At 68.3% G+C, this 57,671-nt stretch carries 46 protein-coding genes and 2 pseudogenes (1 of these 48 running past the window's edge); 30 read left to right on the top strand and 18 right to left on the bottom strand.

The window, feature by feature from the left end; genetic code table 11:
- A protein-coding gene (maiA, locus tag ACOQFR_RS05135) for a maleylacetoacetate isomerase (protein WP_421379262.1) crosses the window boundary here: on the top strand, positions 1-360 show its 3' portion. 318 nt of this gene lie to the left of the window's left edge; only the last 360 of its 678 coding nucleotides appear in the window; the start codon falls outside the window, past its left edge; the stop codon is at positions 358-360.
- Here the strand turns inward: maiA and ACOQFR_RS05130 are convergent.
- Positions 354-1,493 (bottom strand): PilT/PilU family type 4a pilus ATPase, encoded by a 1,140-nt coding sequence (locus tag ACOQFR_RS05130; RefSeq protein WP_421379260.1) that lies wholly within the window; start codon positions 1,491-1,493, stop codon positions 354-356. The two genes, maiA and ACOQFR_RS05130, sit on opposite strands and share 7 nt — an antisense overlap.
- Before the next feature lie 95 nt (positions 1,494-1,588).
- On the opposite strand from ACOQFR_RS05130, the gene ACOQFR_RS05125 reads away from it, so the two are divergent.
- From ACOQFR_RS05125 to ACOQFR_RS05055, 15 genes are all read left to right on the top strand, one after another.
- Positions 1,589-1,963, top strand: a complete 375-nt coding sequence (locus ACOQFR_RS05125) for a hypothetical protein (protein WP_421379258.1) — start codon at positions 1,589-1,591, stop codon at positions 1,961-1,963.
- Positions 1,963-2,937: an OmpA family protein gene (locus tag ACOQFR_RS05120; RefSeq protein WP_421379256.1), complete on the top strand. Its 975-nt coding sequence runs from the start codon at positions 1,963-1,965 to the stop codon at positions 2,935-2,937. Before ACOQFR_RS05125 ends, ACOQFR_RS05120 begins: the two co-directional genes overlap by 1 nt.
- A 377-nt stretch (positions 2,938-3,314) precedes the next feature.
- Positions 3,315-3,533, top strand: coding sequence for a YdcH family protein (locus ACOQFR_RS05115; RefSeq protein WP_421379254.1), 219 nt, complete (start codon positions 3,315-3,317; stop codon positions 3,531-3,533).
- 148 nt (positions 3,534-3,681) lie between these two features.
- Positions 3,682-5,052 (top strand): pyridoxal-phosphate dependent enzyme, encoded by a 1,371-nt coding sequence (locus ACOQFR_RS05110; protein ID WP_421379252.1) that lies wholly within the window; start codon positions 3,682-3,684, stop codon positions 5,050-5,052.
- A 20-nt stretch (positions 5,053-5,072) separates the two neighbouring features.
- Positions 5,073-6,245, top strand: a complete 1,173-nt coding sequence (locus ACOQFR_RS05105) for a cystathionine gamma-synthase (protein WP_421379250.1) — start codon at positions 5,073-5,075, stop codon at positions 6,243-6,245.
- A complete protein-coding gene (locus tag ACOQFR_RS05100; RefSeq protein ID WP_421379246.1) occupies positions 6,242-7,075 on the top strand; it encodes an ABC transporter permease in 834 nt (277 codons plus the stop codon). The genes ACOQFR_RS05105 and ACOQFR_RS05100 overlap by 4 nt, the downstream gene beginning before the upstream one ends.
- A complete protein-coding gene (locus ACOQFR_RS05095; protein ID WP_421379244.1) occupies positions 7,065-8,456 on the top strand; it encodes an ABC transporter ATP-binding protein in 1,392 nt (463 codons plus the stop codon). Before ACOQFR_RS05100 ends, ACOQFR_RS05095 begins: the two co-directional genes overlap by 11 nt.
- A 71-nt stretch (positions 8,457-8,527) precedes the next feature.
- On the top strand, positions 8,528-9,118 hold the full coding sequence (locus tag ACOQFR_RS05090; protein WP_421379242.1) for a class I SAM-dependent methyltransferase: 591 nt from the start codon (positions 8,528-8,530) through the stop codon (positions 9,116-9,118).
- Complete coding sequence (locus ACOQFR_RS05085; protein ID WP_421379240.1) at positions 9,115-13,890, top strand: glycoside hydrolase family 99-like domain-containing protein; 4,776 nt, start codon at positions 9,115-9,117, stop codon at positions 13,888-13,890. Before ACOQFR_RS05090 ends, ACOQFR_RS05085 begins: the two co-directional genes overlap by 4 nt.
- 3 nt (positions 13,891-13,893) lie before the next feature.
- A complete protein-coding gene (locus ACOQFR_RS05080) occupies positions 13,894-14,799 on the top strand; it encodes an NAD-dependent epimerase/dehydratase family protein (RefSeq protein WP_421379238.1) in 906 nt (301 codons plus the stop codon).
- Positions 14,800-14,842: 43 nt separating this feature from the next.
- The gene (locus tag ACOQFR_RS05075; protein ID WP_421379236.1) at positions 14,843-15,685 is read left to right on the top strand and encodes a class I SAM-dependent methyltransferase; all 843 of its coding nucleotides are present in this window, start codon (positions 14,843-14,845) and stop codon (positions 15,683-15,685) included.
- A gap of 8 nt (positions 15,686-15,693) precedes the next feature.
- Positions 15,694-16,875, top strand: coding sequence for an acyltransferase family protein (locus ACOQFR_RS05070; protein ID WP_421379233.1), 1,182 nt, complete (start codon positions 15,694-15,696; stop codon positions 16,873-16,875).
- Complete coding sequence (locus ACOQFR_RS05065) at positions 16,872-17,459, top strand: hypothetical protein (RefSeq protein ID WP_421379231.1); 588 nt, start codon at positions 16,872-16,874, stop codon at positions 17,457-17,459. Before ACOQFR_RS05070 ends, ACOQFR_RS05065 begins: the two co-directional genes overlap by 4 nt.
- A 7-nt stretch (positions 17,460-17,466) precedes the next feature.
- Complete coding sequence (locus ACOQFR_RS05060; protein WP_421379229.1) at positions 17,467-18,030, top strand: hypothetical protein; 564 nt, start codon at positions 17,467-17,469, stop codon at positions 18,028-18,030.
- Positions 18,030-20,294, top strand: coding sequence for a hypothetical protein (locus tag ACOQFR_RS05055; RefSeq protein WP_421379227.1), 2,265 nt, complete (start codon positions 18,030-18,032; stop codon positions 20,292-20,294). The genes ACOQFR_RS05060 and ACOQFR_RS05055 overlap by 1 nt, the downstream gene beginning before the upstream one ends.
- 13 nt (positions 20,295-20,307) lie before the next feature.
- Here ACOQFR_RS05055 and ACOQFR_RS05050 read toward each other — a convergent pair whose 3' ends face one another.
- From ACOQFR_RS05050 to ACOQFR_RS05020, 7 genes are all read right to left on the bottom strand, one after another.
- Positions 20,308-20,712, bottom strand: a complete 405-nt coding sequence (locus ACOQFR_RS05050; protein WP_421379225.1) for a GtrA family protein — start codon at positions 20,710-20,712, stop codon at positions 20,308-20,310.
- The gene (locus ACOQFR_RS05045) at positions 20,709-22,016 is read right to left on the bottom strand and encodes an NAD(P)/FAD-dependent oxidoreductase (protein ID WP_421379223.1); all 1,308 of its coding nucleotides are present in this window, start codon (positions 22,014-22,016) and stop codon (positions 20,709-20,711) included. The genes ACOQFR_RS05050 and ACOQFR_RS05045 overlap by 4 nt, the downstream gene beginning before the upstream one ends.
- Positions 22,017-22,024: 8 nt before the next feature.
- A complete protein-coding gene (locus tag ACOQFR_RS05040; protein WP_421379221.1) occupies positions 22,025-22,978 on the bottom strand; it encodes an NAD-dependent epimerase/dehydratase family protein in 954 nt (317 codons plus the stop codon).
- On the bottom strand, positions 22,975-23,703 hold the full coding sequence (locus tag ACOQFR_RS05035; protein WP_421379219.1) for an SDR family oxidoreductase: 729 nt from the start codon (positions 23,701-23,703) through the stop codon (positions 22,975-22,977). The genes ACOQFR_RS05040 and ACOQFR_RS05035 overlap by 4 nt, the downstream gene beginning before the upstream one ends.
- Positions 23,704-23,705: 2 nt before the next feature.
- Entirely contained in the window at positions 23,706-24,938 is a 1,233-nt protein-coding gene (locus tag ACOQFR_RS05030) for an FAD-binding oxidoreductase (protein ID WP_421379787.1), read from the bottom strand.
- Positions 24,939-25,006: 68 nt separating this feature from the next.
- Positions 25,007-26,437 (bottom strand): UbiA family prenyltransferase, encoded by a 1,431-nt coding sequence (locus tag ACOQFR_RS05025; protein WP_421379217.1) that lies wholly within the window; start codon positions 26,435-26,437, stop codon positions 25,007-25,009.
- A gap of 141 nt (positions 26,438-26,578) precedes the next feature.
- Complete coding sequence (locus ACOQFR_RS05020; protein ID WP_421379215.1) at positions 26,579-27,985, bottom strand: mannose-1-phosphate guanylyltransferase/mannose-6-phosphate isomerase; 1,407 nt, start codon at positions 27,983-27,985, stop codon at positions 26,579-26,581.
- A gap of 199 nt (positions 27,986-28,184) precedes the next feature.
- Between ACOQFR_RS05020 and ACOQFR_RS05015 the strand changes: the two genes are divergently transcribed.
- From ACOQFR_RS05015 to ACOQFR_RS04990, 6 genes are all read left to right on the top strand, one after another.
- A complete protein-coding gene (locus tag ACOQFR_RS05015; RefSeq protein ID WP_421379213.1) occupies positions 28,185-28,925 on the top strand; it encodes a CoA transferase subunit A in 741 nt (246 codons plus the stop codon).
- Complete coding sequence (locus tag ACOQFR_RS05010; protein WP_421379211.1) at positions 28,925-29,551, top strand: CoA transferase subunit B; 627 nt, start codon at positions 28,925-28,927, stop codon at positions 29,549-29,551. The genes ACOQFR_RS05015 and ACOQFR_RS05010 overlap by 1 nt, the downstream gene beginning before the upstream one ends.
- A gap of 14 nt (positions 29,552-29,565) precedes the next feature.
- Complete coding sequence (locus tag ACOQFR_RS05005) at positions 29,566-29,943, top strand: GtrA family protein (protein WP_421379210.1); 378 nt, start codon at positions 29,566-29,568, stop codon at positions 29,941-29,943.
- Complete coding sequence (locus ACOQFR_RS05000; protein ID WP_421379209.1) at positions 29,940-30,818, top strand: D-hexose-6-phosphate mutarotase; 879 nt, start codon at positions 29,940-29,942, stop codon at positions 30,816-30,818. The genes ACOQFR_RS05005 and ACOQFR_RS05000 overlap by 4 nt, the downstream gene beginning before the upstream one ends.
- Before the next feature lie 105 nt (positions 30,819-30,923).
- Positions 30,924-32,078: a YjgN family protein gene (locus ACOQFR_RS04995; protein WP_421379206.1), complete on the top strand. Its 1,155-nt coding sequence runs from the start codon at positions 30,924-30,926 to the stop codon at positions 32,076-32,078.
- Positions 32,075-33,097: a M48 family metallopeptidase gene (locus ACOQFR_RS04990; protein WP_421379204.1), complete on the top strand. Its 1,023-nt coding sequence runs from the start codon at positions 32,075-32,077 to the stop codon at positions 33,095-33,097. Before ACOQFR_RS04995 ends, ACOQFR_RS04990 begins: the two co-directional genes overlap by 4 nt.
- Before the next feature lie 49 nt (positions 33,098-33,146).
- On the opposite strand, the gene ACOQFR_RS04985 is transcribed toward ACOQFR_RS04990, so the two are convergent.
- On the bottom strand, positions 33,147-33,632 hold the full coding sequence (locus ACOQFR_RS04985) for a hypothetical protein (RefSeq protein ID WP_421379202.1): 486 nt from the start codon (positions 33,630-33,632) through the stop codon (positions 33,147-33,149).
- 219 nt (positions 33,633-33,851) lie between these two features.
- On the opposite strand from ACOQFR_RS04985, the gene ACOQFR_RS04980 reads away from it, so the two are divergent.
- From ACOQFR_RS04980 to ACOQFR_RS04970, 3 genes and pseudogenes are all read left to right on the top strand, one after another.
- A complete protein-coding gene (locus ACOQFR_RS04980; RefSeq protein WP_421379200.1) occupies positions 33,852-38,873 on the top strand; it encodes an RHS repeat-associated core domain-containing protein in 5,022 nt (1,673 codons plus the stop codon).
- Entirely contained in the window at positions 38,870-39,310 is a 441-nt protein-coding gene (locus ACOQFR_RS04975; RefSeq protein ID WP_421379198.1) for a hypothetical protein, read from the top strand. The genes ACOQFR_RS04980 and ACOQFR_RS04975 overlap by 4 nt, the downstream gene beginning before the upstream one ends.
- A gap of 280 nt (positions 39,311-39,590) precedes the next feature.
- Positions 39,591-40,262 (top strand): annotated as a pseudogene (locus ACOQFR_RS04970) (RHS repeat-associated core domain-containing protein); the annotation flags it as partial.
- 621 nt (positions 40,263-40,883) lie between these two features.
- On the opposite strand, the gene ACOQFR_RS04965 reads toward ACOQFR_RS04970, so the two are convergent.
- The 4 genes from ACOQFR_RS04965 to cysG all read right to left on the bottom strand — a co-directional run bounded on the left by ACOQFR_RS04965 (position 40,884) and on the right by cysG (position 45,315).
- Positions 40,884-41,822: an electron transfer flavoprotein subunit alpha/FixB family protein gene (locus ACOQFR_RS04965; protein ID WP_421379195.1), complete on the bottom strand. Its 939-nt coding sequence runs from the start codon at positions 41,820-41,822 to the stop codon at positions 40,884-40,886.
- Between the two features lie 12 nt (positions 41,823-41,834).
- Complete coding sequence (locus ACOQFR_RS04960) at positions 41,835-42,581, bottom strand: electron transfer flavoprotein subunit beta/FixA family protein (protein ID WP_421379193.1); 747 nt, start codon at positions 42,579-42,581, stop codon at positions 41,835-41,837.
- A gap of 205 nt (positions 42,582-42,786) precedes the next feature.
- Positions 42,787-43,764, bottom strand: a complete 978-nt coding sequence (gene cysK / locus ACOQFR_RS04955) for a cysteine synthase A (RefSeq protein ID WP_421379191.1) — start codon at positions 43,762-43,764, stop codon at positions 42,787-42,789.
- 87 nt (positions 43,765-43,851) lie between these two features.
- Positions 43,852-45,315, bottom strand: coding sequence for a siroheme synthase CysG (cysG, locus tag ACOQFR_RS04950; protein WP_421379189.1), 1,464 nt, complete (start codon positions 45,313-45,315; stop codon positions 43,852-43,854).
- 240 nt (positions 45,316-45,555) lie between these two features.
- Between cysG and ACOQFR_RS04945 the strand changes: the two genes are divergently transcribed.
- Together ACOQFR_RS04945 and ACOQFR_RS04940 are read left to right on the top strand one after the other, a co-directional pair.
- On the top strand, positions 45,556-46,542 hold the full coding sequence (locus ACOQFR_RS04945) for a LysR family transcriptional regulator (RefSeq protein ID WP_421379187.1): 987 nt from the start codon (positions 45,556-45,558) through the stop codon (positions 46,540-46,542).
- A gap of 9 nt (positions 46,543-46,551) precedes the next feature.
- Positions 46,552-47,415: a hypothetical protein gene (locus ACOQFR_RS04940; protein ID WP_421379185.1), complete on the top strand. Its 864-nt coding sequence runs from the start codon at positions 46,552-46,554 to the stop codon at positions 47,413-47,415.
- A 22-nt stretch (positions 47,416-47,437) separates the two neighbouring features.
- On the opposite strand, the gene ACOQFR_RS04935 is transcribed toward ACOQFR_RS04940, so the two are convergent.
- Positions 47,438-49,096, bottom strand: a complete 1,659-nt coding sequence (locus tag ACOQFR_RS04935) for an NAD(P)/FAD-dependent oxidoreductase (protein WP_421379183.1) — start codon at positions 49,094-49,096, stop codon at positions 47,438-47,440.
- Positions 49,097-49,232: 136 nt separating this feature from the next.
- Here ACOQFR_RS04935 and ACOQFR_RS04930 point away from each other — a divergent pair, with 136 nt between their 5' ends.
- The gene (locus ACOQFR_RS04930; protein WP_421379181.1) at positions 49,233-49,880 is read left to right on the top strand and encodes a hypothetical protein; all 648 of its coding nucleotides are present in this window, start codon (positions 49,233-49,235) and stop codon (positions 49,878-49,880) included.
- A gap of 12 nt (positions 49,881-49,892) precedes the next feature.
- On the opposite strand, the gene ACOQFR_RS04925 is transcribed toward ACOQFR_RS04930, so the two are convergent.
- From ACOQFR_RS04925 to ACOQFR_RS04915, 3 genes are read right to left on the bottom strand one after another with little or no spacing between them, the layout of a single operon-like run.
- Complete coding sequence (locus ACOQFR_RS04925; RefSeq protein WP_421379179.1) at positions 49,893-50,636, bottom strand: phosphoadenylyl-sulfate reductase; 744 nt, start codon at positions 50,634-50,636, stop codon at positions 49,893-49,895.
- Positions 50,633-52,318: an assimilatory sulfite reductase (NADPH) hemoprotein subunit gene (cysI, locus tag ACOQFR_RS04920; RefSeq protein ID WP_421379176.1), complete on the bottom strand. Its 1,686-nt coding sequence runs from the start codon at positions 52,316-52,318 to the stop codon at positions 50,633-50,635. Before cysI ends, ACOQFR_RS04925 begins: the two co-directional genes overlap by 4 nt.
- The gene (locus tag ACOQFR_RS04915) at positions 52,318-54,102 is read right to left on the bottom strand and encodes an assimilatory sulfite reductase (NADPH) flavoprotein subunit (protein WP_421379174.1); all 1,785 of its coding nucleotides are present in this window, start codon (positions 54,100-54,102) and stop codon (positions 52,318-52,320) included. Before ACOQFR_RS04915 ends, cysI begins: the two co-directional genes overlap by 1 nt.
- Positions 54,103-54,233: 131 nt before the next feature.
- Between ACOQFR_RS04915 and cysD the strand changes: the two genes are divergently transcribed.
- Both cysD and cysN read left to right on the top strand, forming a co-directional pair.
- Entirely contained in the window at positions 54,234-55,145 is a 912-nt protein-coding gene (gene cysD / locus ACOQFR_RS04910) for a sulfate adenylyltransferase subunit CysD (RefSeq protein ID WP_421379172.1), read from the top strand.
- The gene (cysN, locus tag ACOQFR_RS04905) at positions 55,145-57,022 is read left to right on the top strand and encodes a sulfate adenylyltransferase subunit CysN (RefSeq protein WP_421379170.1); all 1,878 of its coding nucleotides are present in this window, start codon (positions 55,145-55,147) and stop codon (positions 57,020-57,022) included. Before cysD ends, cysN begins: the two co-directional genes overlap by 1 nt.
- Before the next feature lie 77 nt (positions 57,023-57,099).
- Here the strand turns inward: cysN and ACOQFR_RS04900 are convergent.
- A pseudogene (locus ACOQFR_RS04900) lies at positions 57,100-57,671 on the bottom strand (hypothetical protein); the annotation flags it as partial.

The raw sequence follows: 57,671 nt of genomic DNA, 5'->3' as shown, positions 1-57,671 counted from the left end.
GCCTGCGACATCCATCCGCTGAACAACCTGCGGGTGATGCAATTCTTCGAAAAGACCTGGAACGTGCCGCAGGCCGAGCGCGACACCTGGACCCGGCACTGGATCAAGCTGGGCCTGGACGCGGTGGAGGACACCCTGGTGGACAACCCGTCCACCGGCACCTTCTGCGACGGCGAGCAGCCGACGATGGCCGACTGCTGCCTGGTGCCGCAGGTCTACAACGCCGAGCGCTTCGGCGTGGACCTGTCGTCGCACCACACCATCCGCCGCATCACCCAGGCCTGCCTGGCGCTGGACGCGTTCCAGCAGGCCCGGCCGGAAAACCAGCCCGACGCGCCCGAGGGCGCCGCCGGTCAGTAGGTCTGCGAGGTGGTCTCGCCGCCGGGGCCGCCGCCGCCGTACATGTCGGCGTAGGGATCGTGTTCGCCGCTTGCACCTTCCGACAGGCGGATCTTCAGGGCCAAGCCATCGCGCGAGTCGGCCTTGCGCAGCGCCTCCTCCAGTTCGACCTTGCCTTCCTTGTACATGCGGAACAGCGACTGGTCGAAGGTCTGCATGCCTTCCTGCAGCGACTTGTCCATTGCTTCCTTGATCTCGTGCACCTCGCCGCGGCGGATGAGGTCGCGGATCATCGGCGTGTTGATCAGGATCTCGGCGGCGGGCAGGCGCTTGCCGTCCTTGCCGACCACCAGGCGCTGGGAAATGATGGCCTTCAGGTTCAGGGCCAGGTTCATCAGCACGTTCTTGTGCGCCGTTTCCGGGAAGAAGTTCAGGATGCGGTCCAGGGTCTGGTCGGCGTTGTTGGAGTGCAGGGTGGCCATGCACAGGTGACCGGTCTCGGCGAAGGCGATCGCCGATTCCATGGTCACCGCGTCCAGGATCTCGCCGATCAGGATGACGTCCGGTGCCTCGCGCATCGCGTTCTTGAGCGCGTTGTGGAAGGCGTGGGTGTCCAGGCCGACCTCGCGCTGGTTCACGATCGACTTCTTGTGCTTGTGCAGGAATTCGATCGGGTCCTCGATGGTGAGGATGTGGCCGGTGTTGTTGGTGTTGCGGTGGTCGATCATGGCCGCCAGGGTGGTGGACTTGCCCGAGCCGGTCGAGCCGACCACCAGGACCAGGCCGCGCTGCTCCATCACGATGTCCTTGAGCACGGCCGGCAGGCGCAGCTGGTCGATGCTGGGGATCTCGGACTTGATGGCGCGGATGACCATGCCCACTTCGCCGCGCTGCTTGAACACGTTGACGCGGAAGCGCCCGGTGTCCTTCACGGCGATGGCCATGTTGTATTCCAGGTCGCGCTCGAAGGCCGGGACCTGGCCCTCGTCCATCAGCGAATAGGCGATCTTCTTGACCATGCCGGCCGGCAGGCCGGTGTTGCCGAGGGGGTAGAGCTTGCCTTCGACCTTGATGTAGACGGGAGCGCCGGTGGTCAGGAACATGTCCGACGCGTTCTTCTCCGTCATCAGCTTCAGGAAATAGCCGATGTCCATGTGCGTATCCTTGGATTCCCCTGCATCGCCACCGTTGGGTGGGCCTGGGCGGCTACAATGACGTGCGCCCGACTGCCCACCTGCGAGTTCGCCTTATGACATTTTCCTCGCTAAAAATCCATCTCGCCCTGGCCCTGCTGCTGGCCGCGGCGCCCGCCCTGGCCGCGTCCGCGCCGGCCGCCGAACTGGCCGCCGCCGAACAGGCCGTGGCCGCCGCCGACCGCGCGCAGCCGCGCGGCGAAGCCGGCCAGCTGCTGATCCGCGCCCGCGGCCAGCTCGATGCCGCCCGCGCCGCCGCCGGCAAGCGCAAGCACCGCGACGCCCTGCTGCTGGCCGAGTCGGCCGCCGCCAATGCCGACCTGGCGCGCGCCCGTGCACGGCTCGACGCCGCCCGCGCCGACATCGACTCCAAGTCCGCCCGCAACGACGACCTGCGGCGCCGGCTGCTGGTGAACCGGAGGCCCGGCTGATGCGCACCCTGGCTTCCGCTTCCTCCCGCCTGCGGGCCCTGGGCCTGGTCCTGCTGATGCTGGCGATCACGCCCGTGCAGGCCGCGCCTACCGAGCACGAACAGGCCGTGGCCGGTCTGTTGGCCGAACTGGCCGCGCTCGACAACGATCCGTCCCTCGCCGACCTGGGCGCACTGGAACGCCTCAAGGCGCGCCAGGCGATCACCGCCGCGCAGAACGCCAAGCGCCGCGACCGCGAACACACGGTGTACCTGGCCGGCCTGCGCCTGCAGGCCGCGCGTGCCGCCGCCGAAACCGAACTGCTGGACGGCCAGTCCGACCAGCTCGACCGCGAGCGCGACCAGATCATGATCGAGTCCAGCCGGATCGAGGCCGAACAGGCCCGCCGCGAATCCGAGCGCCTGCGCCTGCAGAGCCTGGCGCGCGAGGAAGCCGCGCAGCGCCAGCTCGAGGCCGCGGCCGCCGCACAGACGCTGGCCCTGGAGCAGGCCGGTGCCGAAACCGCGCAGGCCCGCAAGCTGGCCGAGGCGCGTGCGCGCGAAGCCGAACTTGCGCGCAAGGAGGCCGAGCTGATGGCCTCGGTGGCCGCCGAGGACATCACCGACGCGGCGCCGCCGCCGTCCAGTCGCGTCGGCGGCCGCACGGTGTACACGCTGGCCGGCAATGCCTTCGGCAGCGGCAGCGCCAGCCTCACGGCGCAGGCGCAGGCCAGCCTGCGCGCGCTGGCGGGCCAGCTGCGTGGCGGCAGCGGCGCCATCACGATCGAAGGCCACACCGACAGCCAGGGCGCGGACGCCGCGAACCTGGCGCTTTCCCGCCAGCGCGCCGAAGCCGTGCGACGCGCGCTGGAGGATGGCGGCCTGCCCGCGTCACGGCTCAGCGCCGCCGGCAAGGGCGAGACCGCCCCGGTGGCGGACAACGCCAGCGCCGAGGGCCGCGCACGCAACCGGCGGGTTGAAATCAGTGTCAATTGACTTTCAAATCAATTGGATACAGCGCTTATCAAATTTTTTACTTTCATAAGTGATTGAATCCAAAGGCCTCCGGCCAAGCCATCCGAGCCCCCGTTCAGCGGGGGCTTTTCTTTTTTAATCAATGGCTTGACGAAAGGCTTGCGACCCCAAAAACGGGGGAGTAGGTTCGAATCACCCGGTGGCCCGCTGCCGCCGGGACCACCGAGCCAGGCCGATGACAGCAGACCCCGCCTCCGCCGACCCCAGCGAAACCCGATCGGGTTCGCGCGCGTCGTCCGGGGACGCCGCCCGCGAAAGCGACCTGACCTTTGTCTCAATCCGCTGCGCCCTGGCCCTGACCGGCCGGGGCGTTCGCGTTTATGGAGGAGGTCAACCCGATGTTTGAAGGGCAACCGCAGAACGAACTCGACGCGCTGATGAAGAGCGACCCGGAATTCCGGCAGCTCTACCACCGTCATCGCGAACTCGACAAGCAGGTGCTGGACGCCGAGCTGGGGGTGCTGCCCCTGGACGACACCACCCTGGGGCGGATGAAAAGGGAAAAGCTCAACGCGAAGGACCGCCTGACCAAGATGTTCGATCGACGCAAGCACTGAGTTCCCCGCGGCGGCGGCGGCCCACCTCGTCGGGTCGCCGCCGCCCGCACTTTGCGAGACCGGCCCCGCAACGGGGTCCCGCCATTCGGCCCGGTCCCAGCGGAGAGGCTGGTAGAATCAGGCCCCCGCCGCCAGCCCACCCCCCCTCATGACGGTCCAGCAGAACGTACTCCAGCTCATCGGCGAGACGCCGATCGTGCGCGCCCAGAACCTCGACACGGGGGTCTGCGAGCTGTACCTGAAGCTGGAATGCATGAACCCCGGCGGGTCCATCAAGGACCGCATCGGCCTGAAGATGATCGAGGCGGCCGAAGCCCGCGGCGACATCCGGCCCGGAGCGACCCTGGTGGAGGGCACTGCAGGCAACACCGGCATCGGCCTGGCCCTGGTGGCCCAGCAGAAGGGCTACAAGCTGCTGCTGGTGGTGCCGGACAAGATGAGCCGGGAAAAGATCTTCAACCTGCGGGCCATGGGCGCCGAGGTGGTGCTGACCCGCTCGGACGTGGCCAAGGGCCACCCCGACTATTACCAGGACATGGCCGCGCGCATCGCCGCGGAAACGCCCGGCGCCTACTTCGTCAACCAGTTCGGCAACCCCGACAACCCGGCCGCGCACGAACAGGGCACCGGTCCGGAAATCTGGCGCCAGATGGACGGCGACATGGACGCGATCGTGTTCGGCTGCGGCAGCTCGGGCACCATGACCGGCCTGTCGCGCTACTTCGCCAAGGCCGCGCCGCACGTCGAGCTGGTGCTGGCCGACCCGGTCGGCTCCATCCTCACCCAGTACATCAACGAGGGCGTGCTGAGCACCAAGTCCGGCAGCTGGCTGGTGGAAGGCATCGGCGAGGACTTCCTGCCCGACATCTCCGACTTCAGCCGGGTCAGGAAGGCCTACGCCATCTCCGACAAGGAAAGTTTCCTGGCCGGCCGGGAGCTGCTGATCAAGGAAGGCGTGCTGGGCGGGTCGTCCTCGGGCACCCTGCTGGCCGCCGCGCTGAAGTTCTGCCGCGAACAGACCACGCCCAAGAAGGTGGTGGTGTTCGTCTGCGACACCGGCAACAAGTACCTGTCCAAGATGTACAACGACTACTGGATGCTGGACAACGGCTTCCTTGAGCGGCCGGTGTACGGCGACCTGCGCGACCTGATCCTGCGGCCCTATGCCCAGCGCGACACCGTGGTGGTGGGCCCCAACGACACCCTGCACGTCGCCTACCAGCGCATGAAGATGTACGACGTCTCGCAGCTGCCGGTGATGGACGGCGACGCCATCATCGGCATCGTCGACGAGAGCGACGTGCTGATGCACGTGTTCGGCCAGGACGAGCGCTTCAAGGACCCCGTGTCCACCGCCATGGTGAGCAAGCTGGACAAGCTCGACGTCACCGCCCCGATGGCCACCCTGCTGCCCGTGTTCGACCGCGGCCATGTCGCCATCGTGATGGACGGCCAGAAGTTCCTGGGCCTGATCACCCGCATCGACCTGCTCAATTACCTGCGCCGCCGCGCGCAGTGACCTCCACCAAGGATGACCCCATGAGCGATGCCAAGCAGCACGGCCTCGGCACCCGCGCCATTCACGCCGGCCAGTCGCCCGATCCCAGCACCGGCGCGGTGATGACGCCGATCTACGCCACGTCCACCTACGTGCAGTCCAGCCCGGGCGTGCACCAGGGCTACGAGTACTCGCGCAGCCACAACCCCACGCGCTTCGCCTACGAGCGCTGCGTGGCCGAACTCGAGGGCGGCCGCAACGGCTACGCCTTCGCCTCGGGCCTGGCCGCCACGTCCACCGTGCTCGACCTGCTCGACAGCGGCAGCCACGTGGTGTGCATGGACGACGTCTACGGCGGCACCTACCGGCTGTTCGAGCGCGTGCGCCGGCGCAGCGCCGGCCTGGACTTCAGCTTCGTGGACCTCAACGACATGGCGGCGCTGGAATCCGCGGTCACGCCGAAGACGAAGCTGATCTGGTGCGAGACCCCGACCAACCCGATGCTCAAGATCGTGGACATCGCGCGCCTGGCGGAGTTCGCCCGCAAGCGCGGGCTCTGGCTTGCCGTGGACAACACCTTCAGCTCCCCGATCCTGCAGCGCCCGCTCGAGCTGGGCGCACACCTGGTGATGCATTCGGCCACCAAATACCTCAACGGCCACAGCGACATCGTCGGCGGCATGGTGGTGGTGGGCGACGACGCGGCGCTGGCCGAGCAGATGACCTTCCTGCAGAACGCGGTTGGCGGCATCCAGGGTCCGTTCGACAGCTTCCTGGCGCTGCGCGGCCTGAAGACCCTGCACCTGCGCATGAAGGCGCACTGCGAAAACGCGGGCGAGCTCGCCGCATGGCTGGAGAAACACCCGGCCATCGACAAGGTGATCTACCCCGGCCTGGCCTCGCATCCCCAGCACGCGCTGGCGAAGCGGCAGATGCACGGCTTCGGCGGCATGATCTCGATCTACGTCAAGGGCGGGGCCGATGCGGCACGCGCCATGATGGAAAAGTGCCGGCTGTTTGCCCTGGCCGAATCGCTGGGCGGCGTCGAGAGCCTGGTGAACCACCCGGCGATCATGACGCACGCCTCGGTGCCGGTGGAGCGCCGCGCGGCGTTGGGCATCGCCGACAACCTGGTGCGGCTCAGCGTCGGCGTCGAGGACCTGTCGGACCTGCGCGACGAGCTGGCGTCCGCGCTGGGTGGCGGGGCCAGATGAACCCGCATTCGCAGCGTCCCGTCGGCCTGTTCTCGGCGATGGCGTCGTTATGGGCCAACCGGCGACTGATCAGGGACCTCACCTGGCGTGAGATCAGCGGTCGCTATCGGGGCTCCTGGCTTGGCATCGGCTGGTCGATCCTGCAGCCGCTGCTGATGCTGGCGGTTTATACCTTCGTATTCTCGGTGGTGTTCGGCGCCAAGTGGACCGATCCCTCTCGACCGGACAACAAGTTCGACTTCGCGCTGTTCGTGTTCGTGGGCGTGATCCTCCACGGCATCCTGGCCGAGTCCATCACCCGGTCACCCGGCCTGATCGTGGCCAATGCCAACTACGTCAAGAAGGTGATCTTCCCGCTGGAGCTGCTGCCGATCACCGTCATCGGCGCGGCGGCGTTCCATGCGCTCATCGCCGGTGCGATCCTGATCGCCGGGGTGGTGTTCTTGTCCGGCGGCCTGTCGCTGACCGCGCTGTGGTTGCCGGTGCTGGTGTTGCCGCTGCTGGTGCTCTCGCTGGGGCTGTGCTGGCTGCTGGCAGCGCTGGGCGTGTTCCTGCGCGATGTCGCCCAGCTGACCGGCGTGCTGGCCAGCGCGCTGATGTTCCTGGCGCCCGTGTTCTACCCGATCCGCGCCTTGCCCGATTCCTTCCAGCCGGTGCTTTATTTCAACCCCCTCACGTTCGTGATCGAAGCCTTCCGTGGCGCGCTGTTCGCGGGAAAGCCGCCGGACCTGCTGGCCCTGGGCATCTTCTTTGCAGTGGCGCTGCTGGTTGCGCAGTTGGGGTACTGGTTCTTCCAGAAGTCCCGGAGCGGATTCGCCGATGTCCTTTGACCATACCCGCCAGCCGGCCGACGAAGGCGGGATCGCGATCGCGGTCTCGGACGTCGCCAAGTGCTACCAGATCTACAGCCGCCCCCAGGACCGCCTTCGCCAGGCGATCGTGCCGCGGCTGCGGCGCGGGTTCGGCCTTCCTGACAAGCGGTACTTCACTGAATTCTGGGCGCTGCGCGACATCAGCTTCCGCATCCGGCGCGGCGAGACCGTCGCCCTGATCGGCAAGAACGGATCGGGCAAGTCCACCCTGCTGCAGATCCTGTGCGGCACCCTCACCCCCACCGCCGGCGAAGTCGCGGTGCAGGGCAGGGTGGCCGCGCTGCTGGAACTGGGCAGCGGATTCAATCCCGAGTTCACGGGCCGGGAAAACGTCTATCTAAACGGCGCCGTGCTGGGCCTGGAGAAGGTGCAGATCGACCAGCGCTTTGACGCCATCGCCGCCTTCGCCGACATCGGCGATTTCATCGAGCAACCGGTCAAGACCTACTCCAGCGGCATGTTCGTGCGCCTGGCCTTCGCCGTGATCGCACATGTGGATGCCGACGTTCTGGTGGTGGACGAAGCGCTGGCGGTGGGCGACGTCTTCTTCGCGCAGAAGTGCATGCGCTTCCTGCGCGAGTTCCAGGAGCGCGGCACGCTGGTGTTCGTCAGCCACGACGAAAGCGCGGTGAAGAGCCTGTGCCAGCGCGCGATCTGGCTGGAGAACGGCCAGTTGGTCATGGACGGGCCCGCCAAGGAGGTCTCCGAGGCGTACCACGCCAAAACCTACGGCATGCAGGTCGCGCCGCGCCGCGCCACGGCGCGCGTGGAGTCCGTGCCCTTGGTCGGACCGGAAGCGCCGGCGCAGCCCGAGCTGCGCCCCGGCCTGGACCAAAGCGACATCCGCGTGTTCCGCTTCGCCGCACCCACGGGTACCTTCGGCGACGGGCGCGCCAAGATCGTTTCAACGCGGATGGAAGCGGCGTCCGGCGAAGCGCTGTCCCGCGTCGAGGGCGGCGAAATCGTCAGGCTGGTGGTGGAGGCGGAGGCGCACGACGCCGTGCACGGCCCGATCGTCGGATTCTTCTTCAAGGATCGCCTGGGCCAGCAGCTGTTTGGTACCAACACGTATCTCAGCGGTCGCGGCGCCACCCCGGGCGTGCTTGCCGGCCAGCGCCTGCGTGCCGAATTCGTATTCCAGATGCCCTACCTTCCGGTGGGCAAGTACACCATCGACGTTGCGCTGGCCGACGGCACCCACCTCGACCACGTCCAGAACGACTGGGTGTTCGACGCACTGGTGCTTGAATCGGTGTCCAGTTCGCTGTCGGCCGGACTGGTCGGCCTGCCCTATCATTCCGTCCTGCTCTCGGTCCCGGAGGCCGACAGCGAGGCCTGACCACGTTGATCCATTGAACGGGCGCAGCCGGCACGCCGACCTGCTGCCACCGCATCAGAGAGAAGCTTTCCATGCACAACAGTTCCTACCAACACATGCAGCGCCTGGTCTCGACCTACCTGCAGCCCGGCACGGCGCTGGACGTGATGGATATCGGCTCGTTCGACGTCAACGGCTCCTACCGCACCTTGTTCGACTCGCCCAACTGGCGCTATACCGGCGTCGACCTCGAGGCCGGGCCGGGCGTGGATGTCGTGCTCGATTCGCCCTACCGCCTGCCCTTCGCCACCGCCTCCAGGGACCTGGTGATCTCCGGCCAGGCGTTCGAGCACATCGAGCACTTCTGGATGACCTGGATGGAGATGCAGCGTGTGCTGCGGCCCGGGGGCATGGTTTTCCTGATCGCCCCCTCGCGCGGACCCGAACACCGCTACCCGCAGGACTGCTGGCGCTTCTATCCGGACGGCTACCGCGCGCTGGCCAAGATGGGTGGCATGGAGCTGGTGGAGGTCCACACGGACTGGGAACCGCATCCGGATCCGGGTAGCGCGGCCTGGGGCGACACCGTCGGCGTCTTCCGCTCGCAGGGCATGGGCTTGCGGCAGCGCCTTGGACTGCGCCTGGCCCGGATGGGCATGAAGATGCAGATGGGGGACGCATGAGCGGTTTCCGGGCCAACACCAGCCTTTCGATGCTGCCCGAGGACGTGCTCCCCAGTGCCTGGGTAGGACACCTGCCGTTCGCCTTCTGGATCATCGAAGAGATGAAGCCGGGGGTGCTGGTCGAGCTGGGTACCCACAACGGCACGTCCTTCCTCGCCTTCTGCCAGGCGATCCGGGACCGGAGCACGCAGACCAAGGCCTTCGCCGTGGACACCTGGCAGGGCGATGAACACTCGGGCTTCTATGGCGAGGAAGTGCACGAGCGCCTCACCGGCCTGCTCAAGGACCGCTACTCGGGCTTCGCGCAGCTGATGCGCATGCGCTTCGACGAAGCGCTGGCGTATTTCTCCGATGGGGGCGTGGACCTGCTGCACATCGACGGCCTGCACACCTACGAGGCGGTCAAGGATGACTTCGAATCCTGGTTGCCCAAGATGTCGCGACGGGGTGTGGTGCTCTTCCACGACACCATGGTGCGCGAGCGCGGATTCGGCGTATGGCGGCTCTGGGAGGAGCTGCGCACGCGCTACCCGTCCTACGAGTTCAAGCACACCCACGGCCTCGGCGTGCTGCTGGTCGGCGAAGACCCGCCGCCGAGCCTGCTCGACCTGTGCCGCCTGAGCGACGGTGCGGACGAGACCGTCGTGACCCGGTTGTTCGACGCGCTGGGCCAGCGCGTCATCCACCGTGAGCGCGTGGCTTTCCTCGAGGAGAAGTATGCCGAGGCCGACAAGTTCATGGTGCATTACCGCACCGTGTACGAACGTGCCCAGGAGGCACTTCAGAAGGCCCAGGAGGAACAGGAACTGCGCGTCGGGGAGCGGCTGGCGGAGATCCAGCAGGCCACGGCCCGGCTCTCGGGTCTTGAGCAGGACCTCGAGCACGCGCGCGTGCGCCATGCCGACATGCAGGCCTCGACCAGTGCGGCCGACGCCGAACGCTCCGCTCTGCGGGAGTTCCTCGACCAGGCCAGGTCGACCCAGGCTCTGCTGATCAACCAGATCGAAGCCAGCCACGCCCAGCGCCAGGCGGCCTTGGAGTCGTCGTACGCGGAAAGGATCTCGCAGCTGGAAGCCGAGCATGCGCGCAGGTATCAGGAGCTGGAAACGGCGAATGCGGCGCTGGAATCCAGCCTGCGCGATGCGAGCGCCGCCGTGGCCGAACTCGAAGCGCGCGAGCGCGGCATGCAGGCCGAGCTCGAGCGCATTGGAAGGCTGGCCGACGATCGCCTGGAGGGTTGGAAACAGAGCGACCACGACCACGCGCTGCAGGTGGCCGGACTGGCCGGTCAGGTCGACGTGTCCGAGGCCAAGCTCGGGCAGCTGACCACGGCGATGCGCAACCTTTCGACCGAGCTCGCGATGGCCCGCGCCGAGCTGCGACGACGCGACGCCCACCTGCTCGATGCCCACGCGCGCGTGGACCTTCGCCAGCAGGAGGTCGAGCGGCTGGTGACCAGCAAGAGCTGGCGCATCACCGCCCCGATGCGCTGGGCGCGCGCCCGGCTGGCCGCACTTCGGCACGGCAGACCCGCGCCAAGCTACGCCGACATGCTGGGCGTGCCGACCAATGCCGATCCGACGCCGCGCTTGCCGGCGCCGCTGGCGGCAGAGGCGCCCGCGTTGCCGGCCGCGCCCGCCGCGCCCGGCACGGACAAGCTTGCCGCGGATTACCTGGAAGAGCTGTTCGCCAGCGACAGCGACCGGCGTGCCCCCGAATACGTGGGGCCGTCGTCGGCGCCTGCGCCGCGGGCGGATTCGCTGCGCGCCAAGGTGATCGCGTTCTACCTGCCGCAGTTCCATCCCTTTCCCGAGAACGAGGCGTGGTGGGGCGCGGGGTTCACGGAATGGACCAACGTCACCAAGGCCGTGCCCCAGTTCATGGGTCACCACCAGCCGCGCCTGCCGGCGGACCTCGGCTTCTACGACCTGCGCGTTCCGGACGTGCTGCGCCGCCAGGTCGAGATGGCGCGGCAATACGGCGTGCATGGCTTCGCGTTCCACTATTACTGGTTCGGCGGCAAGCGCCTGATGGAGCGGCCGCTGGATATCTTCCTGGCCCAGGAGGACCTCGATTTCCCGTTCTGCCTGTGCTGGGCGAACGAGAACTGGACCCGCCGCTGGGACGGCCATGACAGCGAGATCCTGATCTCGCAGGAGCACGGTCCGGACAACGACATCGCCTTCATCCAGGACCTCGAACCCTACCTGCGAGACAGGCGCTACATCCGCGTCGACGGCAAGCCGCTGGTCATCGTCTATCGCCCGTCCATCCTGCCCGACGCCGCTGCCACCGTGCAGCGCTGGCGCAAACATTGCCGCGAGGCCGGCATCGGCGAGATCTACCTGACGATGGCGCAGTTCGACGTCGAGGACCCGCGCGAGTACGGCTTCGACGCCGCGGTCGAGTTCCCTCCGCACAAGCTCGCGAAGGGTTTCGACGCGATCAACAGCACGCTCAAGATCGTGAACCCCGGTTACCAGGGCCACGTGGCGCACTACCAATCCATCGTGGACAGTGCCAAGGCCTGGCCCGACAAGGGCTTCCCGCTGATCCGCACGGTTTTCCCTGGCTGGGACAACGAGGCCCGGCGTCCGGGCAAGGGCTACACCTTCGCGTTCTCGACGCCGCAGCGCTATCGCGACTGGCTGGATTTCGCCGTCGACTACGCCAACGAGCACCCGGTGGCCGGCGAGAGCATCGTGATGGTGAACGCCTGGAACGAATGGGCCGAGGGTGCCCACCTCGAGCCGGACCGCCGCTATGGCCATGCCTACCTGCAGGTGACGCGCGAGGTGCTGGAAGTGAAGCGGGGCGCCGCGCGCGTGCTGGTGCTTTCGCATGATGCCCACCCGCATGGCGCGCAATACCTCGCGCTCAATCTGGTGAAGGAACTCAAGTCGCTGGGGCAGGCGGTATCCGTGGGTCTGCTGGGGCCAGGCCGGCTGCTGGAGGACTTCGAAGCGCTGTGCGATGTCCAGGAAGCCTATGACGAGACCGGTGTTGCGGCGCTCGTGAGCCATGCCAAGTCCGAAGGCACCACTCTGGTGATCGCCAACACCGCGGTCTCCGGCCGGGTGGCCGCTGCCTTCCACGCGGCGGGCCTGGAGGTGGTTTCCCTCGTGCACGAACTTCCGGGCGTGATCCGCCAGTACGGACTCGAGCAGGCGGTGGCCTCGCTGGTGGAGGTTTCCCGCAAGGTCGTGGTGGCCTGCGATGCCGTTGCGGCGGGCCTGGACGGGTTTGCCGATGGCAGGCTGCTGCGCGACAAGCTCGTCGTGCGGCCGCAGGGATTGTTCACGCGCAGCCGTTACCGGGGCCTGCGCGACCTTGGACCGGCGCGCGCGGCCCTGCGCGCGCGGCTGGGCATCGATCCGGCGGCGAAGGTGGTGGTGAGCGTGGGTTACGCCGACCTGCGCAAGGGCGTGGACCTGCTCGCCGAGGCGGCGGTGCTGCTGACCGATGTGCCGGACCTGCACTTCGTGTGGGTGGGCCACCGCGACGTCAGCGTGCAGGAGCGGGTGGACGATGTGCTTCGGCTGGGCGGCATGCAGTCGCGCTTCCATTTCGTCGGCCTGGATTTCGACACCGATGACTACTACGCGGGTGCGGACGTCTATGCGCTGGCCTCGCGCGAGGATCCGTTCCCGTCGGTGGTGCTCGAAAGCCTGTCGGTCGGCACGCCCGTGCTGGCCTTCGCGGGTACCGGCGGCGGCGCCGACCTGGTGGCCGCGCAGGGCGGTGCGGTGGTCTCCGAGCTGACCGCATCGGCTTACGCACAGGCGCTGCGGGACCTGCTTGCCGACAACGACCGGCGCGAGCGCCTGGGCGAGCAGGGCCGTGAGCTGGTGGACACCCGGTTCTCGTTCCGCTCCTACGTCATGGACCTGCTGGCCCTGGGCGGATTGGACCTGCCCAAGGTGTCGGTGGTGGTGCCCAACTACAACTACGCGCGCTATCTGCGCCAGCGCCTGGACAGCATCGCCTCGCAGACGGTTCCGGTGTACGAGATCATCGTGCTGGACGACGCCTCGACCGATGACAGCATGGTGGTGCTGCAGCACCTTCGCGGTGACCTGGCGCCCGAGCCGCGCATCATCGTCAATGAGCGCAACAGCGGTTCGGTGTTCCGCCAGTGGCTCAAGGGTGCGCAGGCGGCCACCGGCGACTACATCTGGATCGCCGAAGCCGATGACTTGGCCAAGTCCGATTTCCTGGAGCGGCTCCTGGCCGTGATGGCGCCGGATCCCGGCATCGTCATGGGCTACACCCAGTCCGAGCAGATGGACGAGTCCGGCAAGGTAGTGGCGGGCAACTACCTGGACTACACCCGGGACCTGTCGGCCACGCGCTGGCTGTCGTCATACGTTGCCGACGGCGCCGAGGAGGCGCGCAGCGGCCTGTGCATCAAGAACGCCGTTCCAAACGTCAGCGCGGTGCTGTTCCGGCGCGAGGCCCTGGTCAAGGTGCTGCAGGACAATATCGATGAGGTCGCGTCCTACCGCATCGCCGGCGACTGGGTGGTTTACCTGCGGCTGCTGCGTCTGGGCAAGGTGGCGTTCGAAGCCAAGGCCTGCAACCAGCATCGCCGCCATGCCACCAGCGTGACCCACCATTCCGCGGCGCGCCTGCACCTGGATGAAGTGCTCAAGGTGCAGCGTGAGGCCTGCGACACCTACACCCCCGATGCATCCGTGCGGCGCGCGGCGGCCGACTACGCCAAGGTGCTGGAAGGCCAGTTCGGGCTGGCCGGCGACGGCAACAGGCCCTGACGCATGCGCGCACTGGTCATCGGCGGCAATGGCTTCATCGGGTCGAGCCTGGTCGAGCGCCTGCGCCAGACTGGCTGCGCGGTGCGCGTGCTCGACATGGGCACGCCGCGTCCCGGCATGGACTGGACCGGCGTAGAATTCCTCGCGGGTTCGCTGCTCGATCCGGTTCGCCTGGCCGAATCGCTGGAGGGCGTCGACCGGGTCTTCCACCTCGCCAGCACCACCGTGCCCAGCACGTCCAACCTTGATCCAGTCGCCGACGTACAGGGCAACCTGGTTGGAACTCTGGGTCTGATCGAGGCCATGCGCATGGCCGGCGTGAGGCGCATCGTGTACTTCTCGTCGGGTGGCACGGTCTACGGCAATCCCGATGCGGTTCCGGTGCCGGAATCCCACCCGCTGCGGCCCATTTCGTCCTATGGCGTGGTGAAGGTGGCGGTCGAGGCCTACCTCTCCATGTTCGCGCAACTGGGCCAGCTCGACCCGCTCATCCTTCGCCCCTCCAATCCCTATGGACCGCGCCAGGCCAGCTCCGGCGTGCAGGGTGCGATCGGTACCTTCCTTCGCCTGGCCAGGAACGGCCAGCCGATTTCAATCTGGGGCGACGGCGAGGTGGTCCGCGACTACCTGTTTATCGACGACCTGGTGGACCTCGCGGTCAACGCGGGCCTGGGCGGAGAGACCGGCATCTTCAACGTCGGCAACGGCCAAGGCCACAGCCTGAACCAGTTGTGTCACGTCATCGCCCAAGTCACCGGCCGCGAGCTGGACGTGCGTTACCTGCCGGGTCGAGACTTCGACGTCAGGCGGGTCGTGCTCGACAACCGGCTGGCGCGTGACCGCTTCGGCTGGTCGCCGGTGACCCGCCTTGAAGACGGCATCGAGGCCACCTGGCGCGCGCTTCCCTGAAAAATGCCGGGCGCCTGCCCGAATCCCACCGTTGGAGATATCCATGATTTCCGAAAGCACGACTTCCTGGCTGGACACGTTGATTGACAGTCTCGCCATCGGTGGCACCAGCCCGTTCGGCCAGCCCTTGCCCGCGTTCCCGGACGAACAGCTGCAGCGCAACACCACCGGACTGTCCTCGGAAGCCGCGCTGCTGCAGGCGCACGCCTTTTACGAGGATGTCCGAAACGGCATGGACAAGGCCGGGCTGGTGCTGGATGCGAATTCCACCGCGCTCGACTTCGGCTTCGGCTGGGGGCGCATCTCCCGCGTCTTCATGCACGACTTCCGGATCGAGAACATCCACGGCGTGGACGTGGATCCCGCCTTCGTGGACATCACCCGCAGCCTGTTCAAGTCCGACAACTTCATCCAGTGCGCGGCGTTCCCGCCGACGGCCTACCCCGACGGGAAGTTCGACCTGATCTTCGCCTATTCGGTGTTCTCGCATCTGTCCGAGAGCGCCGCGACCGCATGGATGGCGGAGTTCGAACGCATCCTCAAGCCGGGGGGCGTGGTCGCCTTCACGACGCGGCATGAGTCCTTCTTCGGCTTCTGCGAGTGGGCGGCCCAGCAGCAGGACGCCTCGGACTACATCAAGGCACTGGGCGCCCTGTTTCCGGACGTGGACGCGGCCCGTGCCGCGTACCGCCGCGGCGAGCTGGTGCATGGCAGCTCCAGCGGCGTCGGTGGCGGCGGTCCGCGCGACTCGAGCTTCTACGGCGAGACTTGGATCCCGGAGGCGTACGCGCGCAAGGGTTTCGGCACCGGACTGGAATTCGTGTCGGGCTACTTCGACGGCAGCAAGTACGACCAGGCCTGCTTCGTGTTGCGCAAGCCGCGGTGAGCCCAGGCATGGCCAGCTCCGCCGTGCTGCCGGGTGCGCCTTCGGCCGGACCGCGCCTGGAGTTCCTGGACTCCCTGCGCGGCCTGGCGGCCGTGTACGTCGTGGTCTACCACATGCTGCTGATCCCGCAGCCGGCGCTGCTGGCGCCGCTGTGGGCCGAGAAGTTCGCGCACTCGGGCGGTAATGGCGTGGTGATGTTCTTCATCGTCAGTGCCTTCTCGCTTTATTACACGATGCCGATGCGCGAGCGCGACAGCCGGCCGGTGCTGAGCTTCTACCTGCACCGCTTCTTCCGCATCGCGCCGCTGTTCTACCTGCTGATACCGCTGTCGCTGCTGCGCGACTGGCTGGCCTTCGGCGTGCTGCATTCGCCGTGGGAAGTGCTGGCGTCGGTGCTGTTCGTCTTCAACCTCGTGCCGGGCGGTGAGGAAGGTTTCGTCTGGGCCAGCTGGACGATCGGCATCGAGATGGTGTTCTACGCCGTGTTCCCGCTGGTCTACTACCGGATCCGGCAACTTTCCACCGCGATCGCCTTCTTCTTCGCCTGCATCCTGGGCTGGATGGCCGTGCAGCTGGCGCTCGAATACCTGCTGTTGCCGCCGGAGTGGAAGGCGTCGATGCTGCAATGGAACGCCCTGAAGTACTTCCCGACCTTCGCGCTGGGCGTGGTGCTGTACTTCACTTTCATGCGCTCGCATGCGACGGCCGGCGACACCGCCGAGCGTCGCGGCGTCGGCGCCGCCCTGCTGCTCGGCGGCCTGTTTGCCTACTGCGCAATGCTGCAGGGATGGCTGCCGGGCGTGTTCGGCACCGCCTATGCCTGGCCCGGCGTGGTGTGCGCGATCCTTGCCATCGGTCTGGCGCTGTGCCCGACCCGGCTGATGGTGAATCGGGCCACCGCCTACCTGGGCAAGGTCAGTTATTCGGTCTATCTGCTTCACCCGACCCTCGTGTATTTCCTGATTCCGGTCTATCGCCGCATCTACGCCGAAGCGGGCAATCTTTCGCTGGCGTTCCTTGCCTCGCTGGCCCTGACCCTGGCCATTCTGCTTCCGCTCTCCAGCCTGACCTACCGCTGGATCGAAAAGCCGGGCATCCAGTTCGGTCGCCGCATCGCCTCGCGCTGGTCACCGCGCACTCCCATCCAGAACGCGCCCGCCGTGGCGCCCGTCCCGGAGACGTCCCGATGAATCGTTCCCGCTTGTTGCTGCTTTCCCTCGCCCCGGTGCTGATGCTGGCGGCGTGCCGTGAACCCAACGCCCCGGCGCCCGAACCCGCTGCGCCCGCCGCCGCCACCGAGGCGGCGCCCGTCGCTGCTGCCGCGGCGACGCCGTCGCCGATCGCGTCCGGTGCGGAGACGTACGCGGAGGGCGCCAAGTTCATTCCCGGCACGCTGTGCAACATCGAATACCTGGGTACCGTCGCGTTCGGTGCGGAGCCGGTGCTGCTGGACGCCCCGCAGTCGCTGCGCGGCTGGCTCGGCGACGAGCAGGGCGCCACGCCCCGCGATGTTGAGCTACGGTTCGTGGACGACGCCGACAACGTGATGGCGCGTGTACCGCTGCAGCTGGGCGGTTCGCGCGAAGATGTCGCGGCAGCGTTTCCAGGCAAGGCGGGCCTGGCCAACGGCGGCTTCAACCAGGCCCTTTCGCCGGCGGGCCTGCCGGCGGGTACGTGGCGGGTGCACCTGGTGTACACCGCGGGCGAAGGCGCCGGCGCCCGCGCGGTCTCCTGCGACAACGGGCGTCGGGTCACCGTCGCTCCGGCCGCGTAAGCCGACCATGCGCACCCCTGCTTACGTAGCGAAGGTCCGCCGTTGGCCTTCGATGCTGGCCCGATCCGGGCTGCTGGCTTGCCTGCTGTCGCTGATGGCGTGCAGCGAAGCGCCGCCGCCGGTGACGCCGCCGGGCGGCCCAGTGGTCAGTCCGGACTCGCCGGTCAAGGCCGCGGGCCCGGAGACGGTCAGCTTCTGCAACATCGAGTACCTGGGCGACAAAGTGCTGGATACGGACCCCGCGACCCTGGAAGAGCCGCTCGTCCTCCGCGGCTGGCTGGGCGACGAGCGCGGCGCGGTGCCGCACCGGATACAGCTGCAGTTTTCCGACGCGGCAGGCGAGTTGGAGGCGGCTGTTCCAGTGGTGCTGGGCGTGGACCGCAGCGACGTGGCGGCGGTCTTCCCCGAGAGGAAGGGACTTGAGAAAAGTGGCTTCGAGCTGGCGCTCGATCCAGCCGACCTGCCGGCCGGAACCTGGCGGCTGTCGCTGCTCTATGCTGCGGGTGAGGATGAAAACGCGCCGCTCCGCCGCTGCGACAACGATCGCCGCCTGGTGATCGGAGCCCCCTGATGGCTGGCGTACGCGACGCGCAGGCGGCGGCTGCGTTGCCGGACGACGCCCGTGCGCCGTCCGGCTGGCCGAGGTACGCGTGGCTAGCTGCATTGCTGCTTTCCATCGTGCTCGTGCTGTGGCCGGATCCACCGAAGGCACCGCTGGTGGGCGCTGATGGCTGGCTGGTCAGCGGCGCGTTCGTGCCTACCGGGCCGGACCTTCGCCAGTTGCCGGAAAGCCTCGTGCGTTCGCCGGAGGCCCGCTTTTGGACCACCTGGACGCCGGAGCGCCAGGCACAGCCCGGCCGCATCGAGTCACCGGTCTTCGTGCTGCCCGCCGCGGGCATCGGCGTGCCGGTGCGAGGCGCGGCCGGTGAACTGGATGTCTACACCTACGTCAGTTGCCTGGCCACCGGCGAGAGCCTGCGCTTCGCGCACGCGCGTACCAACACCGATTGGGCGATCGCCACGTTCGCGCCGGCGACCGACTGGTGCGCCCAGGATCGCCGCGTCCGGCTGGTGGCGGACGTGCGTTCGACCCGGTACGAGCTCTCGATGGGTTCGCCGTTCGCGCTGTCGCTGGCTTACGACCTCAAGACGTCCACGGCGGCGGCCGCGGCCTACCTGTTCCTGGCCTGGAGCGTGGCCGCCGGCCTGCTGTGGCTTTGCTGGCGGAGGCTGGGAACGGGCTTCGCGCCGCCCGTGCGCGCGGGCCTCGCCCTGGGCGCATTCGGACTGGTCGGCTACGGACTGTTCTTCGCTTTCCACGCCACGGCGGTGCTGGGCACCGTGCTCACCCTGCTGGTGTTCGGCGCGGGACTCTGGAACGCCGGCCGGCTGTTCGCCGGTTTCCGTTCCGCGGCCACGGACCCGGGCGCCGCCCGCATCGTCGGCCTGATGTCGCTGTGGCTGGGCGTGGCCCTGATGGTGGTCGCGGTCCATGGGCTGGTGGACACCAATGCCGGTGCCTGGTCGCCGAACGCCCGCTTCAGTCCCGCGCGCTGGTCCAGCGACAACCAGATCCCGATGCGCATCGGCCAGATGCTGGCCAAGAGCGACATGCAGGACACCGGTTGGATGGGCCCGTGGAGCGTGGCCGACCGTCCGCCGCTGGCCTATGGCTGGCACGCGATGGTCAGCAAGGTGTTCGGTTCGCACCTGCTGCCGTCGGACGGCCCCTATCTCTACCACCGCTATTCCTGGCCGATGGGCGTGCTGCTGAACACGCTGTGGGCGCCGCTCGTGTTCCTGGTCGCCAGACGCGCGTCGGGCTCGGCGCGGCTTGGCATGGCGGTGGTCGCGGCCTGCCTGATGTCGCCCTTCGTGCTGTTCAATGCCGGCTTCGTGTGGCCGAAGCTGCTGGCGGGGGTGTTCGGACTGGCGGCGGCGTACCTGCTGTTCCAGGCGGGGCGCTCGCCACGATCACCCCTGCGCGAGGACACGGCGGGCTTTGTCACCGCGGCGCTGCTGTCGGCGCTGGCGCTGCAATCGCATGGCGGCGCGATGTTCGCACTGCCGCCGATGATCGTGATGGCGATGTTCCTGCGCGGCATGCCGACGATCCGCGCGATGCTGCTGTCGGCCGTGGTCGTCGTCGCCATCCTTGCGCCGTGGATGCTGTACCAGCGCTGGGTTGATCCGCCGGCCAACGCGCTGGTGAAGTTCGCGTTCGCCGGAACCTTCGGTTTCGGTGAAGAACAGATGGGCGTCTGGGAGACCATCCAGCGGGCATATGCCGGCACCACGCTGTCCGGCTGGATTTCGGCCAAGGCCTCCGCACTTGCGGTGATCCTGCTCGGACGCGGCAACCAGTGCGGGCTGGGCGAGCCTGGCCTGGCCTTGTCCACTCTCGATGCCTGGCGCGCGCGCGACTTCTTCTACGTACTGCCGTCGATGGGGCTGCTGGCGGCCGGCGCCCTGGTCGCGCGCCTGATGCCGCGCACCCGCGCGATCGCGCCCACGGCGCCATGGATCCTGTGGGGCGTGCTGTCGGTGCTGCTGGGCGTACTGCTGACGCTCGACTGCCACCTCAACCACCACCAGGCCTACCAGGCCATGCTGGCGCTGCACCTGGGGCTGCTGCTGGTGATCGCGCGCAACCGCGTGGTGTTCGCCGTGGCGTGGTGCGTGATCGCGGCCTACGGCATTGGCGTCTGGGTTCTTGAGCCGCTGCGGCACTTCGACGGTCGCTGGGACGCCAGCGCGTGGGCCGCCGCGGTGCTTTCGGTGCTGCTGGCCGTCTGGACGACGCGGCGCGACCCGGGTCCGCGCACGGCGCCCTGACGGCGGGCCGGGCTCAGGCCCGGTCGGCGCCGCGGAACGTGAGCAGCCGGTGTCCGATGAAACTGGTGAACACCGGGACAGCCACCCCGATGGCGTGCGCGACGGTTTCAGGATGCCAGTCGAAACCAAAGCGCGGGAACAGCCAGCGGGCCAGGAACAGGCTGATCAACACCGTCTGCGCGACGGCCAGCAGATTGACCGCCACGAACCAGCCGACCTGGCTGCGCATGCTGTTGCTGGCGCCGGTGAACACGAAGGCGCGGTTGAGCAGGAAGGCCGTCAGCATGCCGATGCCATAGGCCAGCACGATCGACGGCACGTAGGGCATGACCATCCCCAGCGCGATGCGCGACAGGAAGTTGGCCGCTGCCGCGATGCCGCCGGCCAGCACGAACAGCATGAACTGGCGCGAGATCACCCGGCCAGGGCCTCGGCCGCCAGCTTGCTTCCGACCGCCAGGCTTTCGGAGATCGAACGGTCTTCCGGATAGTAGTAGGCGGTATCGGCCATGAAGAACCCGTCCAGCGGCGTGCGCATCGGCGGCAGCATCGCCTGGAAGCCGGGCGGACAGATCGCCTGCGCGAACTCGTAGCGGTGGCAGTGGCGGGCCAGCACCCAGTCGCTGCGGAAGGCGGGGTTGAGCTTGGGCAGGTAACCGATGACCTCGTCGATCAGCGCGTCGTTGGGCAGCGACCACTTCGGGTGGGTCTTGGGCATGTAGAAGGGCGCGTAGAGGACGTGTTCGCCCTCGCGCGTGCCCGGGTTGAGGTTGGAGTATTCGATCACGCCCGGGATTTCGATGCCGGCGTCGCTGATGTTCATCCAGAAGTTTTCGCTCACCGCGTGCCGCAGCTTGAGGATGACGCAGGCCACCGGGATGTTCTGCAGCTTGCGGATGCTGTCGGCGAAATCGGCCGGCAGGCCCGGTACGAAGCCGGGCACGTACTGGATCGGGGCGGTCGAAAGTACCGCGTCGCATGGGCGCAGCTCGTCGCCGATGCGCACGCCCGTGACCCTGCCGCCTTCCGAAACCACTTCCCGGACGCCCGCAGACACGTGGATTTGGCCACCCAGGCGGCGGATCTCCGCCGTCATGCCCTCCAGCACCGTGGCCGAGCCGCCTTCGACATAGCCCAGGCTTTCGTTGAACAGGTTCCGGCGCGACAGCGCGATGCGCTTGATGCGGGTGCCGATCCACGAGGCCGACAGGTTGTCCGTGTACTCGAAGAACTTCAGCCGGAAGGTGCGCTCCCAGAGCACGTCCCAGGCCTTCTTGCCGATCCAGCCCTGGATCCACTGCACCGCGTTGCGCTTGTCCAGCGCGCTCCAGTCGGTGATGCCCTTGGTGTACAGCACGTGCAGGGCGTAGCGGACCTTCGAGACCAGCCCCATCTTGGGGAACGACAGCAGCGCGAAGGGCGTGCCCCACTTGTACAGGGTGCCGTCGATGAAATAACCCATCTTGGTGTCGGTCCACTTCAGCCGGTCCGACAGCTTCAGGTCTGCCAGCAGCGCGAACAGCGGGTCGTCGGTCCTGCAGACGAAGTGGTAGTAGCGCTCGATCTGAAGGCCGTCGAAATCGAAGCTGGCGGACATGCCGCCAATGCGGTCGTCGCGTTCGAACACGTCCACGGCATGGCCGGCGCGCAACAGGTCCAGCGCGGCCATCAGGCCCATGGGGCCGGAACCGATGACGGCGAAGTGGCGGGGAGTCGGGGTCATGGTGGTCTTCAACGTTTGAGAATGATGTGGCTGTAGCGTGGGTCGGTGTAGCTTTCCCGCACCGCGTCCTCGAATCCGTGCTGCTTGACGCCGAACACCGCCGCGGTGTCCACGCCGGTGAAGTCGTCGCCGGCCGACAGCGCCTTGAGCTGGTCCGCCGTGAACGGCGGCTTGCGGCTGAACAGGGAATAGGTGCGCAGCAGGAAGGCGAAGAACCCGATCGGAATGTGCACGATCAAGGTCCGCAGGCCCTTGACCCGTTTGATGGTGCGGATGATGTCCACGTAGTCGATGCGGGTGTCGCCGACGATGTCGTAAACGGTGCCGTCGGGCTGGGCCTCGATGCACTTGACGATGCAGCGGCAGAAATCACGCTCGTACAGCGGCTGGCGCATGAAGCGGCCGTCGCCGGGAATGGGGAACACCGGCGTGCGCGCCATGAAGCGCGACAGCCAGCCCAGGTGCTTGGGGTCGAACCAGCCGAACATCAGGGTGGGGCGCAGCACGCAGTGCCTGAGACCGGACTGCACCACCATCGCTTCCTGCTGCTTCTTGGTTTCGGTGTAGTCGTCGGTGGCCACCGAGTTCACCACTGACGAGCTTATGTGCACCAGGTAGGGCACCGCGTGGGACTTCACCGCGTCCAGCACATGCCGGGTGGCCGTAAGGTTGTTGCGGTCGAACAGCTCGCGGTGCTTGCCGGTGATCTGCGCGTGCAGCTGCACCACCACGGCCGCGCCCGCAAACGCATCGGCCCAGACGCCGGGCTCGGCCAGGTCGGCCTGGATGGCCTGCACGTCCGGATGCAGGCCACGCAGGATGTCGAGGTTGTAGCCGTGCTTGTCGATGGCGACCAGGTTCGTGTAGCCCTGCTCGCGCAGCTCGACCAGCAGGTTCTGGCCCACCAGGCCGGCAGCGCCGGTGAGCACGATGCGGGCATCCTTGGCGAGGGCCGGCGTCACAGCTTGATCCTCCGGAACACGAACTCGGGGATATGCGTGATCACCCGCATGATCCCCCACCAGAACCACGGCAGGTAGGCCACCGCGCGTCGCTTCTCGACCGCACGCACGATGCCCGCGGCCACCTGCGCCGGAGTGGCCCACAGCGCGCCCTTCTTGAAGGCCGCGGTCATCGGGGTGTCCACGAAGCCGGGCTTGATGGTCAGCACGTTGACACCGCTGCCGTTGAGCGCCTGGCGCAGGCCGCTGGTGAAGGCGCTGACGGCCGACTTCGCGCTGCCGTAGAGGTAATTGCTGGCCCGGCCGCGGTCACCCGCCACCGAGCTGATCACGGCCAGCGTGGCGGGCGCCTGCAGGCGCTGGGCCAGCGCGGCGCAAAGCGCGATGACCGAGGTGCCATTGGTGGCGAACTCGCGCAGGGAGAGCTGGACCGAGGCGCTGCACGCCGCCTGGTCGGGCAGGGTGCCGTGCGCGATCAGCGCCACGTCCACCGTGCCCAGCGAGGCCCAGGCGGCATCGAGCATGGCCCCATGGCCGGGGATGTCGTTGGCGTCCAGCACATGGCCGTCGGCGGTGGCGCCGCGCAGGCGCAGGTCCGCGCAGATCGCCTCCAGGCGTTCGGGGTCGCGGGCCACGAGGAACAGGCGGGCGCCGCGCCGGGCGAATTCGCGGGCGGTGGCTTCGGCGATGGCCGAGCTGGCGCCGATGATTAGGATGCGTTGCATGCTCACTCCATGACCCGCCGCCAGAACGACGACGAGAAGGCGGGGTCGATGTGGGGAAGGAAGGCGGGCAGTCCCGGCTGGCCGGCGCGGAACATCGCCGGCGACATCCGGGCGTCCTTGGCCGGGTAGAGCGCGCCGCCGGCTTCGGCGACGATCGCGTCCAGGCGGTCGAGCAGTGCGAACACCGGCGCGCCGGTGTTGGGGAAATCCAGCGCCAGCGTGGTTCCCGGCCGCGCGAAGGACATCAGGCCAGGCGCGGGCCGGTCGCCGAACTCCTTGAGCACGGCCAGGAAGGAGCCCTGGCCACTGCGCGCGATCTCGCCCAGCAGGGCACGCACCGCCTCGCGTGCCTGCGCGGGCGGCAGCACGCACTGGTGCTGCAGGAAACCGGCGGGCCCGTACATCCGGTTCCAGTCGTGGATGCCATCGAGCGGATAGAAGTAGGGCGCGTAGTGCTGCACGCCCTCGCGGCGACGCGCGCGCTGGCGATGGTAGTACAGCGTGTTGAACGGGCGCAGGGTCAGCCGGTTGACCAGCGACAGCGGCGGCGTGAGCGGCATCGCCAGGCCGGCGCCGGGAGCCTGCCCGCTGGCGCCGGGGGCCGCGTGGTTGGCGCGCAGGAAATGGCCGCGGCCCAGCGCCGCGCCCTTGGCCAGGCAATCCACCCAGGCCACGGTGTATTCGTGGCTTTCCGCGGATTCGGTGGAGAGCGCGAAGAACTCGTCGAGGCCGTCGAATTTCAGCGACTGCACCTGCATCCACGGACCCGACACACGCTGCAGCTGCAGTTCGGCCCAGGTGATGGCCCCGGTGAGGCCCAGTCCGCCCACCGTCGCGGCGAAGCGCGCATCGCCCGGCGCCAGCCACTGGCGGCTGCCGTCGCTGCGCAGCAGTTCGAAGCCGCGCACGTGGTCGCCGAAGCTGCCGTTGCGATGGTGGTTCTTGCCGTGCACGTCGTTGGCGATGGCGCCGCCCACCGTGGCCAGGCGCGTGCCCGGCGTCACCGCCAGGAACCAGCCGCGCGGCAGCGCCAGCGCCAGCACTTCGCCCAGGGTCACGCCCGCCTCGCAGGCCAGCACGCCGGTGTCGGCGTCGAAACGCAGGAAGCGATCCAGCCCGCGCATCAGCAGCAGGCGGCCGTCGCTGTTGAGGCAGCTGTCGCCGTAGCTGCGGCCCTGGCCATAGGCCAACAGGGGCGTGCCCGCGGGCGGCAGCGGGCCGCGTCGGCCCGCCATCGGCACCAGCGCCTGGTTGTGCGGCGTCGGCCAGCGGCCCCAGCTGTCGCCCGTGCGGGACACGGGCTTCAGATCGCCCAGAGCGCGATGACCGCGCAGAGCACGCCCACCACCTGGCTGACGCGATCGGTGGCCGCGAACACCACCGGGTCGTCATCCATGCCGCCGCGGTGCGCGACCACCCAGGTGCGGCTGACCCAGTACAGCATCAGCGGGCACAGCAGCCACAGCACCTGCGGATGCTGGTACAGCGTGATGCTGTCGGGGCTGTTGATGTACAGCGCAAGCACCAGCACCGCCAGGTAGCCCGCGGCCGAACCCAGCGATTGCAGCAGCGGCAGGTCGTCCACTGCATAGCCGCGGCCCGCGGCACTGATCTTGCCTTCGCCCAGCATCGCGGCCAGCTCGACGTAGCGCTTGAGCAGGGCCAGGCTGAGGAAGATGAACATCGAGAACGCCAGCAGCCAGAACGACAGCACCGCACCGATCACCACGGTGCCGCCGATGATGCGCACGGTGTACAGCGCGGCGAGCAGGATTACGTCCAGCATCACCACGCGCTTGAGTCGCAGTGAGTAGCCCAGCGTCAGCGCGTAGTACACCGCCAGCACGCCGGCGAACTTCGGTTCGGCCCACCAGGCCAGGGCCAGGCCCGCGAGCGCCAGCAGCGGAGCCAGCACCGCGCCCTGCAGCAGCGGCAGGGTGCCGGCCGCGAAGGGGCGCAGGCGCTTGCGCGGATGCTGGCGGTCGCTGGGCAGGTCGAGCAGGTCGTTGAGCAGGTAGACACCGGACGCACACAGGCCGAAGGCGATGAAGCCGGCGACGGCGGCGATCACCGCCTGCGTCTCGAACATGCGGTGGGAGGCCAGCAGCGGCACGAACACCAGCAGGTTCTTCAGCCACTGGTGCACGCGCAGCGCACGCAGCCACACGCGCAGGCCGCCGCCGGTGCGCGGCAGGTGGTCGAGCACCTCGCAGCGTCTGGCCGCGGCGGTGGCGAGCGCGTTGCCGGCGTTCACCACCAGCGCGCCGCGCGCATGCGCCCACACGCCCAGGTCGATGGGTCCGTTGCCCGCATAGTCGAAGCCGCGTTCGCCGAAGCGCTGGACCAGGACCTCGGCCTTGCGCGAGCCGGCCAGGTTGCGCTGGCCGTCGCTGGCGATCACTTCGTCGAAACAGCCCAGGTGCTCGGCCACCGGCCGCGCCAGGCTTTCGTCGGAGGCGGTGCACAGCACGCGGCGGCGGCCGGGCTGGGCGCGCAGCAGTGCGACCACGCGTTCGTCGTAGGGCAGGTTGGCCGGATCGATGGCCACGCGCGAGGCGATCTGGCGCTTGAGGTGGGCCTTGCCGCGCAGCAGCCAGACCGGCAGCAGGAACAGCAGCCAGGGGCGCTGCGCCAGCATCACCAGGGTCGATTCCACCAGCAGGTCCGAGCGCAGCAGCGTGCCGTCGAGATCCACGCAGAGCGGGGGCAGGGCGTTGTCTGGGGGGGTCTGCATCGCGTCGGGGGCAGGCCGTGTCTGGCGGCCGGCGATTATAGCGGAATCAGGCTGCCGGCCCGCCCGCGGGCCCGGTCCCGGCAGGGCCCGGGTCCGGCGCCGGCCCGGCGGAATGCAAGGCCATCGGAACCCCCGAAGCGCTCAGCCGCTGTTGCGGCCGTACACATCCTCGAAGCGCACGATGTCGTCTTCGCCCAGGTAGCTGCCCGACTGCACCTCGATCAGCTCCAGCGGCAGCCGGCCGGGGTTCTCCAGGCGGTGCACCACGCCCAGCGGGATGTAGGTGCTCTGGTTCTCGGCCAGCATGATCACTTCGTCGCCGCGGGTGACCCGCGCGGTGCCGCTGACCACGATCCAGTGCTCGGCGCGGTGGTGGTGCATCTGCAGGCTCAGCGTGCCGCCGGGCTTCACGGTGATGCGCTTGACCTGGAAGCGGTCGCCGCTGTCGATGGCATCGTAGGCGCCCCAGGGCCGGTACACCTTGCGATGCCAGGTGGCGTGGCTGCGGCCCTCGCGCTTGAGGCCGCCCACCAGGTCCTTCACTTCCTGGATGCGGTCGCGGTGGCCCACCAGCAGCGCGTCGTCCGTGTCCACCACCACGATGTCGTCCAGGCCCACCAGCGCGATCAGGCGATCGCCGTGGGCGTAGGTGTTGCGGCAGCCGATCGCCACCACGTCGCCATGCGAGGCATTGCCGTCGGCGTCGCGCGGCGAGATTTCCCACAGCGCGGCCCACGAACCCACGTCGCTCCAGCCCGCGTCCAGCGGCACCACGGCGGCGTCATCGGTCTTCTCCATCACCGCGTAGTCGATGGAATCGGCGGGGCAGGCGGCGAAACTTTCCTTTTCCAGCCGCACGAAATCGACGTCGCGCCGGGCCTGGGCCAGGGTCTGGCGGCAGGCCGCAAGCATGTCGGGACGCAGGCGTTCGAGCTCCTGCAGGTAGCGCGTGGCGCGGAACAGGAACATGCCGCTGTTCCAGAAGTATTCGCCCGAGGCCACGTAGCCCTTGGCGGTGACCAGGTCGGGCTTCTCCACGAAGCGCTGCACGGCGCGCACGCCTTCGCCCGAGGCCTTGATGTAGCCATAGCCGGTTTCCGGCCCGGTGGGCTGGATGCCGAAGGTGACCAGCTTGCCCGCCTCGGCCGCCGGCGTGGCGGCGCGCACCGCGGCGTGGAAGGCCGCGACGTCCAGGATCACGTGGTCCGAGGGCAGCACCAGCAGCAGCGGGTCGGCGCCCGCGGCGGTGGCCTCCAGCGCGGCCACGGCGATCGCCGGCGCGGTGTTGCGGCCCATCGGCTCGAGCAGGATCGTGCCCGGTGCGGCGCCGGCTTCGCGCAGCTGTTCGGCGACGATGAAGCGGTGCTCCTCGTTGGCCACCACCAGCGGCGCCAGCGCGCCCAGGCCTGCCACGCGCTTCCACGTGGCCTGCAGCATCGTGTCCTCGCCCACCAGCGCCAGGAACTGCTTGGGATAGGCCTCGCGCGACAGGGGCCAGAGCCGCGTGCCGGAGCCGCCGGACAGGATCACGGGCAGGAGGTCGGTCATGGCGGGGTTCCTGGCTCCAGGCGTTGGGAGGGGCGAGGCAGGTCGGCCCGCAGGCCGTTCCGTGCCCGGCAAGTATAGCTTTGGCGCGGCGATGATCCCGCGCGCGCGGCCCGCGCCCTGCCCGAAGGTACAGGCTCCGGTGCCTCGGGGCGCGCGGCTATAATCGCCGGCACATCCTGATGCTGCGGAGCCTTGCCCCATGCCCCAGAACGAATCCCCGGCGCCGCGTCGCGGCCTGGACAAGCGCCACGCCGATGCCGCCAGCGCGCTGCGCGACATCGTGCGCGATGGCCAGACGCTCGCGGTCGGCGGCTTCGGCCTGTGCGGCATCCCCGAGGCGCTGATCGCGGCGCTGCGCGATTCCCGCGCCAAGGGCCTCACGGTGATTTCCAACAATGCCGGCGTGGACGGCTTCGGCCTGGGCCAGCTGCTGGCCACCCGGCAGATCAAGAAAATGATTTCGTCCTACGTGGGCGAGAACAAGGAGTTCGAACGGCAGTACCTGGCCGGCGAACTGGAGCTGGAGTTCAACCCGCAGGGCACCCTGGCCGAGCGCCTGCGCGCCGGCGGCGCCGGCATCCCGGCCTTCTTCACCCGCACCGGCTACGGCACCATCGTCGCCGAGGGTAAGGAAACCCGCGAGTTCGACGGCCACCACTACGTGATGGAAACCGCGCTCAAAGCCGATGTGTCCCTGGTCAAGGCCTGGAAGGCCGACACCGCCGGCAACCTGGTGTTCCGCAAGACCGCGCGCAACTTCAACCCGGCCGTGGCGATGGCCGGCAAGGTCTGCGTGGCGGAAGTGGAGGAAATCGTGGAAGTCGGCAGCATCGACCCCGACCACGTGCACCTGCCCGGCATCTACGTGGACCGCATCGTGCTCAACGCCACGCCTGAAAAACGCATCGAACAGCGCACCGTACGCGCGGGGGAAAAATAATGGCCTGGTCCCGGGACGAGATGGCGGCACGCGCCGCGAAGGAACTCACTGACGGCGCCTACGTGAACCTGGGCATCGGCCTGCCGACGCTGGTGGCCAACCACATCCCCGAGGGTATGGACGTGTGGCTGCAGTCCGAGAACGGCCTGCTGGGCATCGGCCCGTTCCCGACCGAAGCCGAGGTGGACGCCGACCTGATCAATGCCGGCAAGCAGACGGTCACCGCGCGCGCGGGCGCGAGCTATTTCGGCAGCCATGATTCCTTCGCGATGATCCGCGGCGGCCACATCGACCTGGCGATCCTGGGCGCGATGGAAGTGACGGCCAGCGGCGACCTGGCCAACTGGATGGTGCCCGGCAAGATGGTCAAGGGCATGGGCGGCGCGATGGACCTCGTGGCCGGCGTGAAGCGCGTGGTGGTTCTGATGGAGCACACCACCAAGACCGGCGAGCCCAAGATCCTGCCCAGGTGCACGCTGCCGCTGACCGGCGTGGGCGTGGTCAACCGCATCATCACCGAGCTGGCGGTCATGGACGTCACGCCCGAGGGCCTGAAGCTGGTGGAGGCGGCGCCGGGCGTCAGCGGGGACGAACTCCGCGCCAAGACCGGCGTGCCGCTGGCCTGAGGGCCGGCGAGGCCGTGATCAGGCAGGTCCTGGGCTTTGGCGCGGTCGGTGGCCTGCAGCTGCTGCTCGACTGGGGCTGCTTCGTCGCGCTGACCGCACTGGGCCTGGCGGTGGTGCCGGCAAATCTCGCGGGCCGCGTCGCGGGCGCATCGCTGGGTTACTGGCTCAACGGCCGCTACACCTTCGCCGACGCCGGCCAGGCGCGGCTGGGCCGCAGGCGCGCGCTGCGCTTCATCGCGTTCTGGATTGCGACGACGGCGCTCAGCACCTGGGCCATGCAGTTCATTGACGCCCAGCGGGGACTCACTCTGGCCTGGCTGGCCAAGCCGGTGGTGGACGGGCTGCTGGCGGCGCTGGGTTTCGTTGTGTCGAAGTACTGGATCTACCGATGACGGACGAGGCCTCGCTGCCCGATCTTCCCGCGCATGTGCAGCGCCTGCCGGATCGCGGCGGTCTGGCCGTGCTGCGGCTGCAGGGGCCGCAAGGCGCGACCGTGGAAGTCTGCACGCAGGGCGCGCACGTGCTGTCTTGGCGCGACGCGACGGGCCGCGAGCGACTGTTCCTCAGTCCGCGCGCGCGCTTTGCGCCGGGCGCGGCGATCCGCGGCGGCGTGCCGGTGGTGTTTCCCCAGTTCTCCGGACGCGGCGCCTTGCCCAAGCACGGGCTGCTGCGCGGGCTGCCGTGGCGGCTGTCGGAAACGTCGTCGGATGCGCGGGCGGCCCGGCTCGCCTTCGAGATACAGGACAGCGGGGCAACGCGGGGTTTGTGGCCGCACGCCTTCCACGCACGGCTCGTGATCGTGCTCGAGGCCGGCGCGCTGGACATCCGCCTGCAAGTCACCAATACCAGCCCGACGCCGTTTTCCTTCACCTCGGCGCTGCACAGCTACCTTGCGGTCGCCGACGTGCGGGTTGCGCAGGTGCACGGCCTCGCGCAGCGTCCCTACGAAGACGCGGCCGATGGCGGCGAGTGGCGCGTGCACCCGGACGCGCCGCTCGGTTTCGACGGCGAAGTGGATCGGGTGTATCCGGAGGTTCGCAGCGCGCTGGTGCTGGAGGAACCCGGGCATCGCCTGCAGGTCGCGGCCGAAGGCTTCCCCGACGTGGTGGTCTGGAATCCCGGCCCGTCCCTGGCCGCGGCACTGGTCGACCTCGGGGAAGACCAGTGCGCCCGCTTCGCCTGCCTGGAAGCGGCGAGCGTGCTCAAGCCCGTGGTGCTGGGGCCCGGCGAGCACTGGAGCGGTGGCCAGCGCCTGCAGACGGCGTGATCCGTGATCCGGCGCACGGCCCGGGCCGCGGCGCAGGCTTCACGCCAGCCGCGCGAGCCGCCAGAATGACCCGCCGGCGGGGAGCCGGCACCGTCCAGGAACCCCATGCAGAACGACGCTCTCGACCTCGTGCCCGGCGCGGAGCCGCCGGCCCTTCCGCCCTTGCCGCCGCCGCTGCCCGAGCCCCCGCCGCCGCCGGAGTCGGTGCGCTACCCGATCGAGTTCACCGGCCGCGCCGGCGAGTTCTTCGGCATCTGGTTCGTCAACCTGGTGCTGTCGGTGCTGACCCTGGGCATCTACTCGGCCTGGGCCAAGGTGCGCACCGAGCGCTACTTCTACGGCAACACGCACCTGGCCGGCGCGCCGTTCGAATACCTGGCCAGCCCCATCGCCATCCTCAAGGGCCGGCTGATCGCGTATGCGGTGGCGATCACGCTGGGCCTGTGCGCGCACTTCCAGCTGTTCGTGGTCTACATCCCGCTGGTGCTGGCGATCCTGGTGCTGTTCCCGTGGCTGATCCAGCGCACGCTGCGCTTCCGCGCCCGCTACTCGGCCTGGCGCGGGCTGCGCTTCCGGTTCGTGGACGGCGTGTTCGAGGCCTACGTGAACTTCATGTTCCGGCCGATGCTGCAGCCGATCACGCTGTACCTGACCCTGCCCTGGGTGCGCATGTGCCAGCACGAGTACGTGGTGGCCGGCCACCGCTTCGGCGGCAAGCGCTTCAGCTACAAGGGCGACCTGGGCAGCTACTTCATTCCCTTCCTGATCGTGATCGGGCTGGGCTTCGGCGCTTACCTGCTGATGATCTTCGCGGCCATCGCCGGCGGCGTCGCGGCCTCGGCGATGGGCATCGAGTCCAAGGGGCCCGACGGCGCGCCGTCGGACAGCTTCATGCTGGCGGTGATGGTGCCGCTGATGGTGGTGTACCTGGGCTTCCTGGCGCTGCCCGTGTTCCTGCGCACGCGCTACACCAACCTGATGTGGAAGTTCAGCGCGCTGGGCCCGCACCGGTTCGAGTCCACGCTGCGCGCGCGCGACGTGATCTGGATCTACTTCAGCAACGGCGTGCTGATCGTGCTCAGCGTGGGCCTGCTGGTGCCCTGGGCGATGATCCGGCTGGCGCGCTACCGCGCAGCGCACTTCGCCGTGCACCTGGAAGGCGGCGTGGACCAGTTCGTGGCCGAGAGCGAGCGCAACGAGGCCGCCACCAGCGCCGAGCTGATCGACGCGCTGGACCTGGACGTGGACCTGAGCATTTGAGCGCGCTCACTGCCACCTGGTTCGACGGCCGCAGCAGCCGCGCGCGGCCGGGGCAACTGAGCTGCCCCGCGCCTGGCACGCTGCGCCTGGAAAGCGAAGGCGAGGTGCTGGAGTTCGCCACCGCCGAGATCGAGCTCAGCCCGCGCCTGGGCCGCATGCCGCGCACGCTGCGCATGCCGGGCGAGGGCCACCTGCAGGTCGAGGATTCGCCGCTGCTGGACCAGTGGATCAGCGGGCGAAACAAGGTCGAGGGCTGGGCCGACTGGCTGGAGCGCCGGCGCACGGCCGCGATTGGCGCGGGCGTGGCGACGGTGCTGGGCGTGGTGCTGTTCTTCCAGGTCGGGCTGCCGTGGATGGCCAACAAGGTCGCCCCCGTCATCCCGCGCGCGATGGAAGTGCAGATCAGCAAGCAGGCGATGGCGATCATCGACCGCATGCACCTGGGGCCGAGCAGGCTGCCGCGTGAACGGCGCGAGGAGCTGCAGGGCAAGTTCAGGACGCTGGTGGCCGGGCTGCCGCGGGCCGACCAGTTCAAGCTCGATTTCCGCGATGCGCCCAAGCTGGGCCCGAACGCATTCGCGCTGCCCGATGGCCAGGTGATCGTGACCGACCAGCTGGTGGACCTGGTGGAAAGCGACGAGGAGCTGCTGGCGGTGCTGGCCCACGAAGCGGGCCACCACGAGCACCGGCACGGCATGCGCCGTGCGCTGGAAAGTTCGGCGGTGGTCGTGGTGGCGGGTTTCCTGTTCGGCGACCTGTCGGGCACCGGCTCGCTGTCGGTGTCGATCCCGGTGTTGCTGCTGGAAAGCAATTTCTCGCGCGGCCACGAGCGCGAGGCCGACCAGTTCGCCTTCGCCCTGCTCAAGCGCCGCGGGCAGTCGCCGGCCACCTTCGGCACGGTGATGGAGCGCCTGTCCAGGCACCATGGCGAGAAGGACATGGGCGCAATCAGCTACCTGTCGTCGCATCCGGCGAGTGCGGAGCGCATCGAGGCGGCCAGGCGGGCGGCGGAGGAGTAAGGTTTTTTGGCCGCGGATTTGCGCGGACAAAAGCGGATAGAGCGGAAATTCAGCGGGTGACGGATACCAAGATTGGCTCGGACGTAGTGACTGCACCGTTTATGCCGCGATAGGTAACGCTTACACGATATTCGCCCGGTGTCGTAAAGATCTCGTTGGTCTTTGCAGTTCGGTAAACGCCCATGGCATTTCCAGCCGGAAGCGATACTGCCCGACGGTCCGCCGGCAGGCTGCGATTGCGCGAGCTGTCTTCGCGTGGCGGTGCCTTGAACGACTGGCCGCCGGCGGCGGTGACGTGCAGCTCAAGTCCGCCCTCGGCATCCCAGCCGGGCCGGGTCGGCAACATCAGTGGCGAGGTGCCTTGGTTACGGATCTCGACGAAGAATTGCACCTCACTGCCCAACCTCGCCTTGCCTTCAAGACTCACCTCCACCACCAAGGATCCGAGTTTGGATTGGGCGCCGGCGGCGGAGGGAAAGACAGTCAGTGCAAGCAGCAGGGCGGTGAAGGCAATGCGACCACGGATCCGGTTCATGGTGAGTTTCCTCAGACGGATGCGGCCATGCTAGCGCAGCTTTCCCGAGACTGCGCCATTGGCCGACCGGTCAGCGGCATGGCGTTTTGGCGGTTCTTAGATCGCCGTCACAGTTGAAAAAATTTCACTTGACCCACGGCGGTGCGGCTCGTTTACTCCGCCTGTCCCCCGTCAGAACTGCTATCTGAACTGCGGGGGCTTCACCTTCTGGAGCCGTGCATGCGCCATGCCTGGGGATGGATGTGGTTGTTGGTAGCGGGCTTGGTCCAGGCGCAGAGCCCGACGGGCAAGGCGCCCTGGGAAGAGTTCGACAAGCGCATCAAGGCCAGCCAGAAGGTCGCCCCGCTGGGCAACAACGCGTTTGGCGATGAAGTCAGCTTGAGCAACGGCGCGCTGTCGTTCTCGGCGACGGACGTCAGCATTCCGGGCAACAGTGGGTTGCCCGTCGCCTTCAGTCGCAGCTATTCGGTCCGCGATCGCCGCCACACGCTCACCGACGCAATGCTGGCGGACTGGGAAGTGGATGTTCCCAACATCAGCGGTACGTTCGCGAAAGACTGGCTGGCGGCGGGCAACGGGACAAACCGCTGCAGCAGCCATGCCCAGCCGCCGTTGCCCGCAGGTAGCGGCGGCACCTTGCTCGAAGACTTCTGGTCGGGGACCACGCTCACCATTCCCGGCGTCGGCGGAGGCGAGATGCTTGCGTTGCCGGATACGCCGGCCAAGCCGCATTTGCGCCCGACGGGAACGCAGTGGAAATGGATCGCGGGCAGCAACATCTACGTGTCTTGCCTGAGCAGCGTACTCAACGGCGCAGGCAACGGCGCCGGCGAAGGCTATCTGGCGATTACCCCGGATGGCACGAAGTACTGGTTCAACTGGATGGCACAAACCTATGTGCCCACACTGCGGCGCGGAGGACGGAGCGCCCCGCCGGAGACCGGCATCCCGGCCGGCACGCCGCTGGATGTCAACATCCTGAGGCGAAAGAACACGCTTTACGCCACGAGGGTGGAAGACCGCTTCGGTAACGCCGTCACCTACACGTACTCAAACCAGTGGAACGAGCCCGGCCGCCTGACCCGCATCAAGGGCGAGGGCGCCGACACCCGGCAGATCGACATCACGTACAACGGCCAAGGACACGTGGCGACCGTGACCGACGGCACCCGCACGTGGAACTATTCCTACGCGGCCACCAGCCCGACCTCTCGCCGCACGCTCACCACCGTCACCCAGCCCGATGGCAATGCCTGGGCGATCAACTTCACGGCGTTCACCAATGCCGAGATCCTTTACAGCGAAGTTTTCCAGCCGGGGGAGATTTACCGTACCTGCCGCATGCTGGAGATGCCCCAAAACTACGCGGCGCAGCCGGTGGGAACCATCACGCATCCCGCCGGTGCGGTCGGCACGTTCACCGTAGGCATCCAGGAGCATGGCCGTAGCAGCGTGCCGCTCAACTGCGGCAACTTCAGCTCGCAGAACGATCCGAACGACGATATCAACCTGGTTCCTATTTCGTACCACGCCTGGTCGCTGGCGTCCAAGCAGGTGTCCGGGCCCGGGCTGGATACCGCGACCTGGACCTACGCGTATGAGTCGCTCAAGAGCGTTCACATGTATCCGGGCGTGACCAACCTCAATCCCGTATGCGGACCTTCAGGCAGCCCGCTCTACTACCCTTGCTTCGACCCGCCCTGTCTGTCCGACGCGTGCGCCGGGTCGGCTACGACAACGGTGTTGGGCCCGGAGAACGAGCGCACCCGTTATACGTACGGCAACACTTACCGCTACGACGAGGGCAAGCTCAAGAAAGTCGAGACGGGCACGGTCGCTTCGCCCACGATGCGCGTGGTACAGAACACCTATGACCTGAGCATGGTGGAGGATAAGGTCTACCCCAAGCGCTACGGCATGGGGCGCCAGGTCAGCTATGGAAGCTTTACGGAGGAATACCACCGCCCCCTGCTGAGCACCAAGACGACCGTGCAGGGCGTGGATTTCGTGCGCACCTTGAACACCTTCGACGACTTGGCCCGTCCGCTAGTGGAGACCAAGGCCAGCACCATCACGCCGGCTCCGGGGGCTGCCTCGCCCAACAGCCGGCAGGAAACCACCGTCTACCGTGATAACACCGCAAGCTGGGTAATCAGCCAGGTCGAGCGGCGCTACGTGAACACCACCAAGGTCGAGGAAACCGTGTTCCAGGGTTACGACCTGCCATGGAAGCTTTACGGGGCCGAAGGTTTGCTGTTGCAGACCTTGACCTTCAACACCGACGGCACCATCGCCACCGCCATGGACCCCCACGGCAACACCACCACGGTCAGCAACTGGCACCGCGGTATCCCGCAAAACGTCCTGTTCGCCGACCTCACCACGCTGTCGGCCACCGTCAACAATCTGGGCTGGGTCACGGCGGTGACCCAGCAGATCAACGCGGACACCACCCCGGCGTACGCGACCACCAGCTACGGCTACGACGTGATGGGGCGGGTGGACTTGGTGACTTACCCGACCGGCGACGCCGTGGCCTGGGCGCCGACCAGCATCAGCTTCGTGAAGGTCGCCGGCGCCGAGTACGGCATCGCCGGCGGCCACTGGCGCGAGATTGTCAGTACCGGCAACGCCCGCAAGGAAACCTATTTCGACGGCTTGTGGCGGCCGCGCCTGGTCCGCGAGTTCGATGCGTCCAACGAGGCCGCCACCCGACGGGTCACGGTGATGGACTACGACCACGAGGGGCGGAGCATCTTCACCGGCTATCCCGTCAACAGCCTGGCCAGCATCCACGATCCCACCCCGGGCATCGACACGCTTTACGACGCCCTCGGCCGGCCCACGGCTACGCACCAGGATGCCGAGCTGGACCTCAATCCGTCACTTCCTGGATTGGAGGCGCTGGTCACGGTGACGAACTACCTGGCCAATTTCGAGGTCCAGACCATCAACCCGCGGCAACACGCGACCACCACGCGGTTCCAGGCCTTTGACACGCCCGATACCGGTGCCCCGGTCTACATCACCGCGCCCGAAGGCGTCACCACCACGATTGTCCGCAACGCGCTCGGGCAGCCCGAAAGCGTGACCCGCAGCGGCACGTGGGCCGGCGCCGGCCTGTCGGCCACGCGCCGCTACACGTACGACGCCCATCGTCGCCTGTGCAAGACGATCGAGCCCGAGACCGGGGCAACGGTGATGGCCTACGACGCCGTGGGCAACCTGGCCTGGAGCGCGGCGGGGCTGGCCCTGGCCAATCCGTCCGACGCGCAGTGCGACCTGGACCGTACCGCGGCCAACCTGTCGGGACGGCGCGTGGACCGGGTCTACGACGCCCGCAACCGGCTCACGCACCTGATGTTCCCGGGCCACAACGGCAACCAGTCCTGGACCTACACCGCGGACGGCAAGCCCAGCACGGTCAACACCTGGAACGACGGCGGCATCTCGGTGCTGACCAACACTTACGTCTACAACAACCGCCGCATGCTCACCGGCGAATCCATCGCCCAGCCGGGCTGGTACACCTGGGGCCTGGGCTACGGCTACGACGCTAACGGCAGCCTGGCCTCGCAAAGCTACCCGACCGGGCTGGTGGTGACCTACGCCCCCAACGCCCTGGGCCAGGCCACGCAGGCGGGGACCTTTGCCACCGGCGTCCAGTACCACCCCAACGGCGCGATCAAGCAGTTCACCTATGGCAACGGTCTGGTGCACACGATGACGCAGAACGCGCGCCAGCTGCCGCGACGCAGCACGACGAGCGGCGCCATCCTGGACCACGTCTACGACTACGATCCCAGCGGCAACGTCACGGCGATCACGGACCTGAATGACTCAGGCCGCAGTCGCTGGATGGCCTACGATGCACTCGATCGTTTGACCGAGGCCAGCTCGGGCATGTTCGGGGGTTCGGATTTCGCCCATCGTTTCACCTACGATGCGCTCGACAACCTGCGGTCCTGGAAACACGCGGGCGTGAAGGACTATGCCAACTACGAGTACGACAGCAACAACCTGCTGACCGGCATCCGGAACACCGGCGGCACGCTTTTGCACACCATCAACTACGACGTGCAGGGCAATGTGTCCTCCAAGAACGGGCACAGCTACACGTTCGACCTTGGTAATCGCATGCGCGCCGGCAGCGGCACCAGCAGCGAAAGCTACCGCTACGACGCTCTGGGCCGCCGCGTGCAAACCACGCGCGCCGGCGGGGCGACGACGTTGTGGCACTACTCCCAAGGCGGGCAGCTGCTGTTCTCGTCAAAGCTGCCGGTCGGCGGCACGCAGACCACGCACGAGAACATCTACCTCGGCGGCAGCGTGGTCGCCATCATCGACCATGACTGGCCCAGCAACGCGGTGACGGCGCTGCGCTACCAGCACACTGACGCACTTGGCAGCCCGGTGGCCGAAACGGACGCGGCCGGGGCGCTTATCGCAGGATCACGCACGAACTACGATCCGTTTGGCGGCGTGATTGGTAAGACGATCAATGGCATCGGCTACACCGGCCACGTAATGGATGCGGGGACGGGTCTGACGTACATGCAGCAGCGCTACTACGATCCGCAGATCGGAAGGTTTTTGTCTGTGGACCCGGTTACGGCTAGCTCGATCAACGGCGGGAACTTCAACCGCTACTGGTACGCCAACAACAACCCGTACAAGTTCACTGATCCGGATGGGCGGTTCGCTCGCATTGGTTGCTTCTTGCAGATCTACTGCGACGCTTCGGCTCCCCGCGAGGAGAAGAAGCCCGAGAAGCCAAAGAGCGAGCCGAACTGCACTGCCGATGAGTGCATAAACATACCCAGGGAGACTCGGGGCGAATGGGCTAGTCAGGCGTCAGAGAATCTAACGGCCGCTAGTCACACTGCAGCTGAAGAAGCAGGTGGCATGGCCACTGGCTGGGCGATAGGTAAAGTTTTTGGCGGGGTAGTGAAGTGGGCTAAGTTTCAGCGTGCTGTTTCAAAAGTTGATATCAAGGAACACGCATTTCGATCTGGGTCACTTAGAATCCCAGCGGCAGAGCAAAGGGCAGTCGGGGAGGCAATAAGGGTAGACATTGCACGGCGCGGCTTGCCACCTCCAGGCGGAGTGATCCAGCAAACAATCTCGGTGAACGGCCAGACATACTCCTACCGAGCCTTTGGCCTTCCAAATGGAAATACTAGCGTAGGAACGGCCGTTCCTGGACATTTTGGTAGAGACATTTCGGTGGCGCCGCCATGAATAAGCAAGAACTCAGAATGATGAGCACCAATGATTTGAAGGGCCTGCTCTCAGGTGCAGATTTGCTTGAATCGGTTGAGGTATTTGAGGAAATTAGGTCCAGGCTTGACAGTCTGGATCCTGACCTCCTGGTTGCTCTGTCAGTGCGACTTTTCGTGCTTGGCGAAGACAGCAAGGCAGCCAATTACCTGAAGGTTGCCCTCGAAATGCAGCCCGAAAACGTTAACGCGCTGAAGTTCCAGGTTTTCCTCGCGGCTGCAAATGGGTCGAGAAATGCTTTAACTCTCTGCCGTGACCTGTTGGAACGGTGCCCCGCTGACAACTGGGTCACAGAAATCTGTCGCAAAGTTGATAAGGCGGATTCGAGTTCGTTGCGCCTGCCGCCTTTGCATTCGTATTGGGAGAACCTTGCGACCGGTGCCGCAGGGAGATCTTAGCGAGGCTGCCGCCAGACAACGTTTAGTTACGTGGTCTACGTAATAGGTATGAATCGGATACCTTTTCGTATTGAGCCGCGCAGCGAGTCGGGGCGCTGCTCGCCTATTCGAGGCCGGCGCCGAATGACCTGCTTGCAATGCGACCGAAAATCGCGTCAAGGCATTCGGCCGAATGCCAAGAGGTGCATCTAGGCGAGTTGGCGACCGCAGGCCGCACCGCATCAAGGGTTGATCGGAGCACCAGGCGGAACCCGCGGCGGGTCAGAGTGTTCAGCGCTATTACGATCCTGAGATCGGGCGGTTCCTGAGCGTGGATCCGGTGACAGCCAGCTCGGTCAATGGCGGGAATTTCAATCGGTATTGGTACGCGAACAACAATCCTTATAAATTCACGGATCCAGACGGCCGAATTGTCAGGCCTGCTCAGCCTGAACGAATCGACGATCCATTTACCCGTGGATACCCGAATCTCTGCGAAATTGTTTGCCTTGGTGGTCCGAAGACCCGACCTGCGATTGGCAAGAACAGGCATGCGGAGCGCAGGCGAAAAGCGGCTGAGGCGCAGAAGAAGTACGGGCCTGAGACTAACGGAGCATCGGTTGAATACGATCCAAATCTGACATCAGCCGGCAGTCACATTGGAAAAGACACGATTCTGCTGGGACCCAAAGCTTTTCATGGATCCAAAGGATACATTGCGTCGGTGATCGTACACGAGGGAGAGCATGTTTCGCAGGCGCTGAAGGGCAGAGCACCTGCCGTAGGGGCGGGTGGGTATATGGACGAGGCCGAGGCGCATAGGCTGCAACTGGAAACTGCGCGCAAGTTTGAGCTCTCACCCAGTGAAGTGCGGGAAATTCGTACTGAGTATAACAAGTTCTATAGGGTGCTTTCGCCAAGTGCACAACAGGCCCTGGACGAGCGTTTTGGAGGTCCCTATGAAGGTGAGTAGAAGGACGGCAGGCTTGTTTGTCGCTATTCAGTTGGCGACATTCAATGCGAATGCCTCGCCAGACGATTCAATTTCTGTGCGCCTCAATTACACAACCGAAACCGTTACGGTGCTGCTAGCAAACGATGGGCGCGAGCCTGCGAAAGTGGCTGACAAGTTCGTGCTGTCCAGCCCCGTTGGCGGCAATGTGGTGCCCGTGATTGTATCTAGTAGGGGTGAGTTGAGGCCTGCTTGCAACTACAGTGGTTCGTTTGTGGAGTCGGAGCCCACGAGAGTGCTTCCACCTAAGCGGAAACTGAGGCTCCTCACGACGGGAGCGCGCACTATTTCCCGACTTCATTGCCTTGAGGCCGGATCTTATTCCATGGTTTTTGGCTATTTGAAGGTGGACGGAACTCTCGCATTTTCAACAGCCCTCACGCTCGTTGTGGATCGCGAAGGTTCCGCATACTTTGACAAGTTAGGGCGCGAGGACCTGAAGTGACTCGGCCAGGCTTTTCTGGACTCTGAGACCCCAGGCAGTCTGAACCGCCGACCGTGCTCAGAGGGTGAGCCGATGGTGAGTCTTGTGAAAAAGCCGCCCTCTCGGGCGGCTTTCTGTTGGACCAATTGGCGCAGATATCAGAGCGACTTTTCAAGCTCAGGCACGATCGCGAACAGATCGCCTACCAGCCCGTAATCCGCGATCTCGAAGATCGGCGCCTCGGCGTCCTTGTTGATGGCGACGATGGTGCCGGCGTCCTTGATGCCGGTGAGGTGCTGGATCGCGCCGCTGATGCCGATGGCGACGTAGAGCTCGGGCGAGATGATCTTGCCGGTCTGGCCGACCTGTAGTTCGTTGGGCACGTAGCCGGCGTCGACCGCGGCGCGCGAGGCACCGACGGCGGCGCCCATCTTGTCGGCCAGCGAGTAGATGATCTTGAACGCGTCGGCCGAGCCGAGCGCGCGGCCGCCGCTGACCACCTTGCCGGCGCTCTGCAGGTCGGGGCGGTCGCTCTTGCCCTGCTGCAGGCCCACGAAGCGGGTGTGCGAGGGCAGGGTGGCCTCGACGCTGGCGGCTTCGACCGCGGCGCTGCCGCCGTTGGCCGCGGCCGGCCACGAGGCCGTGCGCACGGTGCCGACGATCGCCGTCGCCGACGGCGCTTCCACCGTGATGATGGCGTTGCCGGCGTAGATCGGGCGCTTGAACACGTGGCTCGATTCCACCGACATGATGTCGGACACCTGCGCCACGCCCAGCAGGGCGGCCACGCAGGGCAGCAGGTCCTTGCCGAAAGTGGTGGACGGGCCGAACACGTGCGAATAGCCGGCCGCGAGCTTCGCGACCTGCGGCGCCAGCACCTGGGCGATCGGATGCGCGTTGGCGGAGTTGGCGACGGTGATGACCTTGGCGACGCCGGCGATCTGCGCGGCTTCGGCGGCGACGGCGTCGGGCGCGTCGGACAGCACGGCCACGTGGATCTCGGCGCCGTCGATGGCCTGCGCGCAGCTGACGCAGCGCGCGGTGGAGGAGTTCAGCTTGCCGCCGAGGTGTTCGGCCACGATCAGGATCTTGCTCATGTCATCGTCTCCTTACACCAGGCCCTTGGCCTTGAGCGCCGAGACCAGCTCGGCGACGTCCTTCACCATCACGCCCTTGCTGCGCTTGGCGGGCGGCGCGTAGGACGTGGTCTTGAGATGGTCGCCCGACTCGACGCCGAGATCGGCCAGCTGCAGGGTTTCCATCGGCTTGGACTTGGCCTTCATGATGTCGGGCAGCTTGATGAAGCGCGGCTCGTTCAGGCGCAGGTCGGTGGTGACCACGGCGGGCAGGTCGACTTCCAGGGTCTCGAGGCCGGCGTCCACTTCGCGGATCACGGTGGCCTTGCCGTCGGCGACGTCCAGCTTGCCGGCGAAGGTGGCCTGCGGGCGGCCCCACAGCGTGGCCAGCATCTGGCCGGTCTGGTTGGCGTCGTCGTCGATGGCCTGCTTGCCGAGCAGCACGAGTTCAGGCTGTTCCTTCTCGATCAGCTTGAGCATCGCGCGGGCCGCGGTGAGCGGCTGGATGGCCTGGTCGGTGACCACGTGGATGGCGCGGTTGGCGCCCATGGCCAGGCCGTTGCGCAGGTGGGCCTGGCAGTCGGCCGGGCCGAGGGTGGCGACGATCACTTCGGTGGCGATGCCCTTGTCGCGCAGGCGCAGGGCTTCTTCCAGCGCGATGTCGTCGAAGGGGTTGGGCGACAGCTTGACGCCGTCGGTGACCACGCCGGAGCCATCGGGCTTGACCTGGATGCGGACGTTGTAGTCCACCACCCGCTTGTAACCGACCAGAATCTTCATCGTCGCGAGGTTCCTGTGGGGCAGGCCGCGGCACGGCGTGGGGGCCGCGCGGCGGACGTCAAAGGGAACGTGGATTCTACCCGGTCAGGGCGTCGCGGTGCAGTCAAATCGGCCGCGCGGGCGCGGACAGGCCGTGCTGCATCAGGCACTTAGGGCCGTACGGAGGCGGCGCGCGGCGTACGGGGAGGGTCGCGGCCGCGGCGTGTCAGGCGGCGGCGGTCTGCGTTTCCAGCGCCTGCAGCCAGTCTTCGTCCGAGCCCTCGTTGACGCCCTCGAACAGGATCGTGCTCAGGTAGCGCTCGCCGGTGTCGGGCAGCATGGCCAGGATCACCGAGCCCTCTGGGGCGGATTCGGCCACCGCCAGCGCGGCGGCGACCGTGGCGCCAGCGCTGAGCCCGACGAACACGCCCTCTTCCGCCGCAAGCCGGCGGGCGGTGTCGCGGGCGGTGAGGTCGTCGATCGGCACGATCCGGTCGGCGATGGCGCGGTCGAGCACGCCCGGCACGAAGTCCGGGGTCCAGCCCTGGATCTTGTGCGGGGCCCAGTCCTTGCCGTTGAGCAGCTGCGCGCCGGCGGGCTCGCTGGTGATGACCTGCAGGCCCGGCCGCGCAAGCTTCAGCACCTGGCCGGCGCCGGTGAGGGTGCCGCCGGTGCCCCAGCCGGTGACGAAGAAGTCGAGCCGGCGGCCGGCGAAATCGCGCAGGATTTCGGGGCCGGTGGTGCTGCGGTGGTAGGCCGGGTTGGCTGGATTGTCGAACTGCTGGGCCAGGAACCAGCCGTGGCGCGCCGCGAGTTCAGCCGCCTTGCGCACCATGCCGCTGCCGCGTTCGGCCGCAGGCGTCAGGATCACCTTGGCGCCATAGGCGCGCATCAGCTTGCGCCGCTCGATCGAGAAGGTTTCGGTCATCACTGCCACGAAGGGATAACCGCGCGCCGCGCACACCATCGCCAGGGCGATGCCGGTGTTGCCCGAAGTGGCTTCCACCACCGTCTGGCCGGGCTTGAGCACGCCGCGCTGCTCGGCGTCGAGGATGATCGCCAGCGCCAGCCGGTCCTTCACCGAGCCGCCGGGGTTGAAGGACTCGACCTTGGCGTAAAGCGCCACGTGCGGCGGCGCCACGCGATGCAGCTTCACGATCGGCGTGCCGCCGATGGTGTCGAGGATGCTGTCGTACAAAGCCATGGGAATTCTCCTAACGAACAGGCAAATCCGTAAATCCGGGGTCAGAGTGCATTCATGGTCGTGAGGCGGCCTTCGGACTCCAGGCAGTCAGGCGACCATGAATGCACTCTGACCCCGGATTTCGCGGATTTCGGTGGGCGGGGTGGTGAGGGGCGGGGTGCCGAACCAGTGCAGCGTGGTGGCCAGGGCGGCGACTTCGCCGAGGATGAGGAGGGCGGGGGACTGCACTTCGAAGTGGCGCGCGAGGTCGGGCAGGTCGGCCAGGCGGCCCGTGAGCACGCGTTGCTCGGGGCACGAGCCGTTTTCGATCAGGGCGAACGGGGTGGCGGGGGCGCGGCCGTGCGCCAGCAAGCGGTCGCGGAAGGCTTCCAGGCCGGCGACGCCCATGTAAACGGCCAGCGTCTGTTTTTCCTGCGCCAGCGCGCGCCAGTCGAGCGTGTCCAGCGAATCCCTGGCGTGCGCAGTGACGAAGCGCACGGACTGCGCGTGGTCGCGGTGGGTCAGGGGCACGCCGGCGTAGGCCGCGCAGGCCAGCGCCGCGGTGACGCCCGGGACCACTTCGAACGCGATGCCGTGGGCGTGCAGGAACTCGAGTTCCTCGCCGCCGCGGCCGAACACGAACGGGTCGCCGCCCTTGAGCCGCACCACGCGCCGCCCGGCCCGCGCATGCTCCAGCATCAGCGCGTGGATGCCGTCCTGGCTGACATGGTGGTTCGCCGCCTGCTTGCCCACCTCGATGAAGTCGGCATCGCGCCGCGCCAGTGCCAGCACGCCGGGCGAGACCAGGCGGTCGTGCAGGATCACGTCGGCCTGGTTGAGCAGGCGCAGCGCGCGCAGCGTCAGCAGGCCTGGGTCGCCGGGACCGGCGCCGACCAGCGCCACCGAGCCCCGGTCGCGCGAGGGCGGTACTTCGGCCAGCGCCGCCTCGAACGCGGCCTGCGCGCCCGCCGCATCGCCGGCGCGGAAGCGTTCGGCCACCGGTCCGGCCAGCAGCGCATCGAAGAAGCGCCGGCGCTCGGTCAGGCGCGGATGCCGCACCCGGATGCGCGCACGTTCGCGCAGCAGCAGGGCGGCGAGCGCCCCGATCGAATCGTCAAGCTCGGTCTCCAGCTTCTCGCGCAGGTGTCGGGCCAGCATGGGCGCGCCGCCGCCGCTGGAGATGGCGATCTGCAGCGGCCCGCGTTCGATCCGCGCCGGCGACTGGTAGCTCGACAGCGCCAGGTCGTCCACCACGTTGGCCCACACCTGCCGGGCTTCGGCGGCCGTAGCCACCGCCTGGTTCACGGCGGCGTCGTCGGTGGCCGCGACCACCAGCCAGGCGCCGTCGAGCCAGTCCGGCGAGAACTCGCCGGCCAGGTGTTCGATGCGTCCGGCCTGCACCAGCGCAGCCACCGAGGGATCCAGCCAGGGGGCGCCGAGCCGCACGCGCGCCCCCGCGGCCAGCAGCGGTTCCAGCTTGCGCCGCGCCACCGCACCGCCGCCGACCACCAGCACCCGCCGCCCTCGCAGGTCGGCGAACAGGGGAAACAGCGGGGCAGGCGCGTCGGACATGGGGCTGACGCTAGGCCCCCGGCCCTCGGCCGGGGAAATGACGACCCGCGCCGAACATATGCCTTCCGGTTATTTGAACCGTATGGACGCGGTCGGGAGGCCGGGTTAGTTTGCAGGTACGACCCCGGCGCCGCGCGCCGCCCCAGGATTCCCCGACATGGTTACGCGCCGTTCCCCGATGTGTTGTCGCCCGCTGGTGATCTAGACCCGCGTCGCGCCTGCACTCTTCCCGGAACCGCCATGACCCTGACCCAGCTGCGTTACCTGATCGCCATCGCCGACTCCGGCCTCAACATCACCCTGGCCGCCGAGAAGGTGCACGCCACCCAGCCCGGCCTGTCCAAGCAGCTCAAGCAGCTGGAGGACGAGCTGGGCTTCCTGCTTTTCCAGCGCAAGGGCCGCAGCCTGGAGTCGATCACGCCCGCCGGCAAGGACGTGCTGGCGCACGCGCGCCGCGTGCTGGCCGAAGCCGGCAACATCCGCGCCTACGCCGCCAACGAGCGCGGCGAGAAGCAGGGCCGGCTCACCCTGGTCACCACCCACACCCAGGCCCGGTTCGTGCTGCCCCCGGCCATCGCCGACCTGGCGCGCCGCTTCCCGGACGTCAGCATCCACCTGCAGCCCGCCGCCGAGGGCGAAGTGCTGGCGCAGCTGGCCACCGGGCAGGCCGACTTCGCGGTGGTAAGCACGGCCGGCGAAATCCCGACCGGCGGCCTGGCCGTGCCGCTGTATCGCTGGCGCCGCGTGGTGCTGGTGCGCGACGGGCATGCGCTGGCTTCGCTGGGCCGCGCGCCCACGCTGGCCGAACTGGCGCCGCTGCCCTTGGTCAGCTACGAGTCCACCAACAAACCCGAGTCGTCCCTGCGCCGCGCCTTCGCCGAGGCCGGCCTGGAGCCGCAGATCGCGATGACCGCGCGCGACGCCGACCTGATCAAGACCTACGTGCGCGCGGGCCTGGGCGTCGGCCTGCTGGCCGAAATGGCGGTCAGCGCGCGCGAGGACGGCGACCTGCGCGCGCTGCCCGCGCCCGCGGCGGTGCCCGAATGCACCAGCTGGGCCGTGCTGCCGCGCGAGCGCGTGCTGCGCGACTACGCGCTGGAGCTGCTGCTGGCGCTGGCGCCGCAGCTGGACCGCAGCGACCTCAAGCGTGCCGTGGCCGGGCACGATACGCCGCTGTGGCCCGCCCCGCCGAGCTGGGTGGAACTGAGCCAGGCCATCACCAACTGAGGATCCGCCATGTCCCGATTCAGGACGATGCTCGCGATGCTGCTGTGCGTGCTGCCGCTGGCGGCGATGGCGCAGGACCCCAAGCCCTATCCGGATGACGTGGCGCAATGGGTCACCGCGCAGGTGCCTTCGACCGCAGCCGTGGCCGATCGCCGCGTCTGGCTCTTGGCCGCCAACGGCTCGCCGCTCGACTGGGAGGTGACGCGTGAGGGCGGAAGCATTCTCGCCAAGCCTTACGAAGCCTCGCTGCGCGAGGCCGAGACGGCGGTGCAGCTGCCCTTCGTGCCCAAGGCCGAGGCTTTCCACGGCGCGCAGCAGGCCCGCAAGGTGTCCGACGGCTGGCTGGTGGTATTCAACCGCGGCGAGTTCGGCGGGGCGCTGTACTGGTTCTCGCCCGACGGAGAGCGCAACTACCGCATCTCCCCGCACCAGGTGGTGGACTTTTTCCTGGTCGGCAAGCGCCTGCATGCGGTGGAAGGCCTTGCGCACCTGGGCCTGTCCAGGGGCTCGGTGATCGCATTGGATCGCGTGAAGGGGCAGTGGCAGGCGAGCACGGTGGCCGAGCTGCCGGCGGCTCCGTACGCCGTGGCCCCGCAGGGCGGGGCCGTGCACCTGGTGTTGTCCAGTTCGGTCGTCACCCTGCGCGACGGTCGTATCGAAACCGTGCTGCCCGAGACCCCGTGGGACATGCTGTATCCGACGTCGGCCGCGTTCGGCGCCGATGGCCGGCTGTACGTCGGCCTGCGGCAGTACGTCGCACGCGCGGACCTGGCGGCGGGGAAGCTGGAGTTCCTGGTGCCCGACCTGCGCGCGGTGCACCGGCTGCCGGTGGACCAGGAACAGCAGGTCCGGCTGCGCGCAGAAGGCCGCTGAAGCCGGCCCGCACGCAAGGGGATCAGATCGCGCGCGCGCTGCCCGCCGCGATCATCGCCTCGGCCACCCACTCGGCCGCGCGGATGCCGTCCACGCCCGCCGACAGGATGCCGCCGGCATAGCCCGCGCCTTCGCCCGCCGGGAACAGGCCGCGGGTGTTGAGGCTCTGGCCGTCGTCGCCGCGCGTGATCCGAAGCGGTGACGAGGTGCGCGTCTCGACGCCGGTGAGCAGGGCATCGGCCATGTCGAAGCCCTTGATCTGCTTTCCGAACGCGGGCAGCGCTTCGCGGATCGCGTCCACGGCATAACCCGGCAGGGCCTGCGACAGGTCACCCAGGCGCACGCCCGGCGTGTACGAGGGCGTTACCGCGCCCAGCTCCGACGAGGCCCGTCCGGCCAGGAAATCGCCAACCTTCTGGCCTGGCGCATCGTAGGTTTCGCCGCCCAGCCGGAAGGCCACTTCCTCCCAGTAACGCTGCAGGGCGATGCCCGCCAGCGGACTGCCCGAGGCATCGTGTTCGGCGAAGTCCTCCGGCGTGATGCCCACCACGATCGCGGCATTGGCGTTGCGCTCGTTGCGCGAGTACTGGCTCATGCCGTTGGTGACCACGCGGCCGGGCTCGCTGGCGGCGGCGACCACGGTGCCGCCCGGGCACATGCAGAAGCTGTAGACCGAGCGGCCGTTGCGGCAGTGGTGCACCAGCTTGTAGTCGGCCGCGCCCAGGATCGGATGCCCTGCCTGCGGACCGAAGCGCGCCGCATCGATGATGGACTGCGGATGTTCGATGCGGAAACCGATCGAGAAAGGTTTGGCTTCCAGGTACACGCCGCGGCCGTGCAGCATCGCGAAGGTGTCGCGCGCGCTGTGGCCCAGGGCCATCACCACGTGGTCGGCGCGCAGGGTGGAGCCATCGGCCAGCACCACGCCGCGCACCTGGCGCACGCCGTCGGCGCCGGTTTCCACCGCCAGGTCGTCCACGCGGTGCGAGAAGCGGATCACGCCCCCCAGGGATTCGATGGTGGCGCGCATGTGCTCCACCATCGACACCAGGCGGAAGGTGCCGATGTGCGGCTTGGACACGTACAGGATTTCCTCCGGCGCGCCCGCGGCCACGAACTCGGTGAGCACCTTGCGGCCCAGGTGGCGCCGGTCGCTGATCTGGCTGTAGAGCTTGCCGTCGGAGAAGGTGCCGGCGCCGCCCTCGCCGAACTGCACGTTGGACTCGGGATTGAGCACCTTCTTGCGCCACAGGCCGAAGGTGTCCACGGTGCGTTCGCGCACCTGCTTGCCGCGCTCGAGGATGATCGGCCGCAGGCCCATCTGCGCCAGCACCAGGCCGGCGAACAGGCCGCAGGGCCCCATGCCTACCACGACCGGCCGCAGCGCCTGCCCGGGCACCGGCGCGGCGATGTAGCGGTAGGTGGTGTCGGGCGTGGGCGTCACCTTGATGCGGTGCGCCTGCGCCGCCGCGCGCTTGAGCACGGCCGCTTCGTTGGCCACGTCCACGTCCACCGAATAGGTCAGCACGATGTGGCCGCGCTTGCGGGCGTCGTAGCTGCGCTTGGCCACGGTGAGGGCGCGCAGGTCCGAGGCCGGCAGCTTCAGCCGGGCCAGGGTGGCTTCGGCCAGGGCCGATTCGGGGTGCTCCAGCGGCAGGGTGATGTCGGTGAGTCGAAGCATGGGACGGGCAGGGTCGGACCGGCCGACATGTTCCCACGGAGGCCGGTCCGGATGCGCGCGCGGGTGATCGCGTGGCACCGGGACTTGCGCGATGATGCGCCCGTGTGCCGACCTGCCCATCCCTGAGGAGCCCGCCATGCGTCCTGTCCTGCTGACCCTGACTGCTGCCGTCGTGCTCGCGCTGTCTGCCTGCCAGCCTGCCGGCGAGCCGGAAGCCACTCCCCCGGCCGATGTCGCGCCGGTCGCTGAATCTGCCCCCGCCGCCGACGCGCCCGCCGCCGACGCACCCATGTCCACGCCCTCGGGCGACCAGTACCCCGCCGCGCAGTCGGCCTGCCTGGACGCCGTGGCGGCGAAGGCCCAGGTGGATCGCGGTGAGCTCACCGTCACCGAAGTGCTGTGGGCCGAAGCCGGCGTCGGCGTCACCCTCCAGGTGCCGGGCAGCGAAGCGCCGTGGTCCTGCCTGTCCGACGAGGCCGGCAACGTGCAGGGCGCCGCGTCCACCGCAGGTGGCGATGCCGCCGCCAGCACCGACGCCGCCGGCCCAACCCCGGCCGCCGATGGCCAGACTTATCCGCAGGCCGAATCCGGCTGCCTGGACGCGATCGCGAAGGTCACCAACACCGACCGCGCCGGCCTGAAGGTCACCGAGGTCAAGTCGGCCGAGTCCGGCATCAGCGTCTACATCCAGGTGCCGGGTGCCAACGGCCCGTGGTTCTGCCTGGCCAATGCCGATGGTTCGGTGCAGGGCACCGAGTTCCGCGGCGACGAAGGCGCGCTCTGATCGGGGCAGCGCTCAGGCCGAGCGCGGCAAGGCCTCGTCGAAATGCAGGCCGCATTCGCGCTTGAGGCCGAAGAAGCGCGTGTCCTCCTCGCGCATGCCCGGCTGCCAGGGCCGGGTGGTGTGCACGTCGCCGATCGAGACATAGCCCTGGTCCCAGAGCGGGTGGTAGGGCAGGTCGTGCCGGGCCAGGTACTGGCCCAGGTCGCGGTCCGACCAGTCGGCCAGCGGGTGCAGCTTCCAGCGGCCGTCCTTGAGCGTGAGGAAATCGATGTCCGCGCGGCTGCTGGACTGGCTGCGGCGCAGGCCGGCGATCCAGGTGCGCACGCCCAGCTCCGACAGTGCGCGGTTCATGGGCTCGACCTTGCGCAGGCGGTTGTAGCGGTCGATGCCTTCGACGCCGTCTTCCCAGAGGCGGCCGTGGCGGGCTTCCATCCAGGCGATGCCCACCTGCGGGCGGTACACCTTCAGGTTCAGCTGCAGCCGCTCGGTCAGCTGGTCCACGAAGCGGTAGGTTTCGGGGAAGAGATAGCCGGTGTCGACCAGGATCACCGGCAGGTCGGCGCGGACGCGCGTGGCCATGTGCAGCGCCACCGCCGACTGCGCGCCGAAGCTGGACGAGAGCGCGTGTTCGCCCGACAGCGACTCCAGCGCCCAGGCGATGCGCTGCGGCGCGGCCAGGCCGGCCAGCCAGGTGTTGAGTTCGGCCAGCGCCTGCCGCGATTCCGCGGCGGCGGTGGGGTCGGGGACGATGCTCATGACGCCAGCTCCAGGGGAATGCCGATGCGCGGCGTGACCACGCCGGTGCGCACCAGGAAATCGCCGAATCCTTCGGCGGGGCGGCGCTGCGCGGCGTAGTCGGCCAGCAGCGGATCCAGGGCCGCGAGGATCTGCGGCTCGTCGATGTTTTCGCGGTACAGCGCGTTGAGGCGCTGGCCGCGGTGGTCGGCGCCCAGCATCAGGTTGTAGCGGCCCGGCGCCTTGCCCACCAGCGCGATCTCGCCCAGGTAGGGCCGCGAGCACCCGTTGGGGCAGCCGCTGATGCGCAGCAGGATCGGCGCGTCCAGCAGGCCATGCGCGGACAGCAGCGCTTCGATCTTGTCGGTGAGGGTGGGCAGGTAGCGCTCGGCCTCGGCCATGGCCAGGCCGCAGGTGGGCAAGGCCACGCAGGCGATGGACTTCAGGCGCAGCGGGCTGGCGGTGCGGAAGCCGGCCAGGCCATGCGCCTCGACCAGCGCGTCGATCAACGCGCGCCGCTCCGCGGGCACGCGGGCAATCACCAGGTTCTGGTTCGGCGTCATGCGGAAATCGCCGGTGTGCACGCGGGCGATCTCGCGCAGGCCGGTGAGGTGGGCGCCGTCGGGACCGTCCTGGATGCGGCCCGAGAGCAGGCGCAGCGTGAGGTGCCAGTGGCCGTCGTGGCCTTCGACCCAGCCGAAGCGGTCGCCGCTGTGCTCGAAATCGAAGTGCCGCGCGGGGGAGAGCGAGACCCCGGCGCGGCGTTCGACTTCCTGCGTGAACCAATGTACGCCGCGGTCGTCGAGCGTGTACTTGAGCCGCGCGCGCTTGCGTACGGCGCGGTTGCCGTAGTCGCGCTGCGTGGTGACCACGGCGGTGGCGACCGCGATGACCTGGTCGGGCGTGACGAAGCCGATCACGTCGGCCAGGCGCGGGTAGGTTTCCGGGTCGCCGTGGGTGGCGCCCATGCCGCCGCCGATGCTTACGTTGTAGCCCGCCAGTTCGCCGTCCTCGAGGATGGCGATGAAGCCCAGGTCCTGGGCGAACACGTCCACGTCGTTGACGGGCGGGATGGCGAAGCCGATCTTGAACTTGCGCGGCAGGTAGGCCTGGCCGTAGACCGGCTCGTCCTCGCTCCCGCTGCCGGCCACGCGTTCCTCGTCCAGCCAGATCTCGTAGTAGGCGCGGGTGTTGGGCAGCAGGTGTTCCGACAGCGCCGCGGCCTGCGCGTACACCGCGGCATGTGCGCGCGACTGCAGGGGGTTGGCGGCCACGGCCACGTTGCGGTTGACGTCGCCGCAGGCGGCCAGGGTGTCGATCATCTGGGCGTTGATGGCCTGCATCGTGGCCTTGAGCCGGCCCTTGATGACGCCATGGAACTGGAAGGCCTGGCGCGTGGTGATGCGCAGCCCGCGTTCGGCATAGGTGGTGGCGATGGCGTCCAGGCCCAGCCACTGCGCCGGCGTGATGACGCCGCCGGGCGTGCGGGTGCGGATCATGAAGCTGTAGTCGGGCTCGAGCCGGGACTGGCGGCGTTCCTCGCGCAGGTCGCGGTCGTCCTGCTGGTAGCTGCCGTGGTACTTGATCAGCACCTGGTCGGTCTCGGCCAGCGCGCCGGTGACCGGATCGGCCAGGCTCTGGCGCAGTGTGCCGCGCAGGCGGTCGCTGCCCTGCTTGATCTCCTCGACCGAATGCGCCGACATCAGTACACGTCCCGGGCGTAGCGGCCCTGCTGCTGCAGCGTGGCCAGGTAGTCGCGCGCGGCGTCGGCGTCGTGGCCGCCGTGGGTCGCGATCAGGTCCAGCAGCGCCGCCTCGACGTCGCGAGCCATGCGGCTGGCGTCGCCGCAGACGTACAGGTGCGCGCCGTTCTCCAGCCAGTCGTAGAGCGCGCGGCCGTGTTCCTGCAGGCGGTGCTGCACGTACACCTTGTGCGCCTGGTCGCGCGAGAAGGCCAGGTCCAGGCGGTGCAGCTGGCCGGTGCGCAGCGCCTGCTGCCACTCCACCTGGTAGAGGAAATCGTGGCGCGCGTGCGGGTTGCCGAAGAGCAGCCAATTGCGTCCGGACGCGCCGGTGGCCACGCGCTCCTGCAGGAAGCCGCGGAACGGCGCGACGCCGGTGCCCGGGCCGATCATCACGATGTCGCGGGTGGGATCGCGCGGCAGCCGGAAACGGTCGTTGCTTTCGATGTAGACGGGCAGCGTGTCGCCGTCTTCGCGGCCGGCCAGGAAATGCGAGGCCGCGCCCCAGCGGCGGCCACCCGGCGCGTCCCAGGCCAGGTGGTCCACGGTGAGGTGGGCTTCGGGACCGACCGCGGACTGGGCCGAGGCGATCGAGTACAGGCGCGGCGCCAGCGGGCGCAGCGAAGCCACCAGGTCCTCGGCGGTCCAGGCGGCCGGATGGGCCTGCAGCAGGTCCACCAGCTGGTGCGTGGCCAGCAGTTTGGCCAGTGCGTCGGCCTGGCCAGGCTCGAGCAGGCGAGACAGCGCGGGGCTGGCGCTGCGTTCGGCGTGGCGCTGCAGGAAGGGGCGGGCCAGTCGGGTTAGTTCGCGGCGCGAACCGAGCCACTCGCGCAGCGGCGCGCCGTCCACGTCGGTGTCCGCATCCAGCGACAGTTCGGCCAGCACGGCATCCACCAGCGCGGGCGGATTGTGCGGCCACACGCCCAGCGCATCACCGGGCGCGTAGCTCAGGCCCGAGCCTTCCAGCGACAGCTCCAGGTGGCGCACGTCCTTGCGGCTGTGGCGGCCGGTGAGGCGCTGGTTGGCCAGCAGCGGCGCGGCGTAGGGCTGGTCGCGCGTCCACGGCGAAGGCGCCGTGACGGCCGGGCGCAGCGGCGTCACCGTGGCCAGCGGGGCGCTGGCCTTGAGCTGCTCGCGCGCGGCGTCCAGCGCGCGGGCCAGCCAGGGCGTGGTCACGGTTTCGAAGTCGAGGTCGGCTTCGCCGCGCTCGAACAGGCGCTGGCCGCCCAGCTCGGCCAGGCGCGCGTCGATCTGGCGGCCGGTGGCGTTGAACTGCGGGTAGCTGGAGTCGCCCAGGCCCAGCACCGCGAACCGGAGCTGCTTCAGCGCCGGGGCGCGTTTGCCCAGCAGGTGCTCGACCAGGCCGCGGGCGTCATCCGGCGGGTCGCCGTCGCCCTGGGTGCTGATCACCACGTAGAGCAGGCGTTCGTCCTTGAGCTCGCGCAGCGGGTAGGCATCGGCGCGCAGAAGGCGCACCGCGAGGCCGGCGCCCTCGGCCTGGCGCGCCAGGGCCTCGGCCAGCCGCTTCGCGTTGCCGGTCTGGCTGCCGTAGACGATGCTCAGGCGGGCCGAGGCCGCGGGCTCCGCGGCCGCCGGCCGGACGCCGGGTCGGGCGGCCAGGCCGGCGGCATAGCCCGACAGCCACCACAGGCCGGGGGCGTCCAGCCCCTCGGTCAGGCGCGCCAGCAGGTCGACCTTGTCCTCGGGCAGGGGCGGCACGGGCAGGGCAACCGGGGCGGCGGGCATGTACGGACTCGATCAGGACGATGGGTCCACGCTACGCGCGCGCCGGCATTGCCCGGAAAGGATGAGGCGGCATGGCCATATGCCCGCGGCTCATTACCCGGGGCGGCCGCCAAAACCCTTATCCTTTGGCCATGATCCCCGCCCAGACCCTGTCCCACCTCGACCGCCTCGAGGCCGAAAGCATCCACATCCTTCGCGAGGTCGCCGCCGAGTTCCTCAACCCGGTGATGCTCTACTCGGTCGGCAAGGACAGCTCGGTGCTGCTGCACCTCCTGGTGAAGGCCTTCCACCCGGCCCGTCCGCCGATCCCGCTGCTGCACGTGGATACCGGCTGGAAGTTCCGGGAAATGATCGCCTTCCGCGACCAGCGCGCGGCCGAGACCGGGGTGGAGCTGCGCAGGCACACCAATCCCGAGGGCCTGGCCCAGGGCGTGGGTCCGATCAGCCACGGCGCCACGGTGCACACCGACGTGATGAAGACCGAGGCGCTGCGGCAGGCCCTGGACCTGCACGGCTTCGACGCGGCCATCGGCGGCGCGCGCCGCGACGAGGAGAAGTCGCGGGCCAAGGAGCGCATCTTCTCCTTCCGCAGCGCCCAGCACCGCTGGGACCCGAAGAACCAGCGGCCCGAGCTGTGGGACGTGTACAACACCCGCATTCGCAAGGGCGAGAGCGTGCGCGTGTTCCCGATCTCGAACTGGACCGAGCTCGACGTCTGGCTCTACATCTACCGCGAGAACATCCCGGTGCCGTCGCTGTACCTGGCGCGCGAGCGGCCGGTGGTGGAACGCGACGGCGCGCTGATCATGGTGGACGACGAACGGCTGCCGCTGCGCGCCGGCGAGACGCCGATGATGAAGCGGGTGCGCTTCCGCACCCTGGGCTGCTATCCGCTCACCGGGGCGATCGAGTCCGACGCCGACACGCTGGAGAAGGTGATCGCCGAAATGCTGGTCGCGCGCAGCAGCGAGCGCCAGGGCCGCGTGATCGACCATGACCCGACGGCATCGATGGAAAAGAAGAAGCAGGAGGGCTACTTCTGATGGCCGGGCACGATACCGAGGTCGCGGCCTACCTCAAGCAGCACGAGGCCAAGCCGCTGCTGCGCTTCATCACCTGCGGCAGCGTGGACGACGGCAAGAGCACCCTGATCGGGCGGCTGCTGCACGACACCAAGCGCCTGTTCGATGACCAGCTGGCGGCGCTGGAGAAGGACAGCCTGCGCCACGGCACCCAGAACGGCGAGATCGATTTCGCCCTGCTGGTGGACGGCCTGGCCGCCGAACGCGAGCAGGGCATCACCATCGACGTGGCCTACCGCTACTTCAGCACCGACAAGCGCAAGTTCATCGTCGCCGACTGCCCCGGGCACGAGCAGTACACCCGCAACATGGCCACCGGCGCGTCCACGGCCGACCTGGCGGTGGTGCTGGTGGATGCCCGCAAGGGCCTGCTGACGCAGACGCGCCGGCACAGCTACATCGTGTCGCTGCTGGGCATCCGGCACGTGGTGCTGGCGGTGAACAAGATGGACCTGGTGGACTTCGATCCGGCCGTGTTCGAGGCGATCGTGCAGGCGTATTCGGCCCTGGCCGCCTCGCTGGGCATCGCCTCGGTGCAGGCCATCCCGCTGTCGGCGCTCAAGGGCGACAACCTGATGGCGCCGTCGGCCGCGATGCCCTGGTACACCGGGCCCACGCTGCTGCAGGCGCTGGAGGACACCGCGCTGCAGTCCGACGACGCGGCGCGGCCGCTGCGTTTCCCGGTGCAGTGGGTGAACCGGCCCAACCAGGATTTCCGCGGCTTCGCCGGCACGATCGCGGCGGGTCGGGTCGCGCCCGGCGACGAGGTGGTGGTGCTGCCTTCAGGACGGCGCACGCGCGTCCAGCGCATCGTCACCGCCGACGGCGATCTGGCGCAGGCGGTATCCGGGCAGGCGGTGACGCTGACGCTGGCGGAGGAAGTGGACGTGAGCCGCGGCGACCTGATCGCGGCGGCCGACGATCCGCCGCAGGTGGCCGACCAGTTCGCGGCGCACGTGTTGTGGATGGATGCGCAGGCACTGCTGCCGGGCCGGCCGTACTGGCTCAAGATCGGCGCGCGCACGGTCACCGCGCAGGTCACCGAGATCAAGCACAAAGTGGACGTGAACACGCAGGCGCAGCTGGCCGCCAAGAGCCTGGATCTCAACGAAGTCGGCTACTGCAACCTCAGCTTCGACCAGGCGATCGCGTTCGAGTCGTATGCCGACAACCGCCGGCTGGGCGGCTTCATCCTGATCGACCGGCAGAGCAATGCCACCGTGGCCGCCGGCACGCTGGACTTCGCGCTGCGGCGCGCGGCCAACATCCACTGGCAGCACCTGGACGTGGACCGGCAGGCGCGCGCGCGCATCAAGGGCCAGCGGCCGCGGGTGCTGTGGTTCACCGGCCTGTCGGGCGCGGGCAAGTCCACCATTGCCAACCTGGTGGACAAGCAGCTGCATTCGCGGGGGCTGCACACCTTCATCCTGGACGGCGACAACGTGCGCCACGGGCTCAACCGTGACCTGGGATTCACCGACGAGGACCGCGTGGAGAACATCCGCCGCGTGGCCGAGGTGGCGCGGCTGATGGCGGACGCCGGCTTGATCGTGCTGGTGAGCTTCATCTCGCCGTTCCGGGCCGAGCGGCGGATGGCGCGCGAGCTGTTCGCGCCGGGCGAGTTCGTCGAGGTGCACGTGGACACGTCGCTGGCCGAAGCCGAGCGGCGCGACCTCAAGGGCCTGTACGCCAAGGCGCGCGCCGGCCAGATCCGCAACTTCACCGGCATCGACTCGCCCTACGAGCCGCCGGAAAACCCCGAGCTAGTGCTCGACACCCTGCGCGAAACCCCCGAGGCCCTCGCCACCCAGGTCGTCGCCCGCCTCCTGGCCGACTGAACTCCGGGAAATCCGGGGTCAGAGTGCGTTTAGTTTTCCAGCGGGTCGGTACGTTTGCGGGGCGGTCTGCAGGAAAACTAAACGCACTCTGACCCCGGAGTTTCCGCGTTTGCGCGCTGAGCGCGGAGGGCGAGGGCGGCGGCGAAGCGGGCGGCGGCGCCTTCGGAGAAGGGCAGGAAGACGGACGGCTCGGTCAGTTCGAGTTCCAGCAGCTGCGGGCCGGTGTCCGAGGGAAGCAGGTCCACGCGCGCGTAGGGCAGGGTGTCGAAGGGCAATGCGGCCAGTGCCTTCGCGGCGACGGCATGTTCTTCGGCGCTGGGCGTGCGCGGCTGGATGCGTTCGGGTGCGAACAGGCCGCCGGTGGGACCTTCGCCCCGCTTGAGCAGCGGCCCCTTGCGGATGGCATGGCTGAAGACGCCGTCGAAGAACAGCAGCGCCGTTTCACCCTGCTCGTCCACCGCCTTGAGGTAAGGCTGCACCAGCACGTGCCGGCCCTGGTCGAGCAGGCGGCGGGCATGGGCCAGCGCGGCCTCGCGCTCGCTGCGCAGGTAGCGCTGGGCATCGCGCGAACCCGCGCCGACGGTGGGCTTGACCACGAACTCTTCCAGGTCCGGCAGCGACGCGGGATCGTCGCCAGGCGCCAGGTAGT

It is taken from the genome of Arenimonas sp. MALMAid1274, assembly GCF_049195245.1.
In the GTDB taxonomy this organism is placed as follows: domain Bacteria; phylum Pseudomonadota; class Gammaproteobacteria; order Xanthomonadales; family Xanthomonadaceae; genus Arenimonas.
This window is presented reverse-complemented; position numbering and strand designations above follow the sequence as displayed.

Coding starts and splice junctions, on each gene's coding strand:
- ACOQFR_RS05130 (WP_421379260.1), bottom strand. CDS start 1,493: ATGGACATCGGCTATTTCCTGAAGCTGATGACGGAGAAGAACGCGTCG.
- ACOQFR_RS05125 (WP_421379258.1), top strand. CDS start 1,589: ATGACATTTTCCTCGCTAAAAATCCATCTCGCCCTGGCCCTGCTGCTG.
- ACOQFR_RS05120 (WP_421379256.1), top strand. CDS start 1,963: ATGCGCACCCTGGCTTCCGCTTCCTCCCGCCTGCGGGCCCTGGGCCTG.
- ACOQFR_RS05115 (WP_421379254.1), top strand. CDS start 3,315: ATGTTTGAAGGGCAACCGCAGAACGAACTCGACGCGCTGATGAAGAGC.
- ACOQFR_RS05110 (WP_421379252.1), top strand. CDS start 3,682: ATGACGGTCCAGCAGAACGTACTCCAGCTCATCGGCGAGACGCCGATC.
- ACOQFR_RS05105 (WP_421379250.1), top strand. CDS start 5,073: ATGAGCGATGCCAAGCAGCACGGCCTCGGCACCCGCGCCATTCACGCC.
- ACOQFR_RS05100 (WP_421379246.1), top strand. CDS start 6,242: ATGAACCCGCATTCGCAGCGTCCCGTCGGCCTGTTCTCGGCGATGGCG.
- ACOQFR_RS05095 (WP_421379244.1), top strand. CDS start 7,065: ATGTCCTTTGACCATACCCGCCAGCCGGCCGACGAAGGCGGGATCGCG.
- ACOQFR_RS05090 (WP_421379242.1), top strand. CDS start 8,528: ATGCACAACAGTTCCTACCAACACATGCAGCGCCTGGTCTCGACCTAC.
- ACOQFR_RS05085 (WP_421379240.1), top strand. CDS start 9,115: ATGAGCGGTTTCCGGGCCAACACCAGCCTTTCGATGCTGCCCGAGGAC.
- ACOQFR_RS05080 (WP_421379238.1), top strand. CDS start 13,894: ATGCGCGCACTGGTCATCGGCGGCAATGGCTTCATCGGGTCGAGCCTG.
- ACOQFR_RS05075 (WP_421379236.1), top strand. CDS start 14,843: ATGATTTCCGAAAGCACGACTTCCTGGCTGGACACGTTGATTGACAGT.
- ACOQFR_RS05070 (WP_421379233.1), top strand. CDS start 15,694: ATGGCCAGCTCCGCCGTGCTGCCGGGTGCGCCTTCGGCCGGACCGCGC.
- ACOQFR_RS05065 (WP_421379231.1), top strand. CDS start 16,872: ATGAATCGTTCCCGCTTGTTGCTGCTTTCCCTCGCCCCGGTGCTGATG.
- ACOQFR_RS05060 (WP_421379229.1), top strand. CDS start 17,467: ATGCGCACCCCTGCTTACGTAGCGAAGGTCCGCCGTTGGCCTTCGATG.
- ACOQFR_RS05055 (WP_421379227.1), top strand. CDS start 18,030: ATGGCTGGCGTACGCGACGCGCAGGCGGCGGCTGCGTTGCCGGACGAC.
- ACOQFR_RS05045 (WP_421379223.1), bottom strand. CDS start 22,016: ATGACCCCGACTCCCCGCCACTTCGCCGTCATCGGTTCCGGCCCCATG.
- ACOQFR_RS05035 (WP_421379219.1), bottom strand. CDS start 23,703: ATGCAACGCATCCTAATCATCGGCGCCAGCTCGGCCATCGCCGAAGCC.
- ACOQFR_RS05030 (WP_421379787.1), bottom strand. CDS start 24,938: ATGGCGGGCCGACGCGGCCCGCTGCCGCCCGCGGGCACGCCCCTGTTG.
- ACOQFR_RS05025 (WP_421379217.1), bottom strand. CDS start 26,437: ATGCAGACCCCCCCAGACAACGCCCTGCCCCCGCTCTGCGTGGATCTC.
- ACOQFR_RS05020 (WP_421379215.1), bottom strand. CDS start 27,985: ATGACCGACCTCCTGCCCGTGATCCTGTCCGGCGGCTCCGGCACGCGG.
- ACOQFR_RS05015 (WP_421379213.1), top strand. CDS start 28,185: ATGCCCCAGAACGAATCCCCGGCGCCGCGTCGCGGCCTGGACAAGCGC.
- ACOQFR_RS05010 (WP_421379211.1), top strand. CDS start 28,925: ATGGCCTGGTCCCGGGACGAGATGGCGGCACGCGCCGCGAAGGAACTC.
- ACOQFR_RS05000 (WP_421379209.1), top strand. CDS start 29,940: ATGACGGACGAGGCCTCGCTGCCCGATCTTCCCGCGCATGTGCAGCGC.
- ACOQFR_RS04995 (WP_421379206.1), top strand. CDS start 30,924: ATGCAGAACGACGCTCTCGACCTCGTGCCCGGCGCGGAGCCGCCGGCC.
- ACOQFR_RS04985 (WP_421379202.1), bottom strand. CDS start 33,632: ATGAACCGGATCCGTGGTCGCATTGCCTTCACCGCCCTGCTGCTTGCA.
- ACOQFR_RS04980 (WP_421379200.1), top strand. CDS start 33,852: ATGCGCCATGCCTGGGGATGGATGTGGTTGTTGGTAGCGGGCTTGGTC.
- ACOQFR_RS04975 (WP_421379198.1), top strand. CDS start 38,870: ATGAATAAGCAAGAACTCAGAATGATGAGCACCAATGATTTGAAGGGC.
- ACOQFR_RS04965 (WP_421379195.1), bottom strand. CDS start 41,822: ATGAGCAAGATCCTGATCGTGGCCGAACACCTCGGCGGCAAGCTGAAC.
- ACOQFR_RS04960 (WP_421379193.1), bottom strand. CDS start 42,581: ATGAAGATTCTGGTCGGTTACAAGCGGGTGGTGGACTACAACGTCCGC.
- cysK (WP_421379191.1), bottom strand. CDS start 43,764: ATGGCTTTGTACGACAGCATCCTCGACACCATCGGCGGCACGCCGATC.
- cysG (WP_421379189.1), bottom strand. CDS start 45,315: ATGTCCGACGCGCCTGCCCCGCTGTTTCCCCTGTTCGCCGACCTGCGA.
- ACOQFR_RS04945 (WP_421379187.1), top strand. CDS start 45,556: ATGACCCTGACCCAGCTGCGTTACCTGATCGCCATCGCCGACTCCGGC.
- ACOQFR_RS04940 (WP_421379185.1), top strand. CDS start 46,552: ATGTCCCGATTCAGGACGATGCTCGCGATGCTGCTGTGCGTGCTGCCG.
- ACOQFR_RS04935 (WP_421379183.1), bottom strand. CDS start 49,096: ATGCTTCGACTCACCGACATCACCCTGCCGCTGGAGCACCCCGAATCG.
- ACOQFR_RS04930 (WP_421379181.1), top strand. CDS start 49,233: ATGCGTCCTGTCCTGCTGACCCTGACTGCTGCCGTCGTGCTCGCGCTG.
- ACOQFR_RS04925 (WP_421379179.1), bottom strand. CDS start 50,636: ATGAGCATCGTCCCCGACCCCACCGCCGCCGCGGAATCGCGGCAGGCG.
- cysI (WP_421379176.1), bottom strand. CDS start 52,318: ATGTCGGCGCATTCGGTCGAGGAGATCAAGCAGGGCAGCGACCGCCTG.
- ACOQFR_RS04915 (WP_421379174.1), bottom strand. CDS start 54,102: ATGCCCGCCGCCCCGGTTGCCCTGCCCGTGCCGCCCCTGCCCGAGGAC.
- cysD (WP_421379172.1), top strand. CDS start 54,234: ATGATCCCCGCCCAGACCCTGTCCCACCTCGACCGCCTCGAGGCCGAA.
- cysN (WP_421379170.1), top strand. CDS start 55,145: ATGGCCGGGCACGATACCGAGGTCGCGGCCTACCTCAAGCAGCACGAG.